Source organism: Bradyrhizobium sp. HKCCYLRH1034 (genome assembly GCF_051168375.1).
In the GTDB taxonomy this organism is placed as follows: domain Bacteria; phylum Pseudomonadota; class Alphaproteobacteria; order Rhizobiales; family Xanthobacteraceae; genus Bradyrhizobium.
This window is the reverse complement of sequence record NZ_JBNPUW010000002.1, coordinates 565366-622373: the sequence shown is the minus strand read 5'-3', so window position 1 is coordinate 622373 and position 57008 is coordinate 565366. Positions and strand designations below refer to the sequence as shown.

Annotated in this window: 50 protein-coding genes (1 of these 50 running past the window's edge); 16 read left to right on the top strand and 34 right to left on the bottom strand. The window is 66.6% G+C overall.

Features of this window, described 5'->3' with window-relative positions; all coding sequences use genetic code 11:
* From ACQR0W_RS06670 to ACQR0W_RS06660, 3 genes are all read left to right on the top strand, one after another.
* Positions 1 to 2851, top strand: partial view of a Gldg family protein gene (locus ACQR0W_RS06670; RefSeq protein WP_316171584.1) — the 3' portion only. The gene continues 74 nt to the left of window position 1, outside the view; 2851 of the gene's 2925 nt are visible here — the last part of the coding sequence; the start codon falls outside the window, past its left edge; the stop codon is at positions 2849 to 2851.
* Positions 2848 to 4002, top strand: coding sequence for a DUF4340 domain-containing protein (locus ACQR0W_RS06665; RefSeq protein ID WP_316171582.1), 1155 nt, complete (start codon positions 2848 to 2850; stop codon positions 4000 to 4002). The genes ACQR0W_RS06670 and ACQR0W_RS06665 overlap by 4 nt, the downstream gene beginning before the upstream one ends.
* Before the next feature lie 321 nt (positions 4003 to 4323).
* Complete coding sequence (locus ACQR0W_RS06660) at positions 4324 to 4803, top strand: VOC family protein (RefSeq protein ID WP_315827031.1); 480 nt, start codon at positions 4324 to 4326, stop codon at positions 4801 to 4803.
* Between the two features lie 39 nt (positions 4804 to 4842).
* On the opposite strand, the gene ACQR0W_RS06655 is transcribed toward ACQR0W_RS06660, so the two are convergent.
* On the bottom strand, positions 4843 to 5562 hold the full coding sequence (locus ACQR0W_RS06655) for a class I SAM-dependent methyltransferase (RefSeq protein WP_315718225.1): 720 nt from the start codon (positions 5560 to 5562) through the stop codon (positions 4843 to 4845).
* Positions 5563 to 5829: 267 nt separating this feature from the next.
* Here ACQR0W_RS06655 and ACQR0W_RS06650 point away from each other — a divergent pair, with 267 nt between their 5' ends.
* The 4 genes from ACQR0W_RS06650 (at position 5830) to ACQR0W_RS06635 (ending at position 8048) form a co-directional block, all read left to right on the top strand.
* The gene (locus ACQR0W_RS06650) at positions 5830 to 6138 is read left to right on the top strand and encodes a hypothetical protein (protein WP_316171619.1); all 309 of its coding nucleotides are present in this window, start codon (positions 5830 to 5832) and stop codon (positions 6136 to 6138) included.
* A gap of 302 nt (positions 6139 to 6440) precedes the next feature.
* Entirely contained in the window at positions 6441 to 6806 is a 366-nt protein-coding gene (locus tag ACQR0W_RS06645) for a hypothetical protein (protein WP_316172760.1), read from the top strand.
* A 73-nt stretch (positions 6807 to 6879) separates the two neighbouring features.
* Complete coding sequence (locus ACQR0W_RS06640; RefSeq protein ID WP_315718223.1) at positions 6880 to 7686, top strand: sensor histidine kinase; 807 nt, start codon at positions 6880 to 6882, stop codon at positions 7684 to 7686.
* A complete protein-coding gene (locus tag ACQR0W_RS06635) occupies positions 7677 to 8048 on the top strand; it encodes a signal transduction histidine kinase (RefSeq protein WP_315750346.1) in 372 nt (123 codons plus the stop codon). The genes ACQR0W_RS06640 and ACQR0W_RS06635 overlap by 10 nt, the downstream gene beginning before the upstream one ends.
* Before the next feature lie 19 nt (positions 8049 to 8067).
* Here ACQR0W_RS06635 and ACQR0W_RS06630 read toward each other — a convergent pair whose 3' ends face one another.
* Positions 8068 to 8988 carry a LysR family transcriptional regulator gene (locus tag ACQR0W_RS06630; protein ID WP_315750345.1) on the bottom strand — a complete coding sequence of 307 codons (921 nt, stop codon included), beginning with the start codon at positions 8986 to 8988 and terminating at the stop codon, positions 8068 to 8070.
* A gap of 134 nt (positions 8989 to 9122) precedes the next feature.
* Here ACQR0W_RS06630 and ACQR0W_RS06625 point away from each other — a divergent pair, with 134 nt between their 5' ends.
* On the top strand, positions 9123 to 10403 hold the full coding sequence (locus ACQR0W_RS06625; RefSeq protein WP_315827033.1) for a gallate dioxygenase: 1281 nt from the start codon (positions 9123 to 9125) through the stop codon (positions 10401 to 10403).
* Positions 10404 to 10445: 42 nt separating this feature from the next.
* On the opposite strand, the gene ACQR0W_RS06620 is transcribed toward ACQR0W_RS06625, so the two are convergent.
* Positions 10446 to 11603 (bottom strand): PcfJ domain-containing protein, encoded by a 1158-nt coding sequence (locus ACQR0W_RS06620; RefSeq protein WP_316171578.1) that lies wholly within the window; start codon positions 11601 to 11603, stop codon positions 10446 to 10448.
* A 582-nt stretch (positions 11604 to 12185) separates the two neighbouring features.
* Here ACQR0W_RS06620 and ACQR0W_RS06615 point away from each other — a divergent pair.
* On the top strand, positions 12186 to 13973 hold the full coding sequence (locus ACQR0W_RS06615) for a hypothetical protein (protein ID WP_434840616.1): 1788 nt from the start codon (positions 12186 to 12188) through the stop codon (positions 13971 to 13973).
* Here the strand turns inward: ACQR0W_RS06615 and ACQR0W_RS06610 are convergent.
* Together ACQR0W_RS06610 and ACQR0W_RS06605 are read right to left on the bottom strand one after the other, a co-directional pair.
* On the bottom strand, positions 13895 to 14125 hold the full coding sequence (locus ACQR0W_RS06610) for a hypothetical protein (RefSeq protein ID WP_434840615.1): 231 nt from the start codon (positions 14123 to 14125) through the stop codon (positions 13895 to 13897). The genes ACQR0W_RS06615 and ACQR0W_RS06610 overlap by 79 nt on opposite strands.
* Positions 14126 to 14150: 25 nt before the next feature.
* The gene (locus tag ACQR0W_RS06605) at positions 14151 to 15767 is read right to left on the bottom strand and encodes a flavin monoamine oxidase family protein (RefSeq protein ID WP_316171577.1); all 1617 of its coding nucleotides are present in this window, start codon (positions 15765 to 15767) and stop codon (positions 14151 to 14153) included.
* A 136-nt stretch (positions 15768 to 15903) separates the two neighbouring features.
* Here ACQR0W_RS06605 and ACQR0W_RS06600 point away from each other — a divergent pair, with 136 nt between their 5' ends.
* The 4 genes from ACQR0W_RS06600 (at position 15904) to ACQR0W_RS06585 (ending at position 19171) form a co-directional block, all read left to right on the top strand.
* On the top strand, positions 15904 to 16308 hold the full coding sequence (locus tag ACQR0W_RS06600) for a nuclear transport factor 2 family protein (protein ID WP_315718215.1): 405 nt from the start codon (positions 15904 to 15906) through the stop codon (positions 16306 to 16308).
* A 276-nt stretch (positions 16309 to 16584) separates the two neighbouring features.
* Positions 16585 to 17103 (top strand): hypothetical protein, encoded by a 519-nt coding sequence (locus ACQR0W_RS06595; RefSeq protein WP_315750449.1) that lies wholly within the window; start codon positions 16585 to 16587, stop codon positions 17101 to 17103.
* 92 nt (positions 17104 to 17195) lie between these two features.
* Positions 17196 to 17360, top strand: coding sequence for a hypothetical protein (locus ACQR0W_RS06590; protein WP_315750340.1), 165 nt, complete (start codon positions 17196 to 17198; stop codon positions 17358 to 17360).
* A 191-nt stretch (positions 17361 to 17551) separates the two neighbouring features.
* On the top strand, positions 17552 to 19171 hold the full coding sequence (locus tag ACQR0W_RS06585) for a rhodanese-like domain-containing protein (protein WP_316171576.1): 1620 nt from the start codon (positions 17552 to 17554) through the stop codon (positions 19169 to 19171).
* 185 nt (positions 19172 to 19356) lie between these two features.
* Here the strand turns inward: ACQR0W_RS06585 and mmsB are convergent, their stop codons facing one another.
* The 21 genes from mmsB to ACQR0W_RS06480 all read right to left on the bottom strand — a co-directional run bounded on the left by mmsB (position 19357) and on the right by ACQR0W_RS06480 (position 42962).
* A complete protein-coding gene (gene mmsB / locus ACQR0W_RS06580; protein ID WP_315750338.1) occupies positions 19357 to 20547 on the bottom strand; it encodes a multiple monosaccharide ABC transporter permease in 1191 nt (396 codons plus the stop codon).
* Positions 20548 to 20568: 21 nt separating this feature from the next.
* Entirely contained in the window at positions 20569 to 22119 is a 1551-nt protein-coding gene (gene mmsA / locus ACQR0W_RS06575; protein ID WP_315750337.1) for a multiple monosaccharide ABC transporter ATP-binding protein, read from the bottom strand.
* Positions 22120 to 22201: 82 nt separating this feature from the next.
* Positions 22202 to 23272, bottom strand: coding sequence for a multiple monosaccharide ABC transporter substrate-binding protein (gene chvE, locus ACQR0W_RS06570; RefSeq protein ID WP_315750336.1), 1071 nt, complete (start codon positions 23270 to 23272; stop codon positions 22202 to 22204).
* Between the two features lie 109 nt (positions 23273 to 23381).
* Positions 23382 to 24263 carry an SMP-30/gluconolactonase/LRE family protein gene (locus ACQR0W_RS06565; protein WP_315750448.1) on the bottom strand — a complete coding sequence of 294 codons (882 nt, stop codon included), beginning with the start codon at positions 24261 to 24263 and terminating at the stop codon, positions 23382 to 23384.
* A complete protein-coding gene (locus ACQR0W_RS06560) occupies positions 24263 to 25342 on the bottom strand; it encodes an aldose epimerase family protein (protein WP_316171574.1) in 1080 nt (359 codons plus the stop codon). The genes ACQR0W_RS06565 and ACQR0W_RS06560 overlap by 1 nt, the downstream gene beginning before the upstream one ends.
* Positions 25343 to 25346: 4 nt before the next feature.
* On the bottom strand, positions 25347 to 26273 hold the full coding sequence (locus tag ACQR0W_RS06555; RefSeq protein ID WP_315750334.1) for a Gfo/Idh/MocA family protein: 927 nt from the start codon (positions 26271 to 26273) through the stop codon (positions 25347 to 25349).
* A gap of 2 nt (positions 26274 to 26275) precedes the next feature.
* A complete protein-coding gene (locus ACQR0W_RS06550; protein WP_315750333.1) occupies positions 26276 to 27205 on the bottom strand; it encodes a dihydrodipicolinate synthase family protein in 930 nt (309 codons plus the stop codon).
* A 9-nt stretch (positions 27206 to 27214) separates the two neighbouring features.
* On the bottom strand, positions 27215 to 28951 hold the full coding sequence (locus ACQR0W_RS06545) for an IlvD/Edd family dehydratase (RefSeq protein WP_316171573.1): 1737 nt from the start codon (positions 28949 to 28951) through the stop codon (positions 27215 to 27217).
* Entirely contained in the window at positions 28948 to 29691 is a 744-nt protein-coding gene (locus tag ACQR0W_RS06540; protein ID WP_315827042.1) for a FadR/GntR family transcriptional regulator, read from the bottom strand. Before ACQR0W_RS06540 ends, ACQR0W_RS06545 begins: the two co-directional genes overlap by 4 nt.
* The gene (gene yjfF / locus ACQR0W_RS06535; RefSeq protein WP_316171572.1) at positions 29688 to 30683 is read right to left on the bottom strand and encodes a galactofuranose ABC transporter, permease protein YjfF; all 996 of its coding nucleotides are present in this window, start codon (positions 30681 to 30683) and stop codon (positions 29688 to 29690) included. The genes ACQR0W_RS06540 and yjfF overlap by 4 nt, the downstream gene beginning before the upstream one ends.
* Positions 30680 to 31672, bottom strand: a complete 993-nt coding sequence (locus tag ACQR0W_RS06530) for an ABC transporter permease (protein ID WP_316171571.1) — start codon at positions 31670 to 31672, stop codon at positions 30680 to 30682. The genes yjfF and ACQR0W_RS06530 overlap by 4 nt, the downstream gene beginning before the upstream one ends.
* Positions 31669 to 33219, bottom strand: a complete 1551-nt coding sequence (locus tag ACQR0W_RS06525; RefSeq protein ID WP_316171570.1) for a sugar ABC transporter ATP-binding protein — start codon at positions 33217 to 33219, stop codon at positions 31669 to 31671. Before ACQR0W_RS06525 ends, ACQR0W_RS06530 begins: the two co-directional genes overlap by 4 nt.
* A gap of 109 nt (positions 33220 to 33328) precedes the next feature.
* Positions 33329 to 34294 (bottom strand): galactofuranose ABC transporter, galactofuranose-binding protein YtfQ, encoded by a 966-nt coding sequence (gene ytfQ / locus ACQR0W_RS06520; RefSeq protein ID WP_315718196.1) that lies wholly within the window; start codon positions 34292 to 34294, stop codon positions 33329 to 33331.
* Between the two features lie 241 nt (positions 34295 to 34535).
* Positions 34536 to 35180, bottom strand: coding sequence for a bifunctional 4-hydroxy-2-oxoglutarate aldolase/2-dehydro-3-deoxy-phosphogluconate aldolase (eda, locus tag ACQR0W_RS06515; RefSeq protein WP_316171569.1), 645 nt, complete (start codon positions 35178 to 35180; stop codon positions 34536 to 34538).
* Positions 35177 to 36103, bottom strand: coding sequence for a sugar kinase (locus ACQR0W_RS06510; protein ID WP_316171568.1), 927 nt, complete (start codon positions 36101 to 36103; stop codon positions 35177 to 35179). Before ACQR0W_RS06510 ends, eda begins: the two co-directional genes overlap by 4 nt.
* Positions 36104 to 36120: 17 nt before the next feature.
* On the bottom strand, positions 36121 to 37152 hold the full coding sequence (locus ACQR0W_RS06505) for an L-idonate 5-dehydrogenase (protein WP_316171566.1): 1032 nt from the start codon (positions 37150 to 37152) through the stop codon (positions 36121 to 36123).
* A 33-nt stretch (positions 37153 to 37185) separates the two neighbouring features.
* Positions 37186 to 37953 (bottom strand): glucose 1-dehydrogenase, encoded by a 768-nt coding sequence (locus ACQR0W_RS06500; RefSeq protein WP_315750327.1) that lies wholly within the window; start codon positions 37951 to 37953, stop codon positions 37186 to 37188.
* Between the two features lie 83 nt (positions 37954 to 38036).
* Positions 38037 to 39233 carry a mannonate dehydratase gene (gene uxuA, locus ACQR0W_RS06495; RefSeq protein ID WP_316171565.1) on the bottom strand — a complete coding sequence of 399 codons (1197 nt, stop codon included), beginning with the start codon at positions 39231 to 39233 and terminating at the stop codon, positions 38037 to 38039.
* Between the two features lie 33 nt (positions 39234 to 39266).
* Positions 39267 to 39992, bottom strand: coding sequence for a GntR family transcriptional regulator (locus ACQR0W_RS06490; protein ID WP_315718189.1), 726 nt, complete (start codon positions 39990 to 39992; stop codon positions 39267 to 39269).
* 18 nt (positions 39993 to 40010) lie between these two features.
* The gene (locus ACQR0W_RS06485) at positions 40011 to 41873 is read right to left on the bottom strand and encodes a TRAP transporter large permease (RefSeq protein WP_315750325.1); all 1863 of its coding nucleotides are present in this window, start codon (positions 41871 to 41873) and stop codon (positions 40011 to 40013) included.
* Positions 41874 to 41945: 72 nt separating this feature from the next.
* Entirely contained in the window at positions 41946 to 42962 is a 1017-nt protein-coding gene (locus ACQR0W_RS06480; RefSeq protein WP_316171564.1) for a TRAP transporter substrate-binding protein, read from the bottom strand.
* A 174-nt stretch (positions 42963 to 43136) separates the two neighbouring features.
* On the opposite strand from ACQR0W_RS06480, the gene ACQR0W_RS06475 reads away from it, so the two are divergent.
* Together ACQR0W_RS06475 and ACQR0W_RS06470 are read left to right on the top strand one after the other, a co-directional pair.
* Positions 43137 to 44147: a Zn-dependent oxidoreductase gene (locus ACQR0W_RS06475; protein ID WP_434840614.1), complete on the top strand. Its 1011-nt coding sequence runs from the start codon at positions 43137 to 43139 to the stop codon at positions 44145 to 44147.
* A gap of 9 nt (positions 44148 to 44156) precedes the next feature.
* Complete coding sequence (locus ACQR0W_RS06470; protein WP_316171562.1) at positions 44157 to 45743, top strand: mannitol dehydrogenase family protein; 1587 nt, start codon at positions 44157 to 44159, stop codon at positions 45741 to 45743.
* On the opposite strand, the gene ACQR0W_RS06465 is transcribed toward ACQR0W_RS06470, so the two are convergent.
* The 6 genes from ACQR0W_RS06465 to ACQR0W_RS06440 form a co-directional block, all read right to left on the bottom strand.
* Positions 45682 to 47097 carry an FAD-binding oxidoreductase gene (locus ACQR0W_RS06465; protein WP_316171561.1) on the bottom strand — a complete coding sequence of 472 codons (1416 nt, stop codon included), beginning with the start codon at positions 47095 to 47097 and terminating at the stop codon, positions 45682 to 45684. The two genes, ACQR0W_RS06470 and ACQR0W_RS06465, sit on opposite strands and share 62 nt — an antisense overlap.
* Before the next feature lie 120 nt (positions 47098 to 47217).
* Positions 47218 to 48879 carry an ABC transporter ATP-binding protein gene (gene nikE / locus ACQR0W_RS06460; RefSeq protein ID WP_316171560.1) on the bottom strand — a complete coding sequence of 554 codons (1662 nt, stop codon included), beginning with the start codon at positions 48877 to 48879 and terminating at the stop codon, positions 47218 to 47220.
* A 46-nt stretch (positions 48880 to 48925) separates the two neighbouring features.
* Positions 48926 to 49786, bottom strand: coding sequence for an ABC transporter permease (locus ACQR0W_RS06455; protein ID WP_316201152.1), 861 nt, complete (start codon positions 49784 to 49786; stop codon positions 48926 to 48928).
* A gap of 2 nt (positions 49787 to 49788) precedes the next feature.
* Positions 49789 to 50820 carry an ABC transporter permease gene (locus tag ACQR0W_RS06450; RefSeq protein ID WP_434840613.1) on the bottom strand — a complete coding sequence of 344 codons (1032 nt, stop codon included), beginning with the start codon at positions 50818 to 50820 and terminating at the stop codon, positions 49789 to 49791.
* Positions 50821 to 50839: 19 nt separating this feature from the next.
* A complete protein-coding gene (locus ACQR0W_RS06445; protein ID WP_434840612.1) occupies positions 50840 to 52459 on the bottom strand; it encodes an ABC transporter substrate-binding protein in 1620 nt (539 codons plus the stop codon).
* Positions 52460 to 52587: 128 nt separating this feature from the next.
* On the bottom strand, positions 52588 to 54003 hold the full coding sequence (locus ACQR0W_RS06440) for an NAD(P)/FAD-dependent oxidoreductase (protein ID WP_316171557.1): 1416 nt from the start codon (positions 54001 to 54003) through the stop codon (positions 52588 to 52590).
* A 210-nt stretch (positions 54004 to 54213) separates the two neighbouring features.
* Here ACQR0W_RS06440 and ACQR0W_RS06435 point away from each other — a divergent pair, with 210 nt between their 5' ends.
* Positions 54214 to 55110, top strand: coding sequence for a LysR substrate-binding domain-containing protein (locus ACQR0W_RS06435; protein WP_316167649.1), 897 nt, complete (start codon positions 54214 to 54216; stop codon positions 55108 to 55110).
* Between the two features lies 1 nt (position 55111).
* On the opposite strand, the gene ACQR0W_RS06430 is transcribed toward ACQR0W_RS06435, so the two are convergent.
* Positions 55112 to 55873, bottom strand: coding sequence for an SDR family oxidoreductase (locus ACQR0W_RS06430; RefSeq protein WP_316171556.1), 762 nt, complete (start codon positions 55871 to 55873; stop codon positions 55112 to 55114).
* A 1-nt stretch (position 55874) separates the two neighbouring features.
* Positions 55875 to 56846: an NAD-dependent epimerase/dehydratase family protein gene (locus tag ACQR0W_RS06425; protein ID WP_316171555.1), complete on the bottom strand. Its 972-nt coding sequence runs from the start codon at positions 56844 to 56846 to the stop codon at positions 55875 to 55877.
* Positions 56847 to 57008: the final 162 nt, after the last annotated feature.

Sequence of the window (57008 nt, the reverse complement as noted above, 5' to 3'; positions counted from 1 at the left end):
GGCGGCGTTCCTCGCGGTCACCCTGTTCCTCTTCTTCTGGGTCGACCGCTTCTTCGCCCGCAACATCGCCGACGTCCGACCGCTGTTCGAATGGATGCCGGTGCTGATGATCTTCATCGTGTCGGCCGTCACGATGCGGATGTGGAGCGAGGAGCGGCGCGCCGGCACGCTGGAGTTCCTGCTGACCTCGCCGGTCGCGCCGCTGCAGCTGGTCCTCGGCAAGTTCCTCGCCTGCCTCGCTTTGGTCGCGATCGCGCTGGCGCTGACACTGCCGCTCCCGATCACGGTGTCCATGATCGGCCGGCTCGACTGGGGACCGGTGGCCGGCGGCTATCTCGCCGCGCTGGCCCTCGCCTCCGCCTACATCTCGATCGGCCTGTTCGTCAGCGCCCGCTCCGACAACCAGGTGATCAGCCTGATCGTCTCCACCCTGATCTGCGGCGCGTTCTACCTGCTCGGCTCCAACACGCTGACCTCGCTCACCGGCAACGAAGGCGGCGAGCTGTTGCGCCAGCTCGGGGCCGGCTCGCGCTTCGAGTCGATCGCCCGCGGCGTCATCGACCTGCGCGATCTCTATTACTATCTCAGCATCTTCGGCGTGTTCCTGGTGCTCAACCTCTATGTGCTGGAGAGCCTGCGCTGGTCGTCGCAGGGCCGCGCGCCGCAGCACCGGCGCTGGCGCATGGTGGCCGCGCTGACGGTGGCCAATCTCGTCGCCGTCAATCTGTGGCTCGGCCAGCTCCCCGCCGCGCGGGCCGATCTCACCGCCGGACACATCTATTCGATCTCGGACGAAACCCGGAGCTATCTCGGCCAGCTGCAGGAGCCGCTGCTGATCCGCGGCTATTTCAGCGCCCAGACCCACCCGCTGCTGGCGCCGCTGGTGCCGCGGCTGCGCGATCTGCTGAAGGAGTACGAGATCGCAGGACAAGGCAAGGTCCGGGTCGAGTTCGTCGATCCGATGCAGAACGCCGCGCTCGAGGCGGAGGCCAACAAGCAGTACGGCATCCAGCCGGTGCCGTTCCAGACGTCGAGCAAGTATCAGGCGTCGGTGACCAACTCCTACTTCAACATTCTCGTCAAATATGGCGATGAATATACGACGCTCGGCTTCCGCGACCTCATCGAGGTCAAGGAGCGCGGTGACGGCGACAGCGAGCTCGACGTCAATCTGCGCAATCCGGAATACACGATCACCCGCGCGATCAAGAAGGTGCTGAACGGCTATCGCGGCTCCGGCGATGTGCTGGCCGGCCTGCCGCACCCGGTGACGCTGGAGGCCTATATCTCGGCCAAGAACCTGCCCGAGCCGCTCGCCAAGCTGAAGACCGCGCTGCAGGAGCTGATCAAGGACGACCAGAGCAAGACGCCGGGCAAGCTCGACGCGAAGATCGTCGATCCCGACGCGGATGGCGGCCAGATCGCCAAGACCCTGCAGGACGATTACGGCCTCGAGCCGCTCTCGGTCGGCCTGCTCAACCCGAAACGCTTCTGGTTCCATTTGATCCTGAAGAGCGGCGACAAGACCGAGCAGATCCAGCTGCCGGAGCAGCTCGACAAGGACGGCCTGAAGCGCAACATCGACGCCGAGCTGAAGCGCTTCACGCCCGGCGCGCTGCGGACCGTCGCGCTGTACACGCCCCCGGCGCAGCAGCCGATGCCGCAGCTCGGCATCCCCGGCGGCGGCGGGCCGTCGTTCGATCTGCTGCAGCAGAAGCTGCAGGAGAACACGCTCGTCGACGCCACCCAGCTGAAGGACGGCCGCGTCCCCGAGCGCGCCGACATCCTGTTCGTCGCCTCGCCGCAGCAGCTCGATCAGAAGCAGCTGTTCGCCGTCGATCAGTTCCTGATGAAGGGGGGCACCGTGATCGTCGCCACCTCGCCCTATCAGCCGTCGCTGCGCGGCAATCTCGACGTGACCAAGACGCCGTCCGGCCTCGAGGACTGGCTGGCGTTCCAGGGCGTGAAGGTCGGCGACAGCATGGTGCTCGACCGCCAGAACGCCTCATTCCCGATCCCGACCGAGCGCGACGTCGGCGGTGGCATCAAGGTACGGCAGATCCGGCTGATGGACTACCCGTTCTTCGCCGACATCCGCAGCGACGGGCTGGCGCAGGGCGCGGCGCCCTCGGCCGGCACCCAGCAGCTGACGCTGTCCTGGGCCTCGCCGCTGACGATCGACGCCGACAAGGTCGGCAAGAAGCGGAAGATCGTCAATCTGATCCAGAGTTCGCCGCATTCCTGGACCGCCAAGACGACCAACGTCGTGCCGGACTTCAAGGCGCATCCCGACACCGGATTCCCTCCTGCCGAGAAGCAGGGGCGCCAGCTGCTCGGGGCCATGATGGAGGGCGAGTTCACGTCGTTCTTCGCCGGCAAGCCATCGCCTCTCGCCAAGGACGCGGCTCCGCCCAAACCCGACGCGAAGCCCGATGATGCGGCGAAGACGGCGGCTGCCGACGCCAAGCCCAGCATCACCGGCGTGATCTCCCGCTCGCCCGAGAGCGCGCGGCTGATCGTGATCGGCTCGGGCACGTTCCTGTCGGACGACGTGCTGCAGCTCGCCTCCAGCGTCGACCGCACGCAGTATCTGGCACCGCTCGACTTCGCCCAGAACCTGGTCGACTGGTCGCTGGAGGACCGCGGGTTGCTGGCGCTGCGCAGCCGCGGCGGCCAGTTCTCGCGCACGCTCGCCCCGATGCAGAGCGGCGGCCAGATGTTCTGGGAATACCTGAACTATGCGCTCGCGCTCGCAGGGCTCGCACTCGTCTACATCGTGCGCCGCGTGCTGCGGCTCGGCGCCCAACGGAGATATCTCAACATGCTCGGCATCGCGGAGGCGCGGACATGAAAGGGCTTCCCATCCTGCTCACCGCGCTGCTGGGTGGCCAGCTCGCGCTGGCTCTCACCTTCGCGGTCAACCGCTCCGATCATGCCGCGTTCGACGCCAAGGAGCCGCTGGTCGCGTTCGCGCCGGCCAAGGTCGATCAGGTCGCGATCGACGACGACGCCGGCCACACCGTCACGCTCGCGCGGAAGGACGGCAAATGGGTGATCCCTGCGTTGTCGGACTTTCCCGCCGACACGACCAAGGTCAATGGCCTGCTCGACCGCATCGCCGGCCTGAAGAAGGGCTGGCCGATCGCGAAGACCGATGCCGCGGCCGAGCGCTTCAAGGTCACCGAAAAGGTTCATGAGCGCCGCGTGGTGCTGACGAGCGGCGGCAGCCGGGTCGGCGAGTTGCTGGTCGGGACCTCGCCGGCCTATCGCCAGGTGCATGTCCGGGCCGGCGATGCCTCTCCGGTCTACGCCGTCGAGCTGGCGACCTACGACATCGGCGCGGAGCCCAGCGCCTGGATGCAGCACGACATGCTGGACACGCCGCGCGACAAGATCGCCAGCGTGAGCGTCGGTGACGTCACCATCGATGGCAAGGACGGCAAGTTCACGCTGGCGGGGCTCGGCAAGGACGAGAAGCCGCGGCCCGACAAGATCGATGCCCTGGTCAGCGCGATGGCGCATCCTCTCTTCGATGGCGTACGCGGCAAGGGCAAGGCGGCGCTGACCCAGACCGACGCGCCCGACATCACCGTCACGCTGAAGCGGACCGATGGAAGCCAGCTCATCTATCGCTACAAGAAGGACGCCGGTGGCGGCTATCTGTTCACGCGTTCGGCGGAGGACTATCTCTTCCACGTGAGCGCCGACACCGCTGCGCCGATCGTGCTGGCCACGCGCGCGGCATTGATCGAGCCGCCGAAACCGGACAAGGCGCCGAACGCCAACAGCTCGGGCAACAAGAACTCGAACGACAAGAGCTCGGAAGACAAGGTTTCGGGCGCGAAGAGCCCGGACGACAACGCCGCAAAGGCCGAGACGGCAGGCGCCAAGGCAGATCAGGCGCCGGCGGCTGCAGCACTGCAGGCTGCTCCGACGTCATCCCATGGCGCCGATCAGGCCTCTCACGGCGGCGCCGAGCCGCCAAAGTCGCCCGGAGGCTAGGTCCTCACGACGCGCGTATCCGGCTTCGCCGCGAGACTGGAGCCGGATCCCGCGCCGGGTGGCCTATTGTCGCTCGGCCCCGATCAGCCGCTGAGGAAAGGTATGATCAGCCAAGCGCCTCAATCCTTGGCTGTGCCACCGATGATCGTCAGTCGTGGGGGATGAGATTTTTTTCTCGCTCGGCGGCCGGTCGTGTCGGCACCGGCGATGCACGAACGTCCTTGGATCAGCCGGATCGCAACGACCCGGCTCGAGCGTAACCAATGGACCGCCCGGTGAACGAACGACGCGGCCTGCACTTGGAAGGAAGGGACGTCTGCCATGGCAAAGCACAAGAACACGATCTGTCTGTGGTTCGACAAGGACGCAGAGGCCGCCGCGCGCTTCTACGCCGAACTGTTTCCGGACAGCGAAGTGACGGCGGTCCATCGCGCGCCGGGTGACTACCCTTCCGGCAAGGCCGGCGACGTGCTGACGGTGCAATTCACGGTGTGTGGCATCCCCTGTCTCGGCCTCAATGGCGGACCTGCGTTCACCCACAACGAATCCTTCTCGTTCCAGATCGCCACCGACGATCAAGCGGAGACGGACCGCTATTGGAGTGCCATTGTCGGCAATGACGGCCAGGAAAGCCAATGCGGCTGGTGCAAGGACAAATGGGGCATCTCCTGGCAGATCACGCCGCGCGCGCTCACCGACGCGATGGCGGCCGGCGGAGCCGAGGCCAAGCGCGTGTTTGCCGCGATGATGACGATGAAGAAGATCGACGTCGCCGCCATCGAGGCAGCGCGGCGGGGATGACCCTCGCCAGCCGGAGCGCAGCATCGCCGCGCTCCGGCGTCACGGGCGCAGGCACCGCAGATGCAGGAATAGCGGCACGCGCAGCCAGCGCCGGCTGCTGTCGCGGGTGATAATCGCTTCGGGAATGGACGGCTCGCGCAGCGCCTCGATCAGGAATCCCTCCGCTTCCAGCGCTTCGAAATAGCTCTGCAGCGGGCGATGCGCGCTGTGGAAGGTCATGCTGAGCCCGTCGCGCTCGATTGCGTCGCTGAAGGTGTAGGAGTCCAGATAGCTGCCCTGGATGACGAAGGGCGCATCCGATGCCAGGCTCGCGAACCGCCCGGCCGAGTTGAGCGGGTGGACGATCGCCATGCAGAAGCGGCCGCCGCGCCTGAGAACCCGCGCAAGCTCGCGCACCGCGGCCGGCATCGCGTCAACGTCCTGCAGCGACATGAAGGCGATCGCGAGATCCGCGCATGCATCGGCCAGCGGCAGCGCGGCCGCGTCCGCACGCACGACGCCGATCGTGGGATCGGCCGCCCGGGCCGCGGCGATCAACGACGGCGATGCATCGACGCCGACCACTCTGTGCCCTTCGGAGGCGAGATGTCGCGACAGCCTGCCCTCGCCGCAGCCGATGTCGAGCGTGAGCGCACCGGGCGGCGGCAGCAAGCGGCTGAATTGCTCGCGATGGTGGCGCCAGAAGCTGTCGTGACCCGGCGCTCTCGCCCAGGCGAGCCACCGGCCGGCCTCTGCTTCCCACTGCTCGCGCAAATTCATCGCGGCCTCCTCGCCCGACCCTGCGGATTCAAGAGCCGCGCTTCTTAAACTGCTTCCTCGCCCAAGTCATCAGCGGCGCGGGTCGTTACCTGACGGGCATGCCCGTCCGTGTGCCGCTCGAGACCAACAGCGTCCTGTCCGATGTCGCCACAGCGCCGCACAGGCAGCCGTTCGACGCCAAAACAAATGCCACCGCCGGGGAACCATGGGATTGCCAGCAGATTGGTTCCATGACGCAATCCCCGCACCCGGAGTCATGTCATGACCATGAAGATTCTTACGATCACGCTCGCAGCCGCCGCGAGCACATTGATGGCCGCAGCCGCCTCCGCTGCCCCGCTCACGGCCGGCATATCGGTCCTCCCGGAGAGCAGCATCCAGCAGGTTCGCATGGTCTGCAACGAGAACGGCCGCTGCTGGCGCCAAGGCCGCGAACGCCGTGTCATCATCCGCGAAGACCGCGGCGCCTACGGCTATGGCCGGCACGAGCGGCGTGGCTATGAAGGACGTGACTATGAAGATCGTGGCGGCATCGGCATCCACGCGCCCGGCGTGAGCGTCGGAATCGGCCGATAACACGTCCGACGTCTGACTCATGCCAAGGCATCGTGATCAGGACTGCACATGATCTACAAATGAGCCAAGCGTCCGACGTTCGCATGTCGATGCAACGATGCTACGAACGTCGGATGAGCCGCAGGGCCAGACTCGCTCTCGCTTCAGCCGATGGCGGCGACCAGATCCTCACGGCAAATAATTTCGGCTGGACCTCGCTATTGCGCGCGCACACACCATATGTTGATGATCACCGCGCGTCCCCCGGCTGCCATCGGTGACTGAGAGCCATGCGCTCCCGCCGCGACCAGAAGGCGGACAGCATGTCGAAAACTTCGAACACCTCTTCGAATACCACCACGTCCAGTGCGCGCGTGGTTGGTGCGACCGCTCCTGGCGCCGCCATTCTTTGGGCTGCCGATCGTCGCCGCGATTCTGATCCGGTGGCCGCCGTTCGCAGCGGGGCGCTTGCGCCAGGTCACCCCGACAAGCCGTCTGAGCCGGCCAAGCGAGAGCGGTCATCGCTACACGCGACGCTCGCCACCAGGGCGGAGAATGCGCTGGAGACGGCGGGCCTGATGCAGCAAGGCGGCGAGCGCGCTGCCGCGATCAGGAAGGCGACCATCCTCGCAAACGCCGCCGAGATACTCGGGCATTTCAACGGAAGTGTCCGTTCGCGAACGAAGTGACGCTGGGGCGGCCTGCTCCTGCGTACCATCGTGCCCGCCGAGGGCGGCATCCGGTGCAAGGACATGTCAGCCAATGCTCGAGATCAACCTCACCACAGAGCCTCCTCACGGCACGGTCGTGGATCCCGACTTTCTGCTGACGGAAATCATCGGGCTGAAGCGCCTGCTCGCCGAGGCCGAGAGCAATGCCAAGACCCGGTCCGAGCAGGCCGAAATCGAGGCGAGAGAACGCGAGACGGCGAGCAGGCTGCAGAAGCTCATTCTCGAGGAGCTGCACCATCGCATCAAGAATACGCTCGCGACCGTCACCGCCATCGTCTCCCAGAGCCTCCGCAACGTGCCGGCGACCAAGGATGCACAGCATGCCATCTCCGGGCGGCTCCTGGCCCTCGGACGGGCACACGATCTCCTCCTGCAAGCGAAATTGTCCAGCGGCGATCTCCGCACGGTGATTCGTACGTCCGTCCAGGCCTTCGACACGCCCGACGACTCACGCTTTGCGATCACCGGACCCGACGTGCTGGTGACGCCGGATGCCGTCATCGCCCTCGCGATGACGCTCAACGAGCTATGCACGAACGCCCTGAAGTTCGGCGCGCTGTCCGTGCCGGAAGGACGCGTCGATCTGCTTTGGACCGTCGACCAACGCCGGGTCCGCTTCGCCTGGACCGAAAGACACGGCCCGGTCGTTCAACAGCCCGCCAGCCGAAGCTTCGGAACCCGGCTGATCGAAACGCTCGGCGTGCAGCTCGGCGGCGAGGTTCAGTTGACCTATGCGCCGTCAGGGCTCTCCTACACGTTCGACGCGCCGATCGCCGTTCTCGACTCTCCCGTGAGACCGCCGATGCACGCAACAGAAAGGGATCTCCGATGTCGCTGAGCCAATTTCGCGTCGATGAGCAGCCGCATACGATGGACGGATTGCGCCTGCTCGCCCAAGATGGCGCCGTCGGCGTCGAGGCCTTCGTCAGCCGCAAGGTGATGGACATCTGGGCCGAGTCGATCGAGCACACGGGCGGCCGGCAGAGCCTGTTTCGTGTCCAATACAATGCGCTGGGACAATTGAACCTTGCTGCGATCGAGCGGATCGTGAGCAGGAAATATCGGCGCGGCGCCGCATCCAACCGGCAGCATCCCTTCATCGAGGTGCTGTTCTCGGATATCGCCGACAGCGGTGAAACGCTCAATCTGAGCGAGCTGGTGCGAGAGCCATTGCCGCCGTCATTCCATCGGCTTGCGTGAGACAGGCGGACGGCGCACCTCAGGTCTGACCGATCAGGGTGTGCGCGGACGCGGCGCAGATCTCCTCGAGGAAGTCGAGGAAGGCGCGGGCGCGCGAGGAGATCAGCTTGCGGCTCGGAAAGATCGCGGTCAGCTGGGCGGCGCGGGTGTCGAACGCGACCCCCCTGCCGATCTCGACCAGCCGGCCCTCGCCGAGCAACTCGACGCAATAGTGCTCCGGCAGAAAGGAAATGCCGGCGCCGTGGGCGACGGCCCGGCGCACCGCCAGCGGATTGTTGATGCGGGCGACATGCGCACCGACGTCGAAGCGGACGAGATGGCCGTGCTGCTTGATCATCAGGGTGCGATCGCCATAGCGCCGCTCGCAGATCATGAGATGGCGCTCCAGCGCGCGGACGTCCTCGCCGATGTCGTGCGCGGCGAGATAGGCGGGGCTGGTCACCCAGATCAGGCGGCCGCCGATCAGCACCTTCTGCGCCAGCTCGGAATTCTCCTGCACGCCGACCACGACCGCGATGTCGAAGCGGTCGGCCAGCATGTCGATCGCGCGCGTGGTTGCCTCGACATCGAGCTCGATGCGCGGATAGCGGCGGTGGAATTCGGCGAGCTGCGGCGCCAGGATCTCCTCGCAGAACGCCGGCGGCAGCGCCACCGAGAGCCGGCCGCTGGGCACGCCGACCAGCCCGGTCATGACCGCGTCGGCCTCCGAGACCTGATCCAGGATCTTCTGACATTGCTGGAAGAACAGCTCGCCCTCGCGGGTCACCCGGACGCGCCGCGAGTTGCGGTCGAACAGCCGGATGCCGAGATCCTGTTCGAGCCGGGCGACCGATTTGCTGACCGAGGATTTCGGCATGCCCAGGGACCGCGAGGCGCCGGTCATGCCGCCGGTCGCCACCACCGCATGGAAAACAGGAATGTCCTCGATCCGCCATTTCATCCGAGAGCCACTCGTTCATCGAGAGAAACGATCCGTGCACGTTAGCATGATTGTCTAGCAGGGGAAACTTCGTATGGTCCGTCCCGGCGCGGCCGCGAGTGACAGTCAGCGGCGGCCCATTCGCGGAGGGACACATGGCCCGGATCATCGGCGGCATCGGCGCATCGCACTCGCCCACCATCGGCTTCGCACGCGACACCAACAAGCAGAACGACCCGGCCTGGAAGCCGATCTTCGACGGCTTCGCGGTCGTGCGCGACTGGGTGAAGCAGAAGGACATCGACGTCCTGTTCATGATCTACAATGATCACATCACCTCGTTCTTCTTCGATCACTACTCCGCCTTCGCGCTCGGCATTGACGACCGCTATGTCGCCGCCGACGAAGGCGGCGGACCGCGCAACGTGCCGCCGGCGAAGGGCCATCTCGGCCTGTCGCAGCACATCGCGATGGCGATGATGGCGGACGAGTTCGACATGTCGTTCTTCCAGGGCAAGCCGGTCGATCACGGCCTGCTGTCGCCGCTGTCGATGATGGGCGATGCCAGCGGCGCGTGGCCGGGCATGGTGGTGCCGCTGCAGGTCGGCGTGCTGCAGCTGCCGATTCCCAATGCGAAGCGGATGTGGAAGCTCGGCAAGACCCTGCGCAAGGCGATCGAGAGCTATCCGGAAGACCTGAAAGTGGCGATCTTCGCCACCGGCGGGCTGTCGCACCAGGTTCACGGCGAGCGCGCCGGCTTTCTCAACGAGGACTGGGACAACGAATTCCTCGATCTGCTGGAAAAGGACCCGGAGCGGCTCACTGCGATGCGGATCGCCGACTATGCGATCAAGGGCGGCATGGAAGGCGCCGAGGTGATCATGTGGCTGATCATGCGCGGCGCGCTGTCCGAGAACGTGAAGCTCGTGCACAGGCAGACCTACGCACCGTCGGTGACCAACATCGCTACCCTCGTGTTCGACGATCTCGGCGGCGCGCCCGACCCGCGGGAGGTCGCGGCCTATCGCGCGCATATCGGACATGAGCTCGCGGGCGCCGAGACGCTGGCTGGCACCTATCCCTTCACCCATGGCCGCAGCCAGGCCAATTTCCGCATCAACGACTTCCTGCACCGGCTCGTGATCCCCGCGCATCGCGCGAGATTCGTTGCGGAATTCGACGCGCTGGCGGACGAGCACGGTCTCACGGACGAGGAGCGCGACCTGATCCGCAACCGCCGCTGGATCGAGATGATCAGGCGGGGGGTCAGCTTCTTCGTGCTGGAGAAGATGGCGGCGGTGATCGGCGTCTCCAACCCGGAGGTCTACGCAGCCTTCCGCGGCGAGACGCTGGAAGCCTTTTTGAAGACCCGCAAGGTCCCGATGCGCTACTCCGTCGCCGGCGGCGCCAAGGCGGCCGCGATCGACGGACATTGATGGCGACGTACGAGCTGCGTCGCCCGGCAGGGGCGACGCAGCTCATGTCTGCGGCAGCTCGATCCCGCGCGCCTTGGCCCAGCGCTCCAGGACCTTGCGCTCGTCCGCGTTAGCGACGCGGTTGGCGAAGCCGCGGATCTGAACCGCGCGGTGCCGCGGGTTGAGCTCGATCGTCAGCAGCCGCTGCGTCTTGCCGGCGTGACGATAGCGCAGCGACCAGATCGAGGCGTGGCCGGCAATGCACTTGTCCGCGTAGCTCGCGACACAGTGATGCATCGCCCTGGACTCCGCGACGAGATCCTCGGCGGTCCGCAACTGCATGATGACATACGCGTCGCGCGTGGCCGAGCCCTTCGACGGGCTCCATGACCAGTCCGTCAGCGCGGCCCCCGGCCAATGCGCTGGCTCCGCGGTCCGTGCCGCCATGCGGCCACGGGCGATCTCGGCCCGCCGGCGCGCCGCCTCGATGCGCGCGATCACCGCGAGATCACGATGCCATGCGTTCATCAGCCGGCGCAGCGTGGCCAGCGAGCGGCCCTTGAGGCTGAACTGGCGCTCGCGCCGGCGACGATGCGCGATGTAGTCGCAGAGATCGTCGATCTCCTCGCCCGTCGTCGGATGTGCGCAGAAGAACTGCGTCGCCTCGCGCCAGAACGCGATCTCGCCGCGCGGCGTCCGCGCAATCCTGGACCGGGCGATCCGCAACACGATCGCCGGATCGCTCGTGTAGGACCGCGCGATCGCCTGCCATATCGCCTCGTCGAAGCCGACCTGCCCGAGCGGATGGAGAAAGGCGTGAACCTCCTTGCGCGACAGCCAAGCCGAGGCGCCTGCCTTGTACAGCGAGCCGCCGCCGGCGACCGCGATGTACCAGCGCTTGCGCAGGATCGTCTCGTCGCGGCCGAGCCCGCCGTCATCGATCCAGATCAGCTCCAGGTGCTGGGCCACCGAATAGCGGCCAAACAGATGACGCGCAGCCGCCAGCCGCAGCCGCGCGGCGTCGCGCGTCTTCAACTGGGGCTTCCAGCCTTCTGGATCGCGAATGATGTCAGCCTCGAAGCCGCGCCGCGCCTCGCGGATCGCATTGTGCAGATCCGGCGGCGAACGCGTCGGCCGCACCGCGCGGCGCAGCGTCAGCTGATAGGCTTCAACCCGCGCGCGCTCGGCCTCCCGCCGGCGCGCCATCAATGACTGTGCCATGGTCGTTCAACATGATGGAGTGACTGTCAGCCGAACGCACTGCGGGCGTCGGCACGGATCGTGTCGCGCACAGTGGACTTGACATGGCTGATGGCCTCTCGCGTTGAACGCTTTGGGTATTGAAACGGGCGACGCTCATACATCCGAACTGCAGATATTGCAAGCCGTCGCGCGCCACTCTTCAGCGCAGGCATGTCACGAGGCATCAGCGGCGGGGCACGCCAACGCTATATTCTTTCAGCCGCGCATCATCACGAAGCGCGGCGCTGTTAGTTGCAAATGATTCTATTCACCGACGAGCAGGATGCAGCGCCCAATCAGGCATGCGGCAGAACGTCGCACGCGCCCAACGAATATTTCTCCTCCGCCAGACAGAAACAAACAGACTGGAAAGCCGGCCCGCTGCCCGTTCGATGACGACTTTGCAGCGGCCGACGGCCCGATTGTGTAACTACAAAGCTCCTCACGTCACGACATGCACCATCCCGACGACCTGCATCGAAGCGATACAGGCGAACGCAGATGCATTGCCGACCAGGATTGTCATGCCGCGACAGCAGTAAAGTGTGAGGAGACGATCGAATGGCCACCAACTTCAATGCGACTGCGCTCGCCAACGGCACGTCCAACCTGCTCACGCGAGCGAGTGCGCTCAATCTGTCGACCGATCTGGTTCAAGCCGGCGTCGTCTTCGACGACGCCGTTCGCATCTCGCTCGGCCTCTATTCCGGCAGTCAAGGCAGCGGCAATTCGAACACCTTCCTGTCGAACTACACCACTGACATCCATGCGGTGCAGAACGATATCGCGGCCATCCTGGCCAACCCGAACGACGTGACGATCGGTGGCGAGACGTTTGCGCTGAACTCCACAGACATCGCCGCGCTGACCAACGTCCAGACCCAGCTCGGCACGCTGCTGACCGCGGCCGCGCAGACCACGAATGCGACGACATTGTCGGCGGCGTCGCAGACCATCCACGCGTTGCAGACCGAGATCCTGTCGGAGATCAACAACGACGCGCATCTGTCGGCGGCACTCAACAACGTCACCTTCACCGCCAATACCGGCGCGACCGACGTTGCGTTCCAGAACCTGCCGGCAGGCGCAGACGATCCGACCACGCTCGCGGCCGCGACGGCGGGCACCAGCCTGAAGGTGGTCGGCGAGGTCTTCAATGCCGCAGTGAGCGTCATCTCCGGCGGCATCAACGCGACCAATCTGACCCAAGTGACCAACGACCTGTCGGCGGTGCAATCGGGCCTCACGGCCATCCTCGCCAACGCGACCCTGCTCGCGCAGATCGAAGCCGGAGAAACCACCAACGCGGCAGCCGCCACGACGCTTCACCTCCAGACGGTGCTGAATCAGGTCACACTGCAGCTCGAGAAATACGATGCCGCCGCCGCGACCGGAAACACCACCGCGCTGCGAGGCACGGCGGACAATCTGCTCGACATCATCGACATCGTCCAGAACGACGCCGCTTTGAACGTCGCGGCCGGCGGTAACGGCAATCCGGGCCACACCGGCGGCTTCGCCGAGGATCCGGGCGGCCTCACCGGCACGGTCACGCGGTTCCAAGACAATCAGGCGCAAACCAATTTCTGGGCCACCTTCGTCGCCGAGGCGAACACGATCAACGCGCAACTGATGGCGATCGTGAACGGCAGCGGTACGGCCAGCCAGGCGCTGATCACGCAGATCGAGAACTACAACAATTTCGGCGCCAGCTTCGATGCCGCCCAGGGGGCCGTGTTCCAGGGCCGTTTCGACAACGAGCTCAACAATGGCACCCTGCAGGCGGACTCCGCCACCGCCATCAAAGGACTGCAGGGCATCCTGAACGGGGATACCGGCGCGGCGCTCACTTCGGACCTCGCGATGCTGACGGCTGCCGGCGAAGGCTTCGTCGCCGACGCGAACGACGTCAGCGGCAACAACATCGCGATCGGCGGCGCGACCTATGTCGGATCGGCAACGACGGTCTCCAAGGCGACATCGGTCGCCGGCCTCGCCCAGGGGACGACGAAGGTCACGGCCACGCCGAACATCGCAAACGGCACCGGCGGTACCAGCACGTCCACGGCCGCGACATCGAGCGGCGGAACCACGACCAAGACCGGGACGACGATCGCGACCAACGCCACCGGCAATACGACATCGACGACCACCAAGACGACCACTCAAGGCTCTTCGCACCATCACCACAACAACACGACGGCCGCCGCCCACAACTCGACCCCCGCCCACACCACGGCAGCGGCGCATTCTTCGACCGTCGTCGATCATCACCACCACGCATTGCACCACATCTGGGCTGATATAGCCGACGGCGGGCGCCGGACATCGGTCACCGCTCCACGGTAGCTGTCGCGCAGGAAGTCGAGCTCGGCGCCCGCGAGCTGCGCGAGGTTGACCTCGACCTTGTCGCCGAAGCGCAACTGCTCCATGAGCGGAGCAAGGTGCGGAAAGGCCGCCGCCATCGTCTCGATGGTGGTGCGTTCGATCTGCAGCTTCATGGTTCGCACCTCGATGCCGTCCGACTCACGACGACACTCTCGTCGGCGGGCGCATCGCCGCTTCCGCCTTCGTCAGCAGCAGACGGTTCGCGGCGAGCGAGAACTCCTGCCAGGCGGCGGCGATGTCGCGCAGGATCGTCTGCAGATAATCCTTCGACGGCTTGTGCTCGAACGGAAAGTTCGACAGCGCGCAGGAGGTGCGGTTGAACGCGACGGCGTCGTCGAGCAGCGACTGCATGACATCGCGAAACGGCTTCTGGATCTCGGGCATCAGGGCGGAGCGACCGCGTTCGACGGCGACGTCGCGCATGTCGAAGGCAAGTGCGTCCAGCACCTGCAGCGCCGCAGCGAACACCTGCTCGGTGGCCCCGAGAAGAGCGAGCTGCGTCAGTTGTTCGCGCTGCTGCGTGGCGAGGCTGCGGTTGAGCCGCTGCCGATAATCGTCGAACGCGGCATCACGCTGCGCGGCGACCCAGGCGCCGAACCAGGCGAGGCTCGCAGCGTTGCCCGACAGCCCGTCGCCGATCGCCACGGCCGGCCGCCGCCCGGCGATCTCGCCCATGCTCCGGGCCATCGCACGCTCGATGCGCCTGGCGGCGTTCAGGGCACCTTCGAGATAGCCGGCCGCGTGGCTTGCGGTTTCGGCGCCACCGAGATGCAACCGCCCGTCCCATAGCGCCCGCCGCAGCATCGGATTGGCGATCTCGCTGTGCTCGCCGCGCGGCGTGGTGCGATCCAATGCGCTGCAGGTGAAGCGCTCGGCCGCCCAGTCCTGATAGTGCTGCTCACCGCCTTCCAGCGCGGAGCCGAACAGTTGCACCATCTGGCTGTCCATCAGCAACGGCAGCCCGACGCTGAAGGTCGCGCGCAGATCGGGCGGGAACGCAAGGAAGCCGCCGAGCGCTGCGCGGTCGCCGCCGGCATCGCAGGCATCGAAGGTCTCGCCGATCACGGCCTGCTCGTGGCTGACGAATGCATTGCCGGACCGGCCCTGGTCGCGCCAATGCGCCTGGTCGTAGGCGATCACGACCTTGGCCTGTGCCGCCATCCAGGTCTCGGCGCCACGCATCGCCTCGAAGGTCGCGTCGTCCAACGCGGGAAAGAAGCCGACGTGGTCGATCAGCAGCCGCGGCGGCAGCGCGAGCACGGCGCGCCTGGCCTCGATCGCGACCGATTCCGTTGCTGTGGCGAAGATCAGCCGCACATGCGTGCCGCAATCGACGATACGCATCAGCTCATGGCCGAGATGGATGAAGGGCTGCGGCAGATCGCGCGCCAGCGCCTCGATCAATTTCGTCATGCCGCCGGAGAGCCGACGCGCGCCCTGGTGGACCGGCGGCCCGCTGATCTGCTCGGCCGGCTTGTCCGCCTCTTCCAGATGGAGAACCGTGCCGTCATCGTGCTGGGCAAAGTCGGACAGGCCGAGCTCCGCGACCAGGCCGGCGAGCAGCGGCTGGGTGTCCGGCCAGAACCAGGTCGGGCCGAGGTCAAGCGCAAGCCCCGCCTTGCTCCTGGCCGACAGCACCCGTCCGCCCAGGCGATGTCGGGCTTCGAACAAAGCGAACGTGCTGCCGCGCTGCTGCAGGCTGCGCGCGAGTGCCATTCCGCACAATCCACCTCCGACAATGGCCGTTTCGAGCATGGCAGGACCTCGGCTGATGCGTTGCGATCGCGTCTCGACCGCGTCCTGCAAAAAGCTTGCAAGTTTTCGCAGGCGCGCGGATGTGCGTTTCCAAACATTGCTTGATTTTCGCACCGGCTTGGCTCACGCCATCACGATGAGCGATGACCGCGAGATCCTGGCCGCCAATGCGGCCTTCTATGCCGCCTTCACGGACGGTGATTTCGCGGCGCTCGTCGCCCTCTGGGCCGATCGCGACGGCATCTCCTGCATTCATCCCGGCTGGCCGGCGATCGTCGGCCGCGCCGCCGTGATCGGCAGCTGGCGCGACATCCTCGCCAACCCGGGTCGGCCGAACATCGTCTGCGCGGATCCGCACGCGATCGTCGACGGCGATCATGGTCACGTGCTCTGCATCGAGCTGGTGGACGGCGCGGCGCTCGCCGCGGCCAATCACTTCGCGCGCATCGACGGCGCCTGGCGGATGATCCACCACCAATCCAGCCCGATCGCGCAGCTCGCAACGCCGGAAGACGACGCCGACGGCCATCGCCTCCACTGACCGCCGCATCTGGCACGAAACTTGATGTGTCCTCCCTGACCGGCAGCAATGTCGGAGATTGTTGATTTTCGTCGCGTCGGATTCGGACCGGATGTCCGTCTCCACGCAAGGCGATCTGCGACGGCTGCGACCAGCAATGTGCAGATGCCGACGGGAGACAGGGATGGCACGCGTTCTGACCGCCTATCTAAAACGCAGCGATGTGCCGACGCGCACAGCGTTGCAGCACGCCATCGACCTCACGCTCGGCCAGGCGCGGGGAGCACGGGAATGAACATCACGGCTCCGCTACAGCCGACCGCGATTCATGCCGTTCCCGCCGAGCTCTGCGACTGCGGCTTCCGCTTGCTGATGATTCGGCAGTTCAACGTCGGTGCCGTGCCGCCGGCGTTCGCCATCATCGATCAGCGCGTCATGCGGATGCCGCAACGGCTCGGCCGCCACGGCGTGTCGTTTGCCGCGACGTTCCTGCCCGAGGTGATGGCGTGGCTGATCGATCACCTCGGCCGGCCGTCGCTACATGACGAGACCGGCCGCTCCTATCGCAATCCGCGCTGGCCGGTGGTGTGCTGGCACGACCAGGAACGCTATTGGCCGAGCGGCGCTGTCACGGTCGAGTGGTTCGCCGAGGTCGCCTTTCAGGATCACGCCTCTTGGATGGCGTTCCGTACCCATTGGCATGACGACCTGATGGGCCGGAATGGCGACGTTGACGCATCCGGTGGAGAAACCGATGCGTGCGAGCGGGACGCGGCGGGAAAGGAATTTGCCGACGACGCGTTGCAGCGAGCATGATTTGCCAAAGTCGCGCGACAGCATGACCGGACCTTGTCCGCGCAATTCTGCCGCGTGATAGTCGAGTGGCCACAGCAGCTGCGGAGGATCTCATGCGCTACGTCTCGTGGTTTGGAGGCTGGCTCGGCACCTTCCGTTCCGAGCGCATGGCGGAGCAGAGGACGACCGGACGAAACGCGGCCGTTCTTCCGCGGCGGTCCGCCGGGCTCTCGAGCGAGGATTTGTTCTACATCGCCATGCTTGGGCCGCACGTCTGACCGGCGCTGCCGCCGAGCGCAATCGGGGGCGGCGGGCTGGACAAACGGTCGTCCTGCCGCCACACAAGGGCGATTCCATGCGCCCCGGCCCCGGGCCGCGCACCGTGATTGTGGGTCCATGCCGCAGGTCTGCTCCACGGACGCATGAACGATGCCGGGGACCGCGGCGGACCTCACCTGCGGACTCCCGAATGACATCGCCGACGCCCTCTCACCTGCCCCGAAATGCATCCGATCAGCCGCGCCAGACGACCCCGACCGAGCTGCGGCGGCGCTGGCGCGCCGGCGAGGAGGTGGCGCTGCTCGACGTCCGCGAGGAAGGGCCCTATTCGCTGTCGCACCCGTTCTTCGCGGTGTCGCTGCCACTGTCGCAGATCGAGCTGCGCATCCTCGATCTCGTGCCGCGTCTGAATGTACCCGTCGTCGTTTATGATGACGGCGAAGGCTATGCCGCCCGCGCGGTGCCGCGCATTCATGCACTGGGCTACACCGACGTCGCGATGCTCGCTGGCGGGCTGTCGGGCTATGCGCGCCATGGCGAGGTGTTCCGGGACGTCAACGTGCCGAGCAAGGCGTTCGGCGAATTGGTCGAGGCCATCCGGCACACGCCGTCTCTGTCGGCCGACGAAGCCAAGGCGCTGATCGAGCGCGAGTCGAATCTGGTCGTGCTCGACGCCCGCCGCTTCGAGGAATATCGCACCATGAGCATCCCGCGCGGGGTCAGCGTCCCCGGCGGCGAGCTGGCGTTTCGGGCGCGCGAGCTCGCGCCGTCGCCCGACACCACGATCATCGTCAACTGCGCCGGACGCACGCGCTCGATCATCGGCACGCAGTCGTTGATCAATGCCGGGCTGCCGAACAAGATCTATGCGTTGCGCAACGGCACCATCGGCTGGACCCTTGCCGGCCATCAGGTCGAACGCGGCAGGACCGCGCGCATGCTGGAGCGGCCAGAGGCGAGCTACGCGACCGCGCTGGCGGATGCCAAGGCCTGGGCCGAGCGCGTCGGCGTCGGCGTGCTCGATGCCGCGACCTTCGCGCGCTATCAGGCCGAGGCTGGGACGCGCACGCTGTATTGCCTCGACGTTCGCACGCCCGAGGACTACGCCGCCGGCCATCCGGCTGGCTTCGCGTCGGCGCCGGGCGGCCAGCTGGTGCAGGCGACCGACGAGTGGGTCGGCGTGCGCGGCGCCCGCCTGGTGCTGTTCGACGATGACGGCGTGCGCGCGCGCATGACGGCGTCATGGCTGAAGCAGATGGGCTGGGACGTGGCGGTCGTGGGACCGGATGTCGTTGGAACGACCGAAACCGAAATCCGCGCCGCACGCCGACCGCCGCTGCCGCAGCTTGGCGACGCGGCGATCAGCGCCGAGCAACTCGCGGCCGATGCGGCGGCGTGGACCATCGTCGATCTCACGCGCAGTCCGAGCTACAAGGCCGGACACATTCCGGGCGCACACTTCGTGCTGGCGTCGTGCTTTTCATCGGATCTCGTCAAGCTGCCAGGCGACGGTCCGATCGTGCTGACAAGTGACGACGGCGCCGAGGCGGCCTTTGCGCTTGCGGATGCACGTGCCGCAACGACGCGTGAGCTCCGCGCGCTCACCGGCGGTACGCGCGCCTGGACGGCTGCCGGCCATGTGCTGGAGAGCGATCGGTCCTCATGGATCTCGCATGCCGACGACGTCTACAAGCGTCCCTATGAGGGCACCGACAACGCCGCGGAAGCGATGCAGGCCTATATCGACTGGGAGCTGCAGCTCGTCGCCCAGCTCGCCAACGACAGCGTGTCGAATTTCCACGTGGTGTAGGTCGGCGACGGACTCGACCTCGTCATTCCGGGGCGCGCGCAGCGCGAGCCCGGAATCCATTTCACCGGGGGGCATGAGGACAGATGGATTCCGGGCTCGCGCGACGCGCGCCCCGGAATGACGATGGTGGATGCCGAAGAGCCCCGGCTAAGACGCCCTGTCAGAGAATGTGCAGCGTATAGCGCTCAGCGGCGCTGGTTGTAGACGTCGATGCAGACGGCACCGAGCAGCACCAGGCCCTTGATGACCTGCTGATAGTCGATGCCGATGCCGAGAATGGACATGCCGTTGTTCATCACGCCCATGATCATGGCGCCGATGACAGCGCCGCCGACCCGTCCGACGCCGCCATAGGCCGAGGCGCCGCCGATGAAGCACGCCGCGATGACGTCGAGCTCGAAGCCGAGGCCGGCCTTCGGCGTCGCGGTGTTGAGCCGGGCGGCGAAGATCAGGCCGGCCAGCGCGGCCAGCACGCCCATGTTGACGAAGGTCATGAACACCAGCCGCTCGGTCTTGATACCCGACAGCTTGGCCGCCTTGGCGTTGCCGCCGACCGCATAGATCTGCCGGCCGATCACCGTGCGGCGCGTCATGAAGCCGTACAGCGCGATCAGCGCGGTCATGATGACCAGCACGTTGGGCAGGCCGCGATGCGAGGCGATCAGGTAGGTAAAATACATCAATGCGCCGGCCAGCACGACGTTCTTGGCGGCGAAGAAGCCGAACGGCTCGACCTCGATGCCGTGCTCCACTTCGCGCGCGCGGCCCTTGACGCTGGCATAGACCAGAATGAGCGTCAGCACCGCGCCGATCGCGAGCGACGTGGGATAAAGGTGCGCCGCGCTCGGCATGAACTCAGGGATGAAGCCGGACGACAGCTTCTGGAACGTGCCCGGGAACGGCCCGACCGACTGCCCCTGCAGCAGCGCCAGCGCCAGACCCTTGAACACGAGCATGCCGGCCAAGGTGACGATGAAGGAGGGAATGCCGAAATAGGCCACCCAATAGCCCTGCGCGGCGCCGATCGCGGCGCCGACGATCAGGCAGGCGATGATCGCGAGCGGGAAGTCGACGTGATAGCGCACCATCAGCACGGCGGCGACCGCGCCGACGAAGCCCGCGACCGAGCCGACCGACAAATCGATGTGCCCGGTCACGATCACCAGCAGCATGCCCAGCGCCATGATGACGATATAGCTGTTCTGCAGCACCAGGTTGGTGAGGTTGAGCGGCTGCAGCAGGGTGCCGTCGGTCATGAACTGGAAGAACAGCATGATCACGAACAGCGACAGCAGCATGCCGTAGCTGCGCAGATTGTTCTTCAGGAAGCCGCTATGCGACTTCTCCTCCGGGAGCGAAACCGTCTTGTCGGTCATTGCTGGCGTCCTCCCGACCGCTTACGCGGCCGTCTCCTGGTTCTTGATCGTTTCGTTACGCATGATGGCGCGCATGATCTTTTCCTGCGTCGCCTCCGGCCCGGCGAACTCGCCGACGAAGGCGCCGTCATTCATTACGCAGATGCGGTCGCAGATTCCGAGCAGCTCCGGCATCTCCGATGAGATCACGACAACACCCCGGCCGGCATCCGCGAGCTCCTGGATAATACAGTAAATCTCATACTTTGCGCCAACGTCGATGCCCCGCGTCGGCTCGTCAAGGATCAAGACCTTGGGATCGGTCATCAGCCATTTCGACAGCACGACCTTCTGCTGGTTGCCGCCGGAGAGCTGGCCGGCCTCCTGATAGACGTCGGAGCAGCGGATGCGCATCCGGCCGCGGTAGCCGGACGCCGCCTTGAGCTCGGCGATGTCGTCGATCACGCCGTTCGGCGCGACCTGGGATAGGCTCGCCAGGGTGATGTTCTTGCGCACGTCGTCGGCCAGGATCAGGCCGAGCTGCTTGCGGTCCTCGGTGACATAGGCGAGGCCGGCATCGATGGCCGCCGGTACGCTGTTGAGATTGACGTCATGACCTTCGAGGCGGGCGCGGCCCGTGATGTTGACGCCCCAGGAGCGGCCGAACAGGCTCATGGCGAATTCGGTGCGCCCCGCGCCCATCAGGCCGGCGATGCCGACGATCTCGCCGCGGCGCACCTGGAAGTTGACGTTCTTGATCACTTGGCGGTCGGAATGCTGCGGGTGGTAGACCGACCAGTTCTCGACCGTGAACACGGGCTCGCCGATCTTGGGCTGCCGCTCGGGGAAGCGGTGCGCCATGTCGCGATTGACCATGCTCTTGATGATGCGGTCCTCCAGGACCGGCTCGGCGCGACAGTCGATGCTGTCGACGCTGCGGCCGTCGCGCAGCACCGTGATGCGATCGGCGACGCGTGCGACCTCGTTCAGCTTGTGCGTGATCAGGATCGAGGAGATGCCCTGCTCGCGGAAGGTGACGAGGCGGTCGAGCAGCGCCTGGCTGTCGGCCTCGTTCAGGCTCGCGGTCGGCTCGTCGAGAATCAAGAGCTTGACGCGCTTGGACAGCGCCTTGGCGATCTCGACCAATTGCTGCTTGCCGACGCCGAGATCGGTGATCAGCGTATCCGGCGATTCCTTCAGGCCGACCTGGGCCAGCAGTTGCTGGGTGCGCCGGTAGACCTCGTCGCGATCGATGACGCCGAAGCGCTGCGGCGCATGCGACAGGAAGATGTTCTCGGCGATCGACATCAGCGGGATCAGCGCGAGCTCCTGGTGGATGATGATGATGCCGAGCGCCTCGGAATCGTTGATGTCGCGGAAGCGCCGCTCCTCGCCCTCGAAGATGATCTGGCCCTCATAGCGGCCATAGGGATAGACGCCGCTCAGCACCTTCATCAAGGTCGACTTGCCGGCGCCATTCTCGCCGACCAGGGCGTGGATCTCGCCCGCCTCGACCGTGAAGCTGACGTCGCGGAGCGCCTGCACGCCCACGAAGCTCTTGCTGACGCCGCGCATCTCGAGGATTGCCGTCATCGCCCTGTTTCCCGCAACACTTGAGCCGCCCTAAACGAGAGTAGCCGGCGAGCGCATGGCCGCGCTCGCCGGCCGGTTGAGATCACTCGACCTGCGACTTCTTGTAATAGCCGCTGCCGATCAGAACCTTCTCCCAGTTGCTCTTGTCGACGACGACCGGCTTGAGCAGATAGGCCGGGACGACCTTGACGCCGTTGTTGTAGGTCTTGGTGTCGTTGACCTGCACCTGCTTGCCGCTCAGCGCAGCATCGACCATGTCGGCGGTCACCTTGGCGAGGTCGCGGGTGTCCTTGAAGATGGTCGAGTACTGATCGCCGCGCAGGATCGCCTTGACGGACGGCACTTCGGCGTCCTGGCCGGAGATGACCGGCATCGGCTGGTTGCCGCTGCCATAGCCGACGCCCTTCAGGGACGAGATGATGCCGATCGAGAGGCCGTCATAGGGCGACAGCACCGCGTCGACACGCTTGTTGCCGTAATAGGCGCTGAGCAGGTTGTCCATGCGGGCCTGGGCGGTGGCGCCGTCCCAGCGCAGGGTCGCGACCTTGTCCATGCCCTTCTGACCGGACGCCACCACGAGCTTGCCGGAGTCGAGATAGGGCTGCAGCACCGACATCGCGCCGTTGTAGAAGAAGTAGGCGTTGTTGTCGTCCGGAGAGCCGCCGAACAGCTCGATGTTGAACGGGCCCTTGCCGTCCTTCAGGCCGAGCTTGTCGACGATCGACTGCGCCTGCAGCACGCCGACCTGGAAATTGTCGAATGTCGCGTAGTAGTCGACATTCGGCGTGTCGCGGATCAGGCGGTCATAGGCGATCACGGTGACGCCCTTCTCCTTGGCCTGCTTCAGCGCGTCGGACAGCGTGGTGCCGTCGATCGCCGCGATGACCAGCACCTTGGCGCCCTTGGTGACCATGTTCTCGACCTGCGAGAGCTGGTTCGGGATGTCGTCCTCGGCATATTGCAGGTCGGTGTTGTAGCCGCGCTCCTTCAGCACCTTGACCATGTTGTTGCCGTCGTCGATCCAGCGCGCCGACGACTTGGTCGGCATCGCGATGCCGATCGTCGGCTTGCTCTGGGCCATTGCAGCGCCGGACAGGGCCACGGCGCCGAGGCCGGCCAGCGCGGCGGCCATGATGGTCTTGAAATTCAGCATGCTTCACTCCCTCTAAGATTTTCAGATTTGAACTAGGAATACGCGATTGCGTATCTTGATACCAGATGGCTGTTAGGCTGAACGACGCTCGACTCGATTGTTCCTCCTCTCAGATCGACAGCTTGACGTCAGGCTCGGCGCGACCGTGAGCGCCGACCTCGAGAAGGAAAGTCTGGCCATGGCCGGGGTCGGCCGCCTTGGCCGCCGCGTCCATGTCCTGCCAGGCCGACGTGACCAGCAGGCGCGACAGACCGGGGCCGACGAAGGCCGGGCAGCTCGCCTGGCTGGCCGGAACCGCGATGCTGCGGAGATGCTCGCCCTGCGGGCTGTAGACATCGACGCAACCGCCGCCCCAGCGTGCGTTCCAGATGCGTCCCTCGGCATCGACGACCGCGCCATCGAGCCCACCGACGCCGGCATGGCGCAGCAGCACCTCCGGTTCACCGCGCGGCAGGCCCGTCTCCGGGTCGAGTGCGACACGATAGAGGACGTTCTCGTCGGTGTCGGCGAAATAGCCGATCGTGCCATCCGGCGAGAAGCAGATCGCGTTGGGAATGGTGACGTTGGGGAACAGGCGGATGATCTCGCCGCGATGCAGCGCGTAGATCGAGCCCAGGCCGCACTCGGCGTTGCGGCCCATGGTGCCGATCCAGAACGTCCCGGAGGGATGAACCCGGGAGTCGTTCGACCGCGTCGCCGGATTGTCGGCTTCGAGCGGCAGATACAGGGATAGCGCACCGTCGGCGATGCTGCGGATGTAGAGCCCGTCCTCGGCCACGATCAACTGCCTGTTGGCATCGATACGGCCGAGCGCGCTCGCCATCCTGCCGAGGCCATGCCGGCGGAGTTCGCCGCTGCCGATCTTGGCCTCGAACAGCAGGCCTTCACGAATGTCGAACCACCAGGCGGTGTCGGTGTGGGGATCGTAGGTCGGCCCCTCGCCGAGATGGCAGCGCTCGTCGCAGAGGATCGTGGTCGGCACCTGCTCCATCATGCGGACGCTCCCGCGGTCGAGAAGCGATACACCGTCTCGTGCTTGTAGACGTCGTCGGGCGCAAGACGCGCGCTGGGAAAATCCGGGCGGTTCGGACTGTCCGGCCAGACCTGCGGCTCCAGGCAGAGCGCGTCGGACTGACGATAGACACGCCCCTTGCCGGTCACGGTCCCGTCAAGATAGTTTCCGGAATAGACCTGCAGGCCGGGCTGATCGGTGAGCAACTCCATGACGCGCCCCGAACGCGGGGACGCCAGCCGGGCGGCCAAGCGCACCCCCGCCTGCTGTCGAAGGCAGAAATTATGATCGTAGCCGCGACCGCATTTGATCTGCGGGTCGTCAGCGCGGATGCGGGCACCGACCGCATGCGGCTCGCGGAAATCGAACGGCGTGCCGGCGACGGCGTGCGGCGGCCCTTCCAGCGGGATCGCGGTCTCGTCGATCGCGAGATAATGGTCGGCTTCGACGGTCAGACGATGATCAAGGATGTCGCTGCCGGCGGCCAGGCCATCGAGATTGAAGAAGCTGTGGTTGGTCAGGTTGACCACCGTCGTCCGGGTGGTCCGGGCGCTGAAGCTGACAGCCAACTCCATCGGCCCGGTCAACTGATAGGTGACACGAACGTCGAGCCGCCCCGGATAATTGGCCTCGCCGTCGGGACTGACATAGAGCATCGTGACCGAGGGCTGGGCGCCGTCTTCGGTCGCGACGATCTGCCAGAGCTTGCGGTCGAAGCCGTCGGGGCCGCCGTGCAATGCATGTGCACCATTGTTGGCGTCGAGGCGCAGATCCTGACCGTCGAGCGAAAAGCGCGCCTTGGCGATGCGGTTGGCGTAACGCCCGACCGTCGCACCGAAGAACTTTCGGAGCTTGACGTAGCTCAGCAAGTCGTCATGACCGAGCACCACGTCATCGACAAGCCCCCGCGCATCCGGCACCAGCAGCGTCTGCAGCGCCGCGCCGTAGGTGATGATGCGCGCCTCGAAGCCGTGAGCCCCACGCAAGGTGACGCGCTCGACCTCGCGGCCGTCCGGCAGGCTGCCAAACACATCCCTGGTGATCCGCGCTTCTGCCATCGCTCTAGTCCTCGAACGGCTCGACGAATTGCCGGCGGCCGAGCAGGAACGCATCGGCCACCAGCCGCAGCGGCGCAAGATCGACGTCGCTCGCGCCGGTCTTCGTCAGTTCGACGAAGCGACGATAGAGGCCGGGATATTCGCGTTCCTTCTCGTCGACCATCGGCTGATCGTCCGCGGTCATCCGCGCGCCGCCGAGCGACAGCTTCAACTGCCCGGCGTCGGTCTCGATCCGGATGTCCCAGCTCTGCGGCCCGGTCTGGCGGAAGTCGAACTCGGCCGCGATCGGCAGGTCGCTGGCTGTCGACAGTGACAGGTTGGCCGCGATCGGCGCCTGGCGGTTGGACGGAAACGACAGTTCGGCCTCGGTCAGGAACACCGGCTCGGGCAGGATGCGGGTCAAGATCGACAGCGCGTTGATCCCCGGATCGAACACGCCGAGCCCGCCCGGCTCCCAGATCCAGGCCTGTCCGGGATGCCAGACGCGCACGTCCTCCTTCCAGTCGATCCGCACGCTGCGGATCTGACGCGACGACAGCCACGCGCGCGCCGGCTCGACGGCCGGCGCATAGCGCGAATGCCAGGTCGCGAACAGCGTGCGCTGCTTGGCAGCCGCGAGCGCGATCAATGGATCGAGCTCGCTGACCGCCGCACCCGGCGGCTTTTCCAGCATCACGTGCTTGCCGGCCTCGAGCGCGGCCTGCGCCTGCGCGCGGCGCACCTGCGGCGGCGTGCATAGCGAGACGGCGTCGATCTCCGGCCCCTCGCGCAGCAGCTCCTCGATGGTGCCGAAATGCGGCAGGCCTGGCAGAGAGGCGTTGCGGCTCGCCACCGCCGTCAGGGTCACGCCCTCGGTGGCGGCGATCGCCGGCACGTGCTGATCCCTGGCGATCTTACCGAAGCCGACGATGGCGACACGAAGCTCACTCATCTCTAGCGTCCCCAGCGCAGCACGACTGGGTCGAGCCGGCGCGCAATCTCGATCAGTCCCTTCTGGGTCGCCGGATGAATTGGCGGCTGCGGCGCTCGCAGCGTGTCGTGGCGGATCACGCCGCCCGCCTTCATCAGGATCTTGCAGGTGGCAAGCCCGCACTGCCGGTTCTCGTAGTTGATCAGCGGCAGCCAGCGCTCATAGGCCGCCGCCGCGGCCTCGCGGTCGCCCGCGAAATACGGATCGATGATCCTGCGAATGCCATCGGGATAGCCGCCGCCGGTCATCGCGCCGGTGGCGCCCGCGTCGAGATCGGCCATCAGGGTGATTGCCTCCTCGCCGTCCCACGGACCTTCGATCGCCGGGCCGCCTGCCTCGATCAGCGCGCGCAACTTGTCGGCCGCACGCGGCACTTCGATCTTGAAATAAGCGAGGTTCTCGATCTCCTTGGCCATGCGCGCCAAGAACGGCACCGATAGCGGCGTGCCGGCGACCGGTGCGTCCTGCACCATGATCGGGATCGAGATCGCGTCGGAGACGCCGCGATAGAATTCATAGATCGAGGTGTCCGGCACGCGGAAGGTCGCGCCGTGATAGGGCGGCATCACCATGACCATGGCAGCGCCCTTCTCCTGCGCCCGGCGCGAACGCTCGGCGCAGACAAAGGTCGAGAAATGCGTCGTGGTGACGATGATCGGCACGCGGCCGGCAACATGCTCCAGCACCGTGGTCATCACCAGATCGCGCTCGTCATCGGTCAGCACGAACTGCTCGGAGAAATTGGCGAGGATGCAGATGCCGTGCGAGCCGGCATCGATCATGAAGTCGATCGCTCGCTTCTGGCCTTCGAGGTCGAGACGGCCGTCGGCGTCGAACACGGTCGGCGCCACCGGGAAGACTCCCTTGTAGAGCTTTTTGGCGGAAGCGGTCATGGGCCCCTCTCAGTGATTGTCGCGCGGCACGGGCGAGCCGGTGCGGCCGACGAGGAAATCGAAATCGACGCCGCGATCGGCCTGCAGCACGTGATCGATGTAGAGCTTCTGATAGCCGCGGGCCGCATGCGGCTTCGGCGGCGTCCAGGCGGCGCGGCGTGCGGCCAGTTCCTCGTCGCTGACATGCAGATGCAGCCGGCGCGCGGCGACGTCGAGCGTGATCATGTCGCCGTTCCTCACCAGCGCCAGCGGCCCGCCGACGGTAGCCTCCGGCGCGACATGCAGCACCACCGTGCCGTAGGCCGTGCCGGACATGCGCGCATCGGAGATGCGGATCATGTCGCGCACGCCCTGACGCAGCACTTTCGCAGGCAGCGGCATGTTGCCGACCTCGGCCATGCCCGGATAGCCCTTCGGCCCGCAGTTCTTCAGCACCATGATGCAGGACGCATCGATGTCGAGATTGTCGTCGTCGACCGCGTCATGCATCTCCTCGACGCTCTCGAACACGACCGCGCGTCCCGTATGGTTCATCAGTTCCGGCGAGGCCGCCGACGGCTTGATGACAGCGCCGTTGGGGGCGAGATTGCCGGTGAGAATGGCGATGCCGGCTTCCGTCTTGAACGGGGTCTCGAACGGTGTGATGACCTCGGCGTTCCAGTTCGGAGCCTCGGCGACATTGTCCCACAACGTCTTGCCGTTGACGGTGCGCGCGTCCTTGTGCAGCAGGCCGCGCTCGCCGAGCGCACGCAGCACCGCCGGCAGGCCGCCGGCGTAATAGAAGTCCTCCATCAGGAAGCGGCCCGACGGCATCAGGTCGACCAGGCAATGCACGTCGCGGCAGAGCCGATCGAAATCATCGAGCGTCAGCTCGACGCCGACACGGCCGGCGATCGCGAGCAGATGCACGACGGCATTGGTCGAGCCGCCGATCGCGGCCAGCGTGCGGATCGCGTTCTCGAACGCCTGGCGCGTCAGGATATCCGACGGCTTGAGATCCTCGCCGACCATCTGGACGATGCGCCGTCCGGCCATGCGGGCCAGCAGGTTGCGCCGCGCATCCGCAGCCGGAATCGCCGCATTTTCCGGCAAGCCGATGCCGAGCGCCTCGACCATCGAGGCCATCGTCGAGGCCGTGCCCATGGTCATGCAGCTGCCGGCGGAGCGGTTCATGCCGGCCTCGGCCTCGTGGAATTCCTTCAGCGTGATCTCGCCGGCACGCAGCTGCTCGCTCATCGAGATGATGTTGGTACCGGAGCCGATGATCTGGCCACGATAGACGCCGCGCAGTTGTGGCCCGCCTGAAACACCGATCGCAGGCAGGTTGGCCGAGGCGGCGCCCATCAAGAGCGCCGGCGTGGTCTTGTCACAGCCCATCAGCAGCACGACGCCGTCGAGCGGGTGGGCGCGGATCGCCTCCTCGACATCCATCGAAGCGAGGTTACGGAACAGCATCGCGGTGGGGCGCATCGTCACCTCGCCGAGCGAGGAGACCGGAAACTCCAGCGGATAGCCGCCGGCATCGAGCACGCCCTGGCGGACATGCTCGGCGATGACGCGGAAATGCGCGTTGCAGGGTGTCAGCTCCGACCAGGTGTTGCAGATGCCGATGACCGGACGGCCCTCGAAGCGATCCTGCGGCGTGCCGCTGTTCTTCAGGAACGAGCGATAATAGAAGCCCATCTTGTCCTGGCGGCCGAACCACGCCTGGCTCCGCAGCGTCTTCTTCTCGTTGTCGTTGCTCATTCCCGGTCCGTTCGTGCAGCCGACTGGGCATGGCGCCGCCGGCCGTTGTAGATGACTTCGATCATGGCCTCGGAGGCGCCCTCGGCGTCTCCATCGGCGATCGCGTCGATGATGCGCTGGTGCCAGACCAGCACGGTGTCGCGATCGGCGGTCTCGATCGGGGCGCTCAGGACGAACGAGGCGCGCAACGCGGCCTCGATGACAGCGCCGATCGAGCGCATGAAGGGATTGCCCGAGGCGTTGGCGACCGCGATGTGCAGCGCAAGATCAGCCTCGGCGAAAGCCACCGATGTCGATGGCTCGCGCTCCATCTGCGCCATCGCCTTGCGCATCGCCGCGACGTCGTCATCCGTACGGCGTTCCGCCGCGAGCGCCGCGGCGCGCGGCTCGATCGCCAACCGGATCTCGGCGAGGTCGGCGAGGAAGCGCTTGTCGATGCCCGCGTCGAGGTGCCAGGCGAGCACGTCGGGATCGAACATGTTCCAGTCCGAGCGTCCGCGCACCACGGTGCCGACGCGGGCCTTGGTCGACAGCAGACCTTTTGCAACGAGGGTCTTCACGCTCTCGCGCAGCACCGGCCGTGAGACGCCGAAGGTCGCGGTCAGCTCGGCATCACCCGGCAGCCGCGCCCCCTCGGCCAGTCGGCCGGAGATGATGTCGATGCCGATGCTGCGGGCGACCTCGGCATGGTTGGAATGCGCGCGCCGGGTCGGAATCGAGACGATGTGCGACGTCGTCATGTCGGCGCCCCCATCGGCTTGGCCCCTGCGGGCTTGACGGATGAGCGGCGCGCGAGCGCCATCAGACCTTGTTGCAACGCAATGAAGACGAACAACAGAACCCCCGTGGCGATCTTGGTCCACCAGCTCGACAGCGTGCCGTCGAAGTTGATGTAGGTCTGGATCATGCCCTGGATCAGGACGCCAAGGAAGGTGCCGATGACCGAGCCTTGTCCGCCCGTCAACAAGGTTCCGCCGATCACCACGGCCGCGATTGTATCGAGCTCGACGCCGACGGCCGAGAGCGAGTAGCCGGCCGCGGTGTAGAACGAGAAGACGATGCCGGCGAGGCCCGCAAGCACGCTCGACAGCATATAGATGCGGATCGTCATCGGCCCGACCGGAATGCCCATCAGGGCTGTCGCCACACGGCTGCCGCCGAGCGCGTAGACGTTGGCGCCGAACCGGGTCAAATGCAGCAGCAACGCGCAGAGCACCAGGATCACGAGCATCGCAATCGCGATCGCGGTGAGCCGTCCGCCGCCTGGCAGCCGGATCGCAAAGTCGGAGACGGCACTGTAGATCGGAGCGGTGATCGGAATCGACTCGGTCGACAGCAGGAAGCTGACGCCGCGCGCCAGGAACATGCCCGCGAGCGTCACGATGAAGGGCGGCAGCTCAAATACGTGAATGACCGCCCCCATCGCGGCGCCGAACAGCGCGCACAGCACGAGCACCATTGCGAACGCGGCAAACGGCGGAATGCCCCAGCGCTCGACCGCCAGAGCCACGAACACCGTCGTGAAGCCGATCACCGAGCCGACCGACAGATCGATGCCGCCGGAGATGATGACGAAGGTCATGCCGGCCGCGACGATGCCGAGGAAGGCGTTGTCGGTGAGCAGGTTGGCGACGACGCGGGTCGAGGCGATGTTCGGGAACTGCAGCGCGCACAACGCGAAGCCGGCGACCAGCACGAAGGCCGTGATCGCAACCGAGGTCGAGGCCTTCATGGCTTGGTCCTCCGCCAGCGCGCGGTGAAGCGCGAGAGATCGCCGAGCCGCGGCGATTGCGCCAGCAGCACGGCAAGCACGACGACGGCCTTGACCAGCAGATTGAGCTCCGGCGGATACCCCGACAGCAAAATGCCGGTGTTCATGGCCTGGATGATCAGCGCGCCGGCCACCGCCAGCACCAGGCTGAAGCGGCCGCCAAACAGCGAGGTGCCGCCGATCACGACGGCGAGGATCGCATCGAGCTCGAGCCACAGCCCGGCATTGTTGGCGTCCGCCCCCATGATGTCGGCTGCGGCGATGACGCCGGCGAGCGCCGCGCAGAGGCCGCACCAGACATAGACCGACAGGATCATGGCGCGGGTGCCGACGCCCGACAGCTCGCTGGCGCGCGCGTTGCCGCCGGTCGCCTCGATCAAGAGCCCGAGCGCGGTGCCGCGCACGACCGCCCCCGTCACCAGCAGCATGCCGATCGCGATCACGACCGGCGTCGGCAGGCCGAGCACGGCGCCGTTGCCCATCCAGACCAGATCGGGCGAGGTGAAGGTGACGATCCGACCTTCCGTGATGAGCTGCGCGATGCCGCGTCCTGCGACCATCAGAATGAGCGTGGCGACGATCGGCTGGATACGCAAGAAGGCAACGAGGATGCCGTTCCAGAGCCCGCACACCAGACCGACAGCGAGCGCGGAGCCGATGACCACCGGCAGCGAATGCGTATCGGCGAGGCTCGCCCCGGTGGCGCCCGCGATCGCCATCACGGCACCGACCGAAAGGTCGATGCCTCCGGTCGCGATGACGAGCACCATGCCCAGCGACAGCAGCGCCACCGGCGTGCCGCGGTTGAGGACGTCGATGACGCTGCCGAACAGCCGGCCGTCCTGCAGATGGAGATTGAAGAACTGCGGCGACACCGCGCGATCGATGATCAGGATCAAGATCAGTGCGAGCGCTTGTGCCAGGCCACGGCGGGGAATGCGAAGCGTCATGACACGGCCTCGCGCACAGACTCACCATCGGCGGCGATCGCCGCAAGAATGCTGGAGACCTCGACGGCGTCGCCCTTCAGCTCCTCGACATGGGCGCGGTCGCGCAGCACGATGACGCGGTTGGAATAGGTCACGATCTCGTCGAGCTCGGAGGAGATCACAAGCAGCGCCAGCCCCTGCTCGCACAGCTCGCGCACCAGCCGGATGATCTCGGCATGGGCCCCGACGTCGATGCCGCGCGTCGGCTCGTCCAGAACGAGGAGCTTCGGCGACGTGGCGAGCCAGCGCGCCAGCAGCGCCTTCTGCTGGTTGCCGCCCGACAGCAGCCCGATCGGACGTTCCGGATCCGGCGGCCGGATGTCGAGCATGCGGATGTAACGCATCGCGATCTCGTCCTGCTCGCGCCGCGACAGTGGCCGGTGCAGGCCGCGCCGCGCCTGTAGCGCCAGCACGATGTTCTCGCGCACGGTGAGGTCGGCAACGATGCCCTCCGTCTTGCGCTCTTCCGGACAATAGCCGAAGCCGAGCCCGGCGGCATCGCGCGGCGAATTCAGCCGGACGGTCTCACCGTTGACGGTGGCCGCGCCGCTGTCGGCGCGCTCGGCGCCGAACACGAGCCGTGCCGTCTCGGTGCGTCCGGAGCCGAGCAGGCCGGCGAGCCCGACCACCTCGCCGCGGCGCAGCTCGAGATCGAACGGCGCAAGGTAGCCCTGCTTGCCATAGCCCTTGAAACTGATGCAGACCTCGCGCGCCCTGTCCGGCTGGCTCGCTGCGCGTTCGTGGGTGGTCTCGGCCAGCTCCCGCCCGAGCATCATGCGGATCAGGTCGAGCCGCGGCAGATCGGCAATCTCGCGCGTGCCGATCAGCCGGCCGTTCCGCAGCACCGTGACGCGGTCGCAGATCTCATAGACCTGATCGAGGAAGTGGCTGACGAAGATGATGCCGATGCCATCAGCCGCCAGCTTTCGCATCACCTTGAACAGAATCTCGACCTCGTGGCGGTCGAGGCTCGCCGTGGGCTCGTCGAGAATGAGGACGCGCGCCGACAGATCGACGGCGCGCGCGATCGCCGTGATATGCTGGACCGCGACCGAATAGCTCGAAAGCGGTGCGCCGACGTCGATGTCCAGCCCATAATCCAGCAGCAGCGCATGCGCGCGCCGCCGCATCTCGGCCTCGCGCACGACGCCGAACCGCGTCGGCTGCCGGCCGAGATACAGGTTCTGCGCCACCGAAAGGTTCGGCAGCAGATTGACTTCCTGATAGACGGTGGCGATGCCGGCATCGACCGCGTCCTTGGCCGAGCGCGGCGCGATCTCCCGATCGGCCAGCCGCACGGTGCCGGCGTCCCGCGCGAAAACGCCGGTGACGACCTTGATCAGGGTCGACTTGCCGGCGCCATTCTCGCCGAGCAGCGCGTGGATCTCGCCCTCACCCAGCATGAAGTCGACATCCTGCAGCGCCTTGAGCGCACCGAAGCTCTTGGTGAGGCCGCGGATCTCCAGAAGAGACGGACGCATCGCCGGCGGAGCTGAAGGATCAGACATGACGAACTACTTGGGCAAGACCGGGAAGTCGACGCCCGCACGCGATGCGGGCGCCACGATTGATTTCCGTCGTCCCGGCAACAGCCAGGACGACGGCGAGATCTTCGGCTCAGTAGCCAAGCCCCTTCTTGCTGTCGTAGACCTTCTGCGGATCGTCAGTCGCGGTGTAGAGCTTCGATTCCGTCTGGATCCACTTCGGCGGAACGGTGCCCTTCTCCTTAAAGGCCACGATTGCGTCGAACGCCGGGCCCGCCATGTTCGGCGTCAGCTCGACGGTGGCGTTGGCTTCGCCGGCGGCGATCGCCTTGAAGATGTCCGGCACGGCGTCGATCGAGACGGTCAGGATGTCCTTGCCCGGCTTGAGCCCGGCTTCCTTCATCGCCTGGATGGCGCCGACCATCATGTCGTCGTTGTGGGCATAGACCGCGCAGATCGACTTGCCGCCGTTCTCGGCCTTGATGAAGCTTTCCATCACCTCCTTGCCCTTGGCACGGGTGAAGTCGCCGGTCTGGCTGCGAACGACCTTCAGGTTGGCGTTCTTGGCGACGACGGCGTCAAAGCCCTTCTTGCGGTTGGTGGCAACACTGGCGCCGACCGTGCCCTGCAGCTCGACGACGTTGCAGGCCTTGCCGCCGACCGTCTTGGCGAGCCATTCGCCTGCCACCTCGCCCTCATGCACGCTGTCGGAGGTGACGGCGGTCAGATAGAGATCCTTGCCGGAGGGATCGATGTCGCGGTCGAGCAGCACGACCGGGATCTTGGCTTCCTTGGCTTCCTTCAGCACCGCGTCCCAGCCGGAGGCCACGACCGGCGCGAGGAAGATCGCGTCCACGCCCTGGGCGATGAAGGAGCGGATCGCCTTGATCTGGTTCTCCTGCTTCTGCTGGGCGTCGGCGATCTTCAGATTGATCTTGCGCTTGGCGGCTTCAGATTTCGAGACCGAGGTCTCGGCGGCGCGCCAACCGGACTCCGATCCGATCTGCGAGAAGCCGACAGTCAGCTCCGCGGCGCCAGCGGACGTGGCAAGCAACAAGGCGGCCGTTGCCGAGGCCGCAAAGAGGGCTTTCAGGGTCATCAGACGTTCTCTCCCAAAAAGGTACTGTTTTTTGATGCGCCGCCGCAAACAGCGGTGCCGACGCACCTATTCACCCGCCTCGACGGCCGGTGACGTCCGTTATTCCACGGAACACTTGGGATGACTAGTCATATTATTTGACTGTAATACTTTTTGAGAATGACAGGCGCCGACGGAGGGCCCACGCTGCCGAAGGTGAGCGTCGGACACAAACAAAATTTTAAGTTGTGGATAGGCCAGATCAACGCAGCTTCGTCGCCTCGCGGGCGCGCTGCTCGATCGCAGCCCAGGCACCGGCCTTGATGTCGGCCGCGGGGGCGACCCAGGAGCCGCCGATCGCAACGACCTTCTTATGCGCCAGCCATTGCGCAGCGTTGCCGGCATTGATGCCGCCCGTCGGGCAGAACCGTACGTTGGGGAACGGCCCGGCCAGCGCATCCAGCGCGGCGAGGCCACCGGCCGGCACCGCAGGAAAGAACTTCACCAGCTCATAGCCGCGCGTCACGCAGGCGATGAGATCAGAGGCGGTCTGAATGCCCGGCGCGAACGGCATTTCGCCCGCATTCGCGGCATCGAGCAGGCCGATCGACAGGCCCGGGCTGATCGCGAAGGCTGCACCGAGCCCGGCGGCGCGCTCGTAGTCCGCCGGCGTCAGCACCGTGCCGATGCCGACAACGGCGTCCGGCACCTCATCGATGATCGCGCGTGCGGCATCGAGCCCCGCCTGCGTCCGCAAGGTGATCTCGATGACGCGGAGACCGCCGCTAACGAGCGCGCGCGCAAGCGGCACGGCATGCGCGGCGTCCTCGATCGTGATCACCGGAATCACCGGCGCCAGAGCGAACACCGCATCGAGCTTCGCGCGCTTGTCCAAATTGTTCATCATGCCTCGCTCGTCGTCAGAATGTCCCGCGGCATCGCGGTGGCCGGGATCACGGCTCCCGGCGCCATGATCACGGCGCCGGCAAGCCGGTGGCCGGCCAACGCCGCCTTGCGGGGCGGCGCGCCCTTGATGCGCGCGGCGAGATAACCCGCATTGAAGGAATCGCCGGCCGCCGTGGTGTCGATCGGCTTGAGCACCGCAGGCGGCGCGATGTCGACCAGCACACCATCGGCATGGATCAGGCAGCCGCGTGCGCCGCGCTTGACGACGACCTCGCCGACCCCGGCTTCCTTGAAGCGGCGCAGGCTGACGGAGGCGTCGGCATCGCCGAACAGCATCTGCTCATCCTCGAGCGTCGGCAGCGCAACGTCGACCAGCGGCAGGATCGCGCGGAACGCGCGCTGCGCCACCTCGCGGCTGGCCCAGCCGCGCGGCCGGTAGTTGCCGTCGAAGACCACACGCGCGCCGCGCTTGCGCGCCACCGTCAAGAGCTCACGCAGCTTGGCCTTGCCGGTCTCGCCATAGAGCGAGAGGCTGATGCCGGAGAGATAGATCCAGTCGAAGCGGGAGAGCCTGTCGAGCATGTCGCGGTCGGCGCGATCGAACAGCTCGCGCGCCGGCGCGCGGTCGCGCCAATAGAGGAAGCTGCGCTCGCCCCGGGCATCGCGCTCGATCATGTACAGGCCGGGCACGCGGCCCTCGACCTGCAGCACCTCCGAGGTGTCGATGCCCTCGGCCTGCCAGGCCGCCAGCATCATAGCGCTCAAGGGATCATCGCCGAGCGCCGTGACGTAGGAGGTGGGCACGCCGAGCCGGGCCAGATAGAGCGCCGTGTTGAGCGTGTCGCCGCCGAAGCCGCGCCGGAACAGCGAGCCGTCCTCCTGCGCAAACTCCACCATGCACTCTCCGATGCAGGCGACTTTCATCGGCGTCAATCCATCCATCAAAACGTCAAATGAACCTTCATCGACCGGCTTCGATCGCTGGCGAGCTCGAAGGCGGCGACCGCCTGCTCGAATGGCAGCGCAGCCGAGATCAGCGGCTTGACGTCCAGCAGCCCCTCGCCCATCAGCCGCAGCGCCAGCTCGAATTCGCGGTCGAACCGGAACGTGCCGCGCAATTGCAGCTCCTTCGTGACCAGCGTGTTGACCGGCAAGGTCATCTCGCCGCCGAGCCCAAGCTGGACGATGACGCCGCCGGGCCTCATGACGTCGAGCGCCGCCCGCAGGGCGGCCTGGTTGCCGGAGGCCTCGAACAGCACGTCGAACGTGCCCTTCCCGCTCCGCCACGGATCGAGCGCCGACGGCTCCGCCCCGACATTGAACGCATGGCTGGCGCCGAGCGTGCGCGCCATCGCAAGCGGCGCGTCGGCGACGTCGGTCGCCACGATCTCGGCTGCGCCGCCGTAACGCGCGACCAGGATCGACAGCGCTCCGATCGGGCCGCAGCCGGTCACCAGCACGCGCTTGCCGAGCAGCGAACCGGCCTGGTGCGCGGCATGCAGGCAGACCGACAGCGGCTCGGCCATCGCGGCCTCTCCCAGCGACAACGACGGCGCGATCGGCACCGCCTGCGAGGCATCCACGGTGACGAACTCGCGGAAGCCGCCCTGCACGTGGGGATCGCGCATCGCGCTGCCCATGAAGCGCATGTCCAGGCACTGGTTGTGCCGCCCCTCGCGGCAATAGGCGCATTTGCTGCACGGCAGGCTCGGATTGACGGCGACGCGCGTGCCCTCGGCGAGGCCGGTCACGCCGGCACCGACCGCGGCGACGTGGCCTGCGATCTCATGACCCAGCGCCATCGGCTGCTTGATGCGGACCGTGCCGAAGCCGCCATGATGGTAGTAATGCAGATCCGAGCCGCAGATGCCGCCGGCCTCGATCTTGACCCGGACCTCGCCGGGTCCCGGCGCCGGATCGGGAAAGCTGTCGATGCGCAGATCTTTCGGCGCGTGAATGACGACCGCACGCATGGCCGGCCTCCCTGTCTCGTGTCTTCCGCGATCCTACATCGCCGCCAGCATGCCGCCATCGACATAGATGGTCTGGCCGTTGACATAGGTCGACGCGTCGGAGGCCAGGAAGATCGCGGTGCCGACCAGTTCGTCGGGACGACCCCAGCGCTTCGCCGGGACGCGCGACATCAGCCAGTTGTTGAAGTCGGGGTTGCTCATCAGCGCCTGGTTCATGTCGGTCAGCATGTAGCCGGGACCGATCGCATTGGCCTGGATGCCGTGCGCGGCCCATTCGACGGCCATCGCGCGGGTCAGGTTGCGGATGCCGCCCTTGGCCGTGGTGTAGGGCCCGATCGTCGGCCTTGCCAGCTCGCTGCCGAGCGAGCCGATGTTGATGATCTTGCCGCTGTTGCGCGGAATCATCCGCTTGGCGGCCTCGCGCCCGATCACGAACGCGCTGGTGAGGTTGGTCTCGATGACGCGGCGCCACTCGTCGGTGGTGAACTCGACCAGCGGCTTGCGGTGCTGGATGCCGGCATTGTTGACGAGGATGTCGATCGCGATCCCCTGGTCATCGAAACGCGCGAAGGCGCTGACCACGGCCTGCTCATCGGTCACGTCGAACGGGCAGGCCTCGGCCTGATGGCCCGCGGCGCGGAATTCTTCCGCCGCCGCCAGCGTGCGCGCCGGGTCGGTGCCGTTGATGACGAGCCGCGCCCCGGCCTTGGCAAAGCCTTCGGCAATGGCGCGGCCGAGGCCGCGGGAGGAGCCGGTCACCAGCGCGGTCTTGCCGGAGAGATCGAAGAGTGAGGTCGACATCTGTTCAACTCGTGGACGACGTTCCGGCTGGCATCCTCGTTGACGGACAGCGCGCTGACAAGCGCGTTATCCGGCCCTGCCGATCAAACCGGGAGACGGTTAATGGCCGCGACAGCGGTCATCACCCCGCGGATCTCGGCGAGGCCCTTGAGCCGGCCGACCAGCGGATAGCCGGGATGCGTGCGGCGGCCGATGTCGTCGACCAGCTCATGACCGTGATCGGGGCGGAACGGTATCCGCCAGTCCGGATCGCCCTCGGCCTTGCGGCGCGCCTGCTCCTTGAGCAGCGTCGTCACGATCGCAACCATGTCGACATCGCCGCGCAGATGCTCGGCCTCCATGAACGAGCCGTCGAGCATCTTGGTGACGTTGCGCAGATGGACGAAGCGGATGTGCGGGGCGAACCGCTCGGCAAGCCGCGGCACGTTGTTGTGGCCGCCGGCGCCGAGCGCGCCGGTGCAGAACGTGATGCCATTGGCCTTCGACGGGACGGCATCGACGATGAACTGCAGATCCTCGGCTGACGACACCACGCGCGGCAGGCCGAACAGGTCGCGCGGCGGATCGTCGGGATGGACGCACAGGCTGACACCGTACTCCTCCGCCACCGGCACCACCTCGCGCAGGAAGCGCGCGTAGTTGGCGCGCAGCTCGGCATGGCCGATGCCGCGATATTTCTCCAGCATGCGGCGCAGGCCGGGCACGTCATAGCGGTCATAGGCGCCGGGCAACCCGGCCATGATGGTCGCGAGCAGCCGGTCCTTGTCGGCTTCGGAGGCCTGCGCCACCCAGGCCCTGGCGCGGTCGAGCACGTCGGAGGAGAATTCCGCCTCGGCGCCGGGCCGCTGCAGGATGTAGCAGTCGAACGCCGCCAGGCGATCCATGTCGAAGCGGAGCGCGGTGGCGCCGCCCGGCAGGCGGAAGGCGAGCTCGGTGCGGGTCCAGTCCAGCACCGCCATGAAATTGTAGCAGACGGTGGTGACGCCGCAGGCGGCGAGGTTGCGCAGCGACTGGCGGTAGTTGTCGAACAAGGACGTCAGATCGCCCTCGCCCAGCTTGATGGCCTCGGAGACCGGCAGGCTCTCGACCACGCTCCAGCGCAGCCGCAGCGATGAATCGCCTTCGATCAAGCCGATGCGCCTGATGATCTCATCGGTGCTCCACACCACGCCGTAGGGAATGTGATGCAGCGCCGTCACGATGCCGGTCGCGCCGGTCTGGCGAACCTGCGGCAAGGTGATGGGATCATCGGGTCCGAACCAGCGCCACGTCTGTTCCATGTCGTCACCTTCCAGAATGAATCAAGCGCGCGATCAGCGCCGCCGCCGTGCCCGCGTGCGCGGTTCGGCCTGCGACATCTCCTCCTGCCGGGCAAAAATGCCGTCAGCGCGGCGAAACACCTCGCGCAGATGCCGGCGCATCGCCGCGACCGCCTGGGCCTCGTTGCAGGCGGCCAGCCCGTCCAGGATCTCCTGATGCTGCGCGATCAGGAGCGGAATATGGCCGGCATCCTCGATCAAGGTCAGATGGCGGACGCGGTCGAAATGGATCTTGGTCTGACGGATCACCTGCCAGACATGGGGATGCCGGCTGGTGCGGGCAATCGTCTGATGGAACGCCTCGTCATGGACGTAGAACTCCGCCGGCGTCGCCGCCGCCTTCTGCTTGTCGATCAGCTCGGTCAGCTCGCGCAGCGCCGTCGCATCGATGTAGCGGACGGCCTCGGCAACCAGCGCACATTCGAGATGCTCGCGGATGAACTGCGCCTCGCCGAACGCCTCGCGCGACACCGGCGCCACCACGCTGCCGCTTTGCGGATAGATGCGCACGAGGTCTACATCGGCGAGCTTGATCAGCGCCTCGCGCACCGGCGTGCGGCTGACGCCGAGCCGCTCGCACAGATCGAGTTCGGCCATCGGCGTGCCCGGCGGCAGCGCGCCGGAGACGATGTCCTCGAGCAGCCGCTCGTAGACCTGGTCGGCGAGCCGCCGGCCGGCCTTGCCGTCCAGTCGTGTCAGCGGTGTCAGATCGTCATCCATGACGGCAGTCTACCCGATTCACAGGAAGCCGATCGAGATCCATGGCAGGAACACGATCAAGAGCAGCGCAACGACGAGTGCGGCGAGATGCGGCCAGACGTGGCGGATGACCTCGTCCGGCGAGGCGCGGCCGATGGCGCAAGCGAGATAGAAGCCGACGCCGAAAGGCGGCGTGAACAGGCCGAGACCCATCGCGAACACCGCGATGATGGCGTAGTGCACCTCGTGCACGCCCATCATGCGCGCGATCGGGAACAGCAGCGGCCCGAACAGCACCACCGCCGGCACGCCCTCGAGCACGCTGCCGAGCACGACGAAGGCGAGCGCCGAAATCAGCAGGAAGCCCCAGCGGCCGCCGGGCGCGGCCACCATGAGGTCGACGAGCTGCTGCGAGAAGCCGGACTGGGTCAGCGCCCAGGCCATGCCGGTCGCAGCCCCCACCACCAGCAGGATAGCGCCGGACAGCGAGGCCGTATCGACCAGGATGGGATACACCCGCTTCCAGTCGAACTGGCGATAGACGAAGATGCCGACCAGCACGGTGTAGATGACGCCGATCGTCGCGACCTCGGTCGCGGTGGCGACGCCCTCGACGACAGCCGAGCGGATCACGATCGGCAGACCGAGACCGGGAATAGAGATCGCAAACAGCCGCAGCCGCGTCTTGGCATCGAAACGCTGCGCGCCGCTCATGTCCTCCTTGCGCGTCTGCAGGAAGACGACGACGGAGAGTGCGATCAGGCCGACCACCGCCGGCAGCAGCCCGCCGGTGAACAGCGCCGCGATCGACACGCCCGTCACCGATCCGACCGTGATCAGCACGATCGAGGGCGGGATCGTTTCCGACATAACGGCCGAGGCCGACAGTAGCGACACCAGGTCACCTTCCGAGCTGCCGCGCTGCTTCATCTCGGGAAACAGCGCCGGCGCAACCGCGGCCATGTCGGCCGCCTTGGCGCCGGAGATGCCGGAGACCAGGTACATCGCGCCGAGCAGCACATATTGCAGGCCGCCGCGCAGATGGCCGATGAGCGAAACCAGGAACAGGATCATCGCCCGCGCCAGCCCGGCGATCTCGATCAGCGCACCCAGCAGCACGAACATCGGCACCGCCAGCAGCACCATGTGCGACATGCCCTCGCTGACCCGGCCAGGAACGATCAGGACCGGCACGGTCGTGCTGAAATGCAGATAGGCCACGGTGGCGAGCAGGAAGGTGAAGGCGATCGGCGTGCCGATCACCATGGCGCTGGCGACGAGCACAAAGAAGAAGATGAACAGATTGTAGTTGCCGAGATCCTCCAGCACAGGTGCGGCCGCATAGAGCGCCCCTGCACCGGCGAGCACCAGGGCCAGAGCGCCGACGATCTGCATGAGGCTCGCCTGCTGGATCAGCCGGTCGACCGCGGTGAGCAGCATCAGCAGCACGCCGACCAGCATCGCGGCCTCGCGATAGCCTTCGCTGATCTCGAGCACGGGCATCTGGCTGATCAGGTGGCTTTCGAGGTGGTGCCAGGACGGCATCACCAGCGCGACCAGCACGGTGCAGACCAGCATCAGGCCGAGCGCGTCGGTGCGCGCCCGCCACGCCGGCGACAGATTGCGGACGAAGGCGGTGAGCCGCATGTGCTCGGCGCGTCGCAATGCGACGACGGCGCCGAGCATCGCCAGCCACACGAACAGCACGGTGGCGAGTTCGTCGGACCAGATCAGCGGAGCATTGAACACGTAGCGCGCGGCCGTGGCCGCACCGAGCAGGACCAATTCGGCGACCACGATCGCGGCGGCCAGCGCCTCGACGGCGCGGCCTAGCAGATGATCGAAACGCGCAAAGGCACCATGCGACGGCACCGAGGTCGTCGCGGTCATGTCAACGGCCATTCCACCCTCCCCGCAAGATCCTGCTGATGTCCGCGCATGCGGACATGCATCAGGGATGCAACGGCAGCTCGCTCAGAGCTGGCCGACCGATTTCTCCAGCAGGCCCCACGCCTCGGCGCCGAACTTGGTCTTCCACTCGGTGTAGAAGCCGGCGGTGCGCAGCGCGTCGCGGAACGGCTTGGTGTCGACCTTGTTGAAGGTCACGCCGGCGGACTGCATGTCCGCCTGCGCCTTCTCGTTGAAGCTCTGGATGTCCTGGCGCTCCTTGACGGCGGCCTCCGACAGCGCCGCGGTGATGGCGTCACGGACGTCGGCAGGCATGACATTCCAGCGCGCTGCATTGGCGAAGATGTAGTGGCCGTCCCAGATATGGCCTGATAGCGCGATGTACTTCTGCACCTCGTAGAGCTTGGCGCTCTGGATCAGCGCCAGCGGATTCTCCTGGCCGTCGACGATGCGGGTCTGCAGGGCCGCATAGAGCTCGCCGAAATTGATCGGCGTCGGAGCCGCGCCGAGCGTCTTGAACAGCGTCACCCACAACGGATTGCCGGGCACGCGGATCTTGAAGCCCTTGAGATCGTCGGGCGAGGCGATCGGCTTGGCGCCGGAGGTGATGTTGCGATAGCCATTGTCGAGGCATTTCGGGAGCACGTGCAGGCCGACCTTGGCGAACTCGCCGCGCACATGGTTGCCGAGATCGCCGTCCATCGCCGACCACACCTGGTCGTAACTCTCGAACGCGAACGCCACCGCATTGATCCCGCCGATCGGCACCACCGTCTGGTTCACACCTGACGTCGACATGAAGTCGAGCGCGCCGCTGCGCACCTGCGAGAACATGTCGGGCTCGCTGCCGAGCTGGCTGTTCGGATAGACCTGCAGGTCGACTAGGCCATTGGTCTGCTTCTTGATGAGCTCGGACGCCTCGATGATGCGGACGACGCCGGGATGGGTGGCGGGAAACGCCGTGCCGTAACGCAGGCGATACTTCGCGGATTGGGCGTGGGCCGGTCCAAACGCCAGGGCTGAGGCCCCCGCGAGCGCGGTGCCGACGAAGCTTCGACGGGACATGGATGTGGCTGAAGACATTGGCAAACCTCCCCTGCCGGCCCGCTGTGGGGCCTTTTGTATGTCATTCCTGTAACCGAAGCCTATAAGGGATACCAAAATAGGTTTCAATAGATAACTTGTATCCAAGTTGTGAGGTTGCTATACGACGCCGGCTCGCGATCGAGATGAGCACTGAAGGGGATGGAGGGACGCGTGAAGAGCCTCGTGGTGGAGCGGCCCGGCCGCCTGTCGATCGAAACGCGCCCTGTCCCTAAGCCCGCCGCGGGCGAGCTCCGCATCAAGGTCGAGCGGGCCGGCATCTGCGGCTCCGACATCCATATCCTGCACGGCAGCAACCCGTTCGCGCGCTATCCGCGCGTGATCGGCCACGAATTCTTTGGCCGCATCGACAAGCTCGGCGACGGCGTCGACGCCAAGCTTGGCGCCCGCGCGGTGGTCGACCCCGTCGTCGCCTGCGGCCATTGCTATCCCTGCTCGGTCGGCCGCCCCAATGTCTGCGCTGAACTCGCCGTGCTCGGCGTCCACCGCGACGGCGGCTTTTCGGAATATGCCTGCGTACCGGCCGCAAACGCGCATCTGCTGCCGGGCAGCGTCGACGACGACAAGGCGCCGCTGGTCGAGCCGTTCTCGATCGCCGCCAACATCACCGATCATACGCGCGTGTTCGCTTCCGACGTCGCGCTGGTCTATGGCGCCGGGCCGATCGGGCTGACCGTGATCCAGGTGCTCAAGCACGTCTACGGCGTGAAGCAGCTGATCGTCACCGACCGCATCGATTCGCGGCTCGAAGCCGCCCAGCGCAACGGCGCCGACCGCGTCATCAACACGGCAAACACCGCCCTGCCCGCAGCGCTCGCGGATGCCGGCGTGAGGCCAACACTGATCATCGATGCCGCGTGCCATCCCGCCATTCTCGCCGAAGCGATCGAGATCGCCTCGCCCGCCGCACGCATCGGCCTGCTCGGCTTTTCGGCGGAGCCCTCGACCATCGTGCAGCAGAAGGTCACGGCCAAGGAGCTCGCCATCCACGCTAGCAGGCTCAACAGCGGCAAGTTCGCCAAGGTGATCGACTGGTTCGCGCGCGGCATCTTGCAGCCGGAGCGCCTGATCACCCATCGCTACGGGCTCGACGCCTACGCCACTGCGTTCGACACATTCGAGCATAACCAGACCGAATGCTGCAAAGTGCAGCTGATCTTTTAAGGTCCCGATATGGACCGCCTCAGCCCCGCCACGCTCCACCGCCTGCCTGCCGGCATCCTCAAGCCGGACTACGATCGCACGGCGGTCGCGACCGGCATCGTCCATCTCGGCCTCGGCGCCTTCCATCGCGGCCACCAGGCGGTCTACACGGATGCGCTGCTCAAGGACGATCCGCGCTGGGGCATCCTCGGCATCTCCCTGCGCTCGCCCGACACGCGCGACGCGCTCGCGCCGCAAGGCGGGCTCTACAGCGTGACCGCGAGCGACGGCGCCGGCCAGCAGCGGCGCGTCATCGGCGCGCTCACCGGCCTTGCGGTCGCGCCGGAGGATCCGGCCGGCCTGCTCGCACGCCTCGCCGATCCCACCGTGCGCATCGTTTCCACCACGGTGACTGAGAAGGGCTACAACCACGATCCGGCGACCGGCACGCTGCGCGCCGATGATCCCGACATCCGTCACGACAGCGGTCACCTGACGCATCCTCGCAGCACGCTCGGATTCATCGTCGGCGGCCTGCGGCTGCGGCGGCAGCAGGGCCTGCCGCCCTACACGGTGCAGGCCTGCGACAATCTTCCGGCCAATGGCCATACCCTGCGCGGCCTCGTCATCGCCTTCGCCGAGCTGGTTGACCGCGACCTCGCCCGCTGGATCGCCGACGAGGTCCGCTTCCCCTCGACCATGGTCGATCGCATCGTGCCGGCCACCACCGACGCCGACCGCGCTGATGTCAGCACCGCGCTCGGCCTCGACGATGCATGGCCCGTCGTCACCGAGCCGTTCAGCCAATGGGTCATCGAGGATGATTTCGGCGGCGATCGCCCGGCGTGGGACATCAGCGGCGCGCAGTTCGTCCGCGACGTCGCGCCGTTCGAGCTGATGAAGCTGCGGCTGCTCAACGGCGCGCACTCGACGATCGCCTATCTCGGCTATCTCATGGGCTGCGAGACGGTGGCCGCGGCCATGGCCGAGCCCGACCTCGCCGGCCTCGTCGAGGACATGATGTGCGACGAGGTCACGCCGACTCTGCCCGCGCCCGGCGGCTTCGACGTGACAGCCTATCGCGCCGCACTGCTGCAACGCTTCCGCAATCCGGCGCTGAAGCATCTGACAGCGCAGATCGCGATGGACGGCTCGCAGAAGCTGCCGCAGCGCCTGCTCGGCACCATCAGCGACCGGCTCGCCCGCGGCCAGCCGATCACCCGCCTCGCGCTCGCCGTCGCCGGGTGGATGCGCTACGTCAGCGGCACCGACGAACACCGCCAGCCGATCGCGCTGCGCGACCCGCTGGCGGACAGACTGCGGGCCCTGGCGGATGACGCCGGCCCGGTTGCGGGCCGGCTTGCGCCTGCATTGTTGTCGGTCACATCGGTGTTCGGCACCGAGCTGCCGAACAATCCTCGCTTCACGGGCGCCGTTGAGGCAGCACTCGACAGCCTCTTCCTGAACGGAACCCGTGCGACTGTCGCGCAGACCCTGCAGAACCCAGGCGGACGTCACACCGGTCCTGATTGGGCGAACGCGACGTCAGCACCGACTACACATTCGGCAGCAGCTTGCCCGGGTTCATCAGACCATGCGGATCGAGCGCGCGCTTGAGCTGACGCATCAGCTCGAGCTCGAGCGCTGGCTTGCACAGCGGCATCTCCGCGGTGCGGAGCTGGCCGATGCCATGCTCGGCGCTGATCGAGCCGCGGCGACGGGTGATCTCGTCATGGACGAGGCGAGTGATCCGCGGACCGTGCCCGTCAAACTCGTCCTCGCTGATGTCGAGCGGCCGCATCAGATTGTAGTGCAGATTGCCGTCGCCGAGATGGCCGAACACCATGGGACGGATGCCGGGCAGCGCGGCGTCGACCGCCGCATCCATGACACCGACGAAATCGGCGATCTCGGCCACGGGCACCGCGACGTCGTGCTTCAGCGCCTTGCCTTCGCGCACCAGCGCCTCGGACACGCTCTCGCGTACGCGCCAGAACGCCTTGGCCTGGATGCCGTCCTGGGCCACGACGGCGTCGGAGGCAAGTCCTTCCGCCATCGCCTGAGCTAGCGCGGTTTCGAGACGCGCCGTCAGCGCGGGCTCGTCGCTGATGTCGCTGAGCTCGATCAGCACCGCTGCGTCGGGCAGCGCCGTGAACGGCAGCCGCGCATCCGGGATCTGGCACAGGATCATGTCGAGCGTCGCCGAGGTCAGGAATTCGAATGCAGTGAGGCGATCGCCGCAATGAGCGCGCGACAACTGTAGAAGCTTCAGCGCGGCGGCCGCATCGGGGACTGCGACGAACGCAGTCGCGCGCGCCGTCGGCTGCGGGAACAGCTTGAGCACGGCGCCGGTGATGATGCCGATCGTGCCTTCCGAGCCGATGAAGAGATCGCGCAGCGCATAGCCGGTGTTGTCCTTGCGAAGGCTGCGCAGCCCGTCCCAGATGCGGCCATCCGGCAGCACCACTTCGAGCCCGAGAGTCAGCTCGCGCATCACGCCATACCTTAACACGGCGACGCCGCCGGCGTTGGCCGCGAGATTGCCGCCGACGGTGCAGCTCCCCTCGGACCCGAGGCTGAGTGGAAACAGCAGGCCGGCCGCGCCGGCGGCCTCCTGCACCTTCGCCAGCACGACGCCGGCATCGACCACCATGGTCTGGCCGATGGGATCGAGCGCGCGGACGCGGTTCATCCGCGCCAGCGACAGCACGATCGCTCCGCCGCTCGCATCGGGTGTCGCGCCGCCGGACAGGCTCGTGTGGCCGCCCTGCGGCACCACGGCGACGCGGGCCTCGGCGCAGGCCGCCATGACCGCGGCGACCTCTGCCGTCGACGCAGGACGCACGACGGCGATGGCAGCGCCACGATACTTGCCCAGCCAGTCGCGCAGATACGGCGCCTGATCTTCGGCTGCGACGAGAACATGCGCTGCGCCGACGGCGCTCTGCAGCCTTTCGATCAGCACCGTCATGACGCGCGATCCAACCCTTTGATGACCTGAGATGGCGATGCGCACAAACTAACAGCTCCGCCGATCGCGGCCCCAATACCAAGTTGTCCGCCATCCATAATCGATTGTTATGGGTGAGGATCAGGCCGGTGCCAGCGCCATCGGCGGGTCGATATGCGGAACGGCATCGACCAGCTCGCGCGTGTAGTCGGTCTGCGGATTGGCGAACAGCGCCCGGCTCTCGCCCTGCTCGATGATGAGGCCTGTGCGCAGCACGATGGTGCGGTCGCACATCATGCGCACGACATTGAGATCGTGGCTGACGAACAGAAAGGCGAGGTTGTCCTCGCGCCGAAGCCGGTTCAGGAGCTGCAGCACCACGGCCTGCACGGAGACGTCGAGCGCCGCGGTCGGCTCGTCCAGCACCAGCAGACGCGGCCGGCAGGCGATGGCGCGGGCGATTCCGACGCGCGCCTTCTGCCCGCCAGAGAGCTGATGCGGAAAGCGCGACAGCAGCTCGCGCGGCAGGCCGACACGCTCGGCGCACTCCTCGACCCGCCGGCGCAGTCTGTCGCCTGAGCGCATGTTCATCAGTCGCAGCAGCGGATGGGCGATGCAGTCGAACGCCGTGTAGCGCGGATTGAGGCTGTCGTTCGGATCCTGGAAGACGATCTGGATGTCCTTGCGCAGCTCGGAACGGTGGAAGTCGCGCGCCGGGATCTGGCCGATCGACTGGCCGTCGAACAGGATCTCGCCGGCGCTGGCATCGATCAGCCGGCAGATCATGCGCGACGTCGTGCTCTTGCCGGAACCACTCTCGCCGACCAGGCCGACGCTCTCGCCGCCGCGCATGGTCATCGAGAAGTCCGCGACGCCCACGGTGCCGTCGTCGAAACGCTTGCTGACAGTCCTGACGTCGAGCAGCAGCGGCGTGCCGTGCGGCGGAGGCGGCAGCTCCGTCACCGCGACCAACGGAATGCGCTCGCCGTCCGGCACCAGATCCTCAATGCGCGAGGTCGCCGTCGGCGACGCCGCGACCAGCCGTTTGGTGTAGGGGTGCTGCGGCCGATGGAACAGCGTGAGCGGCTCGGCCTCCTCGACCAGCCTGCCCTGCTCCATCACCACGACGCGCGCGCAGTAGCGCGCGGCCAGCCCGAGATCATGCGTGATCAGGATCGTCGCCATGCCGCGGTCGGCGGCGATATGAGCGAGCAGGTCCATCACCACCTTCTGCGTGGTGACGTCGAGGCCGGTGGTCGGCTCGTCCGCGATCAGCAGCTGCGGGCTGCAGGAGATCGCGATCGCGATCATCACCCGCTGGCACATGCCGCCGGAGAGCTCATGCGGATAGGCGCTCATGCGCCGCTCGGGATCGCGGATCTGCACGGCCTTCAAGAGTTGCAGCGCCTCGGCCTGCGCCTCCTGCCGCGACAGCCGTCTATGCGCAAGGATCGCATCCGCAATCTGCTGGCCGACGGTGCGGATGGGATTGAGCGCCGCGCGCGGGTTCTGGAAGATCATCGCCATCGCAGCACCATGCAGGCTGCGCAGATCGGCGCCGCCGGCGCGGGTGATGTCCTGGCCCTTGAAGCGGATCCGGCCGTCGGTGATGCGGCCGGCCTTGTCGAGCAGATGGGTGATGGCAAAGCCGGTCACCGATTTGCCGGAGCCGCTCTCGCCGACGAGGCCAAGCATCTCACCCGGTGCCAGCGAAAGAGACACGCCGCGCACGGCCTCGACGATGCCACGGCGGGTGGAGAAGGAGACCTTGAGGTTCTCGACCTCGAGCAGCGGTGCGCTCACGTTCTCATCCTCGGATGCGCCACGCTGATCATCTTCAATTCGCCCGTCATGTGCGCATCCGGGGATCGAGGATATCGCGCAGGCCGTCGCCGAGCAGATTGAAGCACAGCACCGCGCTCATCAGCGCAAGTCCGGGAAACGCCACCAGCCACCAGCGCCCGGTGGAGATGAAGCGCGCGCCCTCGGCGACCATGATGCCCCATTCCGGCGTCGGCGGCTTGACGCCGAGGCCGATGAAGGAGAGGCCCGCGGCATTGAGGATCGCCCAGCCGAGATTGAGCGACATCTGCACCGCCATCGCCGGCAGCACGTTCGGCAGCAGGAAGCGCAGCACGACAGCGACATGGCTCTCGCCACAGGCGCGCGCGGCCTCGACCCAGCCGAGGTTGCGGCGGATGTTCACCTCGGCGCGCGCGAAGCGGATGTAGAACGGCAGGTTGATGATCGCGGTCGCGATCACGATGTTCTCGACCCGGTTGCCGAGTGCGGCGACCATCGCCATCGCCAGCACGAACAGCGGGAACGCCATCAGCACGTCGACGAAGCGGCCGACCGCCTTGTCGAGCCGGCCGCCGGCATAGCCGCAGAGTGCACCGATCACCGAGCCGAGCGCGAAGGACACAGCAACCGCCGTCACCGCGATCGTGAGGTCGAGCCGGCTCGCGACGATCAGGCGGCTGAGCACATCGCGACCGAGCTGGTCGGTGCCGAACCAGTGCGCCGCGCTCGGCGGCTGCAGCGCCTGCGGTACGTCGGAGACGACCGGATCATAGGGCGCGAGCCACGGCGCAAAGATCGCGATCAGCGCCAGCAGCAGCGCACCGCCAGCCGCGACGGCGGTGACCGGATTGCCGCGCAGCACGAAGGCAGTGTGGCGCAGGGTCGATGAGGTCTCGATGGTGCTCATGCTCACGCCACCGTCGCCCTGGGATCGGCGATGCCATAGAGCACATCGACCAGCAGATTGACGATCACGAAGATCGTCGCCATCAGCAGCACGAAGCCCTGCACCGGCGCGTAGTCGGAGACCAGCAGCGCATCGAGCGCGTAGGAGGCGACGCCCGGCCAGGAGAACACCTTCTCCACCAGCACATTGGCGCCGAGCATGGTCGAGAACACGATCCCGGCGATGGTGATGACCGGCAGGATCGCGTTCCTCAGCGCATAGGTCACGACGATGCGCCACCACGACAGCCCGACTGAGCGCGCCGTACGCACGAAGTCGCTGCCGAGCGACACCAGCATCGAGGCTCGGGTGATCCGCGCCAGCGGCGCGATTACGAACAGCGCCATGGTCAGTGCCGGCAGCATCAGCTGCCGGGCCGCCGCCCACCAGCCCTCGACATCGCCGGCGAGCAGGAAGTCGATGATCAGGAAGCCGGTCCGCGACGGCGGCAGCGTGGCGAAGATATCGATGCGGCCCGTGGGGTCCGGCGCCAGGCCGAGCAGATAATAGAACACGTAGATCAGCAGCAGACCGGAGACGAAGGTCGGAACGCAGACGCCGAGCGAGCAGAATAGCCGCACGCCATGATCGACCAGCGAGCCGGGCCGCAGCGCAGCCAGCACGCCGAGCGGCACCGCCGACACCAGCGCGATCAGCAGCGCCGTCAGGGTCAATTCGAGCGAGGCCGGCAGCCGCTCCTTAAGATCCTTGGCGACCGCCTGCCCGGTCATCATCGAGCGGCCGAGATTGCCGCGGCCGACGTCGTAGAGATAGATCGCGAGCTGGTTCGGCAGCGGCTTGTCGAGCCCGAGCTGCCGGCGGATGACCTCGATCTCCTCCTGGCCGGCATTGGGGCCGGAGGCGAAGAACACGGCCGGATCCCCCGGCAGCACGCGCATCAGCAGGAAGGTGAAGACCAGGACCCCGAACAGCGCCGGCAGCGACGAGATGAAGCGTCGTCCCGCCCGAGCCAAGGTTGCGCCGATCGTGCCCATGGTTATCAGCCGTCCCCCGTTACTTTCGGCTCAGGTTACGATAATCGACCTGCCGCGTGAACTGGTAGACGTAGCCGTCCACCGTCGGCTGCATCACCGCGTCCTGCGCCGCCTGCCAGATCGGGATCTGGAACATCTGGTCGAAATGGATCGCGTTGAGCGCCTTGCCCTGCTCTTCATATTTCGCCTTGTCGGCCTCGAAGCGCGCCTCCTGCGCGATCTTTTCCAGCTCGGCATTGTCAGTCGAGGAATAATTCCAGCGCTGCTTGCCCGTGTAGAAGTTGCGATAGAAATAGTCGGTCGAGGGCAGCCAGGCGACGATGCCTTCGGTGAAGAACGGCAGCTTCTTCTCGTTGATCGCGGTCGACATCTGCGCATCCGGCAGCTTCTGGATGTCCACCTTGATGCCGATCTTGGCGAGCGATTCCTTGACCAGCGCGGCCATCGGCTCGGCGGTCGCCGCCTGGCCGACATTGAAGCTGAAGGTGGTCGAGAAGCCGTCGGGCATGCCGGCGTCCTTCAGATAGGCCTTGGCCTTCTCCAGATCGAGCTTGATCGGCTGCGGGATCGGATAGCCGCCGCTCGGCGGCTTGCCGTCGGCCCACGTCGCGCCGTAGAGCGGCGCGCCGCGGCCGAACAAGGCCGCCTTGAACATGTCGTCATAGGGCAGCGCGTAGGCGATGGCGCGACGCACATTGACGTTGTCGAACGGCGGGATGGTGTTGTTCATCGAGATGAAGGTCACCGCGTTGTATTGCGGCGTCGAGATCACCTTCAGCTTGCCCTTGCCTTCGAGCGACTGCACGTCGCTCGCCTGCAGGTCGATGACGAGGTCGGCGTCGCCGCGCTCGACGAGGTTGGCGCGCGTCGCCGGTTCAGGCACCGACTGGATGATCAGGCGCTTGAACGCCGCCGGCTTGTCCGGCGTGCCGCGATTCCAGGCCTCGTTGCGCTTGGCGATCACCTGCTCGCCGGGCTTGAAGGTCTCGACGATGTAGGCGCCGCTGCCGGCCGCGTTCTCCTTGGTCCAGTTCAGCGCCCAGGGGTCTTCGGCCGTCGCATGCGCCTTGGCGAGCTTGGAGTTGATGATGATCGGATAGACGGTCGCGAGATTCGGCAGCGCCAGCTTGTCCGGCTTCGGCAAGGTCACTTCGAACGTCAGGGGATCGATGACCTTGAACTGATCGGCCGACGTCAGCGAGCCCGTCAGCAGTTGCGCCTTGCCGAGGATTGGCGCGGTGACGCAGCGGTCGAGCGACCATTTGACGTCCTCGGCCGTCACCGGCGAGCCGTCCTGGAACTTGGCGTCGGGGCGCAGCTTGAAGGTGATCTTCAAACCGTCAGAGCTGACCTGATAGGATTCAGCGAGCTCGCCGGTGATCGTGTCGAGATCGAACACCCACTTACCATTGAGCTGCTTGCGACCGAACGACACCAGCCGGTCGTAGCTCGACATCGACAGCGCGAAGGCCTCGCGCGTCGAGCCCGGAATGTTCGGATCGAGCGTGTTGACGGTGGCACCGGTGACATAGCGCAGAGTCTCGGCGCGGCTCTGCGCATGCGCCGATGGCGCAGCCAGCATCACCGCGAGCAAGGCGGTCGCAGCGAACAACGAACGTTTGGACATCTCGAAACTCATCGCCCTTGTTCCCTCATTGGTCTCAAAATCCGGGACTGAAATAGCCTGCCAGCGGTCACCGGCGACGCAAGCGCATCAGATGGAAGCGCATCAGATGGGAGCGCATCAGATGGGAGTTCAGCAGCAAATCACGTGCCACAGCGCACCTCGGCCTGCTTCACATCGTAGGCCTGGAAGTTGGCCCAATGCTTGTCGATGTCGGCCTTGAACAGCCCGCGCGTCAGCCCATGCACGAGCTTCGGCACCGCGGTGGTCATTGCATTGATGGAAGATCCCGACGCGCCGAAGCTCATCGTCGAGGCAATGGCAAACACATGGACGTCGCGGATCCACGGCGTCCGGCCAGCCACACGCTCGCACAGCGCATAGTCGTCGGCGAGATAGGGAAAGGCGCCAAGCCGGTCGTTGCGCTCGCCGGCATCGGGCGTGTAGCGATCGCACCAACGCGCGATGTTGGCGGCAAAGCGCTGCAGCTCCGGACGCTTTGCGAAGTCCATCGAGATGCCCGTCGCGCTGACCACGAAATCGACTGTGACTTCGCCTTGCGGTGTCCGCAGCACGACTCCCTCTGACGTTTCGCACGCGATCAGCACAGGCGCGCCCTCATGCAGGTGGAACGCAGCATGACGGGCGCAGCGATCATAGGTGTGCTGCGGAAAGCCCTCGCGCAACTCGAGGACCGCGCGCATGAAACGCCAGCGCCAGACGTCGTCGAGTTCGGAGAAATGCCGCAGGAAACCACGGAACGTCAGCCAGCGATAGGGTTGGATCAGTTGGATTTCCGTGCGGCGGCATAGCAGATCGACGCTGTTCGCACCGGCTTCGAGCGCAGCCGCCGCATTGTCGAACGCCGAGGCACCGGCCCCGATCACGGCGACGCGGCGGCCGCGCAAGCTGTCGAAATCGATCTCGGCGCCGGAATGGGCGCAGCGCGTTGCGGGCAAATGGCGCAGAGGCTCCGGAATGCTCCAATCGCCCATCCCCTCCTGCCCGGTCGCCAGCACGATCTTGCGGGCATAGATCGTCGTCTCACCATCCTTGCTGCGCACTGTCGCCTGCAGCAGTCCGTCAGCGGCCGGTGCGATATCGACGACTTCGCAGCCGTTGCGCACTGGAAGGTCGAGCACCTCGCGATACCAGGCGAGATAGTCTGCCCAATATTCGCGCGGGATCAGGTCAAGATTGCGCCAGCTCTCGCCGCCAAACTTCGCCTCGTGCCACGCCTGATAGGTCAGACAGGGGACGTCGAGATCGGGTCCGGTGAAGTCCTTCGGGCTGCGCAGGGTCGGCATGCGCGCATAGCTGAGCCACGGTCCTTCGCGGCCTGCCTCGGCCTTGTCGAGCACGAGAACGTTGCTGACGCGCGAGCGCAGCAGCGCGAAGGCGGTGGCAAGACCCGATTGGCCGCCGCCGACGATCAGCACATCGCGCGCAGGCCGGCCATCGGGACCGACGACGGGCGTCAGCCATGGCATGCTGGGATGGGCGATCCTGGCAAGATCGCCACGGACCTGGGCCGTCAGCGCGGCGAGGCCATCGCTCATGCCGGGCACCGGAATTGACACGCGCAATCGCGATCGAAACGCTCGCTGTCGCTCACGCTCTCTCCATCAGTCATGTCACCCGGCACGCGAAGCTTAGCAAAGCAGGTCCGGCACCGACCATACCGATTTGTCCGCCGCCCATAACAGCTTGTTATGGGGCGGCAGCGGCGGCTAGAGTCGACAGCCATCCACAGCGAGACAAGAGGTCGCATGCCGCTCAATCTGCGCCAGATCGAGGTGTTCCGCGCGATTATGATGACGGGCTCGATCAGCGGCGCTGCGCGGCTGCTCTCGGTGTCGCAGCCCGCGATCAGCCGGCTGCTGGCCTATACCGAGGATGGCCTCAAGCTCAAGCTGTTCGAGCGCATCAGCGGCCGGGTGCAGCCGACGCCGGAGGCCAAGCGGTTGTTCGCCGAGGTCGAGCACGTCCATCGCGGCGTCGCGCGCATCAACGACCTCGCCGACGAACTGCGCGCCGGCGGCACGGGCACCATCCGCGTGGTGGCGAGCCCGAGCGCGGCCCACAGCATGGTGCCGGAGGCGCTGGCGCGGCTGCGCGGCCGCTTTCCAGATCTGCGCGTCGAGTTCGAATCGTTGACCCTGCTGGAGATCGTCAGCCGCGTCGGCACAGCCCGCGCCGACCTCGGCATCACTGTGCTGCCGGTCGACGAGCCGACAGTCGCGGTAGAGACGATCGCGGAGGGCGCACTGCACGTGATCATGCCGGCCGACCATGCCCTGACGAGGCTGCGCAGCATCAGACCGAAGGACATGCTGCCCTATCCGCTGGTCGGCTTCGGCCCGCAGACGCCTTATGGTCACATCGTCACGTCGGCCCTGGCCGGCGGCCCGGAGCCGACCACGATCGTGCGCTACACGCCCGACGCCTGCGCCATGGCCCGCGCCGGCGCGGGCCTTGCCGTGGTCGACCAATTCGTGCTGCGCGGCCGCGCCTGGCCCGACCTCGCGGCACGGCCACTCGCACCGAAGATTCCGATGCGCGCGTATCTCCTGACGCCTCGCTTCGAGCCGCTGTCTCGCAACGCGGCCGCGCTTGCGGACATTTTGCGCGGGCGCGATCGGAAGTCCGGCACGGCCAGGCGTTGAGCTACGCCGCGAGCCAGCCGCCATCCACCGGCAGCACGATGCCGGTCGTGAACGACGCCTCGTCGCTGGCCAGGAACAGCGCGGCGGCCGCGACCTCGTCGGCCGCGCCAAAGCGCTTCATCGCGTGGCGCTGGCGCGAGGCCTCGCGCACCGGCTCCGGATCGACGTGGCGCGCAAAGCTCCGGCGCAGCAGCGGCGTGTCGATCGCACCCGGCGCCAGCGCATTGACGCGGATGCCGTCGGTAGCGAAGTCGACCGCCATGGTGCGGGTCAGGCTGATGATCGCGCCCTTGGCGGCGATATAGGCGCTATTGCCTTTGCCGCCGGCGACCGCAAGCTGCGATGCCACGGTGATGATCGACCCGGCCTTCTGCTTCTGCATGATCGGCACCGCGACCTTGGCCCACAGCCAGGTGCCGCCGACATTGGCGCGGAACACCGCGTCCCAATCCATGGGATCGGTCGTGACCACGGTGCCGCCGCAGGAGAAGCCGGCAGCGGTCATCAGCACATCCAGCCGGCCGCGCGCGGCTGCCACGCTCTCGACCGTCGCCTTTGCAAAATCCGCATCACCGACATCGCCGACATACACGCGGCCCTGGCCTCCGGCCTTGGCCAGGAGCAACAGGGTTTCCTCCGCGCCTGCCGCGTCGCGGTCGACCAGCGCAACATAAGCGCCCTCGCGCGCGAACATGACGGCGCTGGCGCGGCCGATGCCGGAGCCGCCGCCGGTGATGACCGCGACCTTCGCCTTGAGCCTCATCTCAGTCTCTCCCGTACTGATCGAACCAGCGGCCGAAATGCTCGGCCGATGCCGCGCAGTCGAAGCGCGCGCGCCAGCCGAACTCCTCGGCCAGTCGCGTCGTCGACAGCCGGCCGCGGTTCGGCGCGAACACCGGCACCGTCGGCGCCTCGCCCTGTTCCGCGAGCCGGCAGACGAAGCCGGGGCGGCCTTGCGCGAAGGCGCGGCCCCAGGCCTCGGCGGTAAACGTGGCTGCGCTGGAGATGTTGTAGAGCGTGTGCTGCGGCCTCTCGGCTTCCAGCAACCGGCAGACGGCGTCGGCGACGTCGACCGCATAGACCCAGTCCTTGTCGCCCGGTTCGTTCAGCAGCGCCGGCGCATTGCGCGCGCAACAGGCCGCGATCAGCGCCTGCGGCGATGGCGTGTCGCGCACGCCGCCGCCGCGCTCGAACGGGCCGAACACGGCCGACAGACGCACGCTGATCACGTCGGTTTGCCACAGGTCCGACAGCCGCGCCGCGACGCGCTCGGAGGCGAACTTGCTGATCGCATAGAGCGACACCGGCTCGCACGGCGTGCTCTCCTCCAGCACGGCAAAGCGCTGACCGCTGGCGCCGTAGGACGCCGCCGAGGACAGGTTGATGACGCGGCGGATGCCGCTGCGCCGCGCCGCCTGCAGGATCGGCACCTGCGCCAGCAGATTGACCGCGAGGATGCGCTCGGGGTCGGATGCGTCACGCTCCGGACCGGCGGTGATCGCGGCGCCCATGACAACGGCATCGCAGCCGCTGGCGATCGCGGCCGCAACAGCGCTCGCATCGGTGACGTCGCCCTGCACGAGGTGCAGACGCTCGCAATACGGCGCAAAGGCGCGCTCCGCCGCGTTCGGCAGAGCCGCTGCGTCAAAGATCGTCGCGGCATGGCCGCGCTCCAGCAGGCCTTGCGCAATGTTGAGCCCGACGAAGCCGGCGCCGCCGAAGATCAGGACATGCATCAAAGAGGTCCTCGCATGGACAGCGATCGACGAAGGGCATTCAGCTCTCGCCCCACGTCATGGCCTGGCGTCGTCCCGGCCATCCACGTCCGGCGGCATCCCGGGAAGCACGTGGATGCCCGGCTCGAGCCCGGGCATGACGGCGGAGAGCGGAGCGACCGC

Bases quoted from the DNA above. Each gene is read 5' to 3' on its own strand.
- ACQR0W_RS06665 (WP_316171582.1), top strand. From the start codon at position 2,848: ATGAAAGGGCTTCCCATCCTGCTCACCGCGCTGCTGGGTGGCCAGCTC.
- ACQR0W_RS06660 (WP_315827031.1), top strand. From the start codon at position 4,324: ATGGCAAAGCACAAGAACACGATCTGTCTGTGGTTCGACAAGGACGCA.
- ACQR0W_RS06655 (WP_315718225.1), bottom strand. From the start codon at position 5,562: ATGAATTTGCGCGAGCAGTGGGAAGCAGAGGCCGGCCGGTGGCTCGCC.
- ACQR0W_RS06650 (WP_316171619.1), top strand. From the start codon at position 5,830: ATGAAGATTCTTACGATCACGCTCGCAGCCGCCGCGAGCACATTGATG.
- ACQR0W_RS06645 (WP_316172760.1), top strand. From the start codon at position 6,441: ATGTCGAAAACTTCGAACACCTCTTCGAATACCACCACGTCCAGTGCG.
- ACQR0W_RS06640 (WP_315718223.1), top strand. From the start codon at position 6,880: ATGCTCGAGATCAACCTCACCACAGAGCCTCCTCACGGCACGGTCGTG.
- ACQR0W_RS06635 (WP_315750346.1), top strand. From the start codon at position 7,677: ATGTCGCTGAGCCAATTTCGCGTCGATGAGCAGCCGCATACGATGGAC.
- ACQR0W_RS06630 (WP_315750345.1), bottom strand. From the start codon at position 8,988: ATGAAATGGCGGATCGAGGACATTCCTGTTTTCCATGCGGTGGTGGCG.
- ACQR0W_RS06625 (WP_315827033.1), top strand. From the start codon at position 9,123: ATGGCCCGGATCATCGGCGGCATCGGCGCATCGCACTCGCCCACCATC.
- ACQR0W_RS06620 (WP_316171578.1), bottom strand. From the start codon at position 11,603: ATGGCACAGTCATTGATGGCGCGCCGGCGGGAGGCCGAGCGCGCGCGG.
- ACQR0W_RS06615 (WP_434840616.1), top strand. From the start codon at position 12,186: ATGGCCACCAACTTCAATGCGACTGCGCTCGCCAACGGCACGTCCAAC.
- ACQR0W_RS06610 (WP_434840615.1), bottom strand. From the start codon at position 14,125: ATGAAGCTGCAGATCGAACGCACCACCATCGAGACGATGGCGGCGGCC.
- ACQR0W_RS06605 (WP_316171577.1), bottom strand. From the start codon at position 15,767: ATGCTCGAAACGGCCATTGTCGGAGGTGGATTGTGCGGAATGGCACTC.
- ACQR0W_RS06600 (WP_315718215.1), top strand. From the start codon at position 15,904: ATGAGCGATGACCGCGAGATCCTGGCCGCCAATGCGGCCTTCTATGCC.
- ACQR0W_RS06590 (WP_315750340.1), top strand. From the start codon at position 17,196: ATGCGCTACGTCTCGTGGTTTGGAGGCTGGCTCGGCACCTTCCGTTCC.
- ACQR0W_RS06585 (WP_316171576.1), top strand. From the start codon at position 17,552: ATGACATCGCCGACGCCCTCTCACCTGCCCCGAAATGCATCCGATCAG.
- mmsB (WP_315750338.1), bottom strand. From the start codon at position 20,547: ATGACCGACAAGACGGTTTCGCTCCCGGAGGAGAAGTCGCATAGCGGC.
- mmsA (WP_315750337.1), bottom strand. From the start codon at position 22,119: ATGACGGCAATCCTCGAGATGCGCGGCGTCAGCAAGAGCTTCGTGGGC.
- chvE (WP_315750336.1), bottom strand. From the start codon at position 23,272: ATGCTGAATTTCAAGACCATCATGGCCGCCGCGCTGGCCGGCCTCGGC.
- ACQR0W_RS06565 (WP_315750448.1), bottom strand. From the start codon at position 24,263: ATGGAGCAGGTGCCGACCACGATCCTCTGCGACGAGCGCTGCCATCTC.
- ACQR0W_RS06560 (WP_316171574.1), bottom strand. From the start codon at position 25,342: ATGGCAGAAGCGCGGATCACCAGGGATGTGTTTGGCAGCCTGCCGGAC.
- ACQR0W_RS06555 (WP_315750334.1), bottom strand. From the start codon at position 26,273: ATGAGTGAGCTTCGTGTCGCCATCGTCGGCTTCGGTAAGATCGCCAGG.
- ACQR0W_RS06550 (WP_315750333.1), bottom strand. From the start codon at position 27,205: ATGACCGCTTCCGCCAAAAAGCTCTACAAGGGAGTCTTCCCGGTGGCG.
- ACQR0W_RS06545 (WP_316171573.1), bottom strand. From the start codon at position 28,951: ATGAGCAACGACAACGAGAAGAAGACGCTGCGGAGCCAGGCGTGGTTC.
- ACQR0W_RS06540 (WP_315827042.1), bottom strand. From the start codon at position 29,691: ATGACGACGTCGCACATCGTCTCGATTCCGACCCGGCGCGCGCATTCC.
- yjfF (WP_316171572.1), bottom strand. From the start codon at position 30,683: ATGAAGGCCTCGACCTCGGTTGCGATCACGGCCTTCGTGCTGGTCGCC.
- ACQR0W_RS06530 (WP_316171571.1), bottom strand. From the start codon at position 31,672: ATGACGCTTCGCATTCCCCGCCGTGGCCTGGCACAAGCGCTCGCACTG.
- ACQR0W_RS06525 (WP_316171570.1), bottom strand. From the start codon at position 33,219: ATGTCTGATCCTTCAGCTCCGCCGGCGATGCGTCCGTCTCTTCTGGAG.
- ytfQ (WP_315718196.1), bottom strand. From the start codon at position 34,294: ATGACCCTGAAAGCCCTCTTTGCGGCCTCGGCAACGGCCGCCTTGTTG.
- eda (WP_316171569.1), bottom strand. From the start codon at position 35,180: ATGATGAACAATTTGGACAAGCGCGCGAAGCTCGATGCGGTGTTCGCT.
- ACQR0W_RS06510 (WP_316171568.1), bottom strand. From the start codon at position 36,103: ATGAAAGTCGCCTGCATCGGAGAGTGCATGGTGGAGTTTGCGCAGGAG.
- ACQR0W_RS06505 (WP_316171566.1), bottom strand. From the start codon at position 37,152: ATGCGTGCGGTCGTCATTCACGCGCCGAAAGATCTGCGCATCGACAGC.
- ACQR0W_RS06500 (WP_315750327.1), bottom strand. From the start codon at position 37,953: ATGTCGACCTCACTCTTCGATCTCTCCGGCAAGACCGCGCTGGTGACC.
- uxuA (WP_316171565.1), bottom strand. From the start codon at position 39,233: ATGGAACAGACGTGGCGCTGGTTCGGACCCGATGATCCCATCACCTTG.
- ACQR0W_RS06490 (WP_315718189.1), bottom strand. From the start codon at position 39,992: ATGGATGACGATCTGACACCGCTGACACGACTGGACGGCAAGGCCGGC.
- ACQR0W_RS06485 (WP_315750325.1), bottom strand. From the start codon at position 41,873: ATGGCCGTTGACATGACCGCGACGACCTCGGTGCCGTCGCATGGTGCC.
- ACQR0W_RS06480 (WP_316171564.1), bottom strand. From the start codon at position 42,962: ATGTCTTCAGCCACATCCATGTCCCGTCGAAGCTTCGTCGGCACCGCG.
- ACQR0W_RS06470 (WP_316171562.1), top strand. From the start codon at position 44,157: ATGGACCGCCTCAGCCCCGCCACGCTCCACCGCCTGCCTGCCGGCATC.
- ACQR0W_RS06465 (WP_316171561.1), bottom strand. From the start codon at position 47,097: ATGACGGTGCTGATCGAAAGGCTGCAGAGCGCCGTCGGCGCAGCGCAT.
- ACQR0W_RS06455 (WP_316201152.1), bottom strand. From the start codon at position 49,786: ATGAGCACCATCGAGACCTCATCGACCCTGCGCCACACTGCCTTCGTG.
- ACQR0W_RS06450 (WP_434840613.1), bottom strand. From the start codon at position 50,820: ATGGGCACGATCGGCGCAACCTTGGCTCGGGCGGGACGACGCTTCATC.
- ACQR0W_RS06445 (WP_434840612.1), bottom strand. From the start codon at position 52,459: ATGAGTTTCGAGATGTCCAAACGTTCGTTGTTCGCTGCGACCGCCTTG.
- ACQR0W_RS06440 (WP_316171557.1), bottom strand. From the start codon at position 54,003: ATGAGCGATGGCCTCGCCGCGCTGACGGCCCAGGTCCGTGGCGATCTT.
- ACQR0W_RS06435 (WP_316167649.1), top strand. From the start codon at position 54,214: ATGCCGCTCAATCTGCGCCAGATCGAGGTGTTCCGCGCGATTATGATG.
- ACQR0W_RS06430 (WP_316171556.1), bottom strand. From the start codon at position 55,873: ATGAGGCTCAAGGCGAAGGTCGCGGTCATCACCGGCGGCGGCTCCGGC.
- ACQR0W_RS06425 (WP_316171555.1), bottom strand. From the start codon at position 56,846: ATGCATGTCCTGATCTTCGGCGGCGCCGGCTTCGTCGGGCTCAACATT.